The organism is Nostoc sp. (genome assembly GCF_036917235.1).
In the GTDB taxonomy this organism is placed as follows: domain Bacteria; phylum Cyanobacteriota; class Cyanobacteriia; order Cyanobacteriales; family Nostocaceae; genus Nostoc.
The window spans coordinates 1-57,671 of the sequence record NZ_JBALDU010000091.1 but is presented as its reverse complement, the minus strand read 5'-3'; the positions used below and the strand labels follow the sequence as shown (position 1 = coordinate 57,671).

General features: G+C 40.7%; 47 protein-coding genes, 1 tRNA gene and 2 pseudogenes (1 of these 50 running past the window's edge). 23 read left to right on the top strand and 27 right to left on the bottom strand.

Annotation, left to right across the window (positions count from 1 at the left end):
- The 6 genes from V7K44_RS25835 to V7K44_RS25810 form a co-directional block, all read right to left on the bottom strand.
- Nucleotides 1–332, bottom strand: the 5' portion of a protein-coding gene (locus V7K44_RS25835) for a metallophosphoesterase family protein (protein ID WP_334935730.1). 1,237 nt of this gene lie to the left of the window's left edge; the window shows 332 of its 1,569 coding nt (coding positions 1–332); the start codon lies at nt 330–332; its stop codon lies off the left edge, out of view.
- Between the two features lie 107 nt (nt 333–439).
- The gene (locus V7K44_RS25830) at nt 440–865 is read right to left on the bottom strand and encodes a type II toxin-antitoxin system VapC family toxin (RefSeq protein WP_094349077.1); all 426 of its coding nucleotides are present in this window, start codon (nt 863–865) and stop codon (nt 440–442) included.
- A gap of 7 nt (nt 866–872) precedes the next feature.
- Nucleotides 873–1,088 carry a hypothetical protein gene (locus tag V7K44_RS25825; protein WP_181928639.1) on the bottom strand — a complete coding sequence of 72 codons (216 nt, stop codon included), beginning with the start codon at nt 1,086–1,088 and terminating at the stop codon, nt 873–875.
- A gap of 126 nt (nt 1,089–1,214) precedes the next feature.
- Nucleotides 1,215–2,429, bottom strand: coding sequence for a damage-control phosphatase ARMT1 family protein (locus V7K44_RS25820; protein WP_334935743.1), 1,215 nt, complete (start codon nt 2,427–2,429; stop codon nt 1,215–1,217).
- A gap of 204 nt (nt 2,430–2,633) precedes the next feature.
- Complete coding sequence (locus V7K44_RS25815) at nt 2,634–3,035, bottom strand: hypothetical protein (protein ID WP_334935727.1); 402 nt, start codon at nt 3,033–3,035, stop codon at nt 2,634–2,636.
- Nucleotides 3,036–3,290: 255 nt separating this feature from the next.
- On the bottom strand, nt 3,291–3,515 hold the full coding sequence (locus V7K44_RS25810) for a hypothetical protein (protein ID WP_334935725.1): 225 nt from the start codon (nt 3,513–3,515) through the stop codon (nt 3,291–3,293).
- Nucleotides 3,516–4,073: 558 nt separating this feature from the next.
- Between V7K44_RS25810 and V7K44_RS25805 the strand changes: the two genes are divergently transcribed.
- A complete protein-coding gene (locus tag V7K44_RS25805) occupies nt 4,074–4,358 on the top strand; it encodes a DUF427 domain-containing protein (RefSeq protein WP_289799246.1) in 285 nt (94 codons plus the stop codon).
- A gap of 133 nt (nt 4,359–4,491) precedes the next feature.
- Here V7K44_RS25805 and V7K44_RS25800 read toward each other — a convergent pair whose 3' ends face one another.
- From V7K44_RS25800 to V7K44_RS25755, 10 genes are all read right to left on the bottom strand, one after another.
- Nucleotides 4,492–5,274, bottom strand: a complete 783-nt coding sequence (locus V7K44_RS25800; protein ID WP_334935722.1) for a PEP-CTERM sorting domain-containing protein — start codon at nt 5,272–5,274, stop codon at nt 4,492–4,494.
- A 257-nt stretch (nt 5,275–5,531) separates the two neighbouring features.
- Nucleotides 5,532–5,711, bottom strand: coding sequence for a hypothetical protein (locus tag V7K44_RS25795; RefSeq protein ID WP_334935720.1), 180 nt, complete (start codon nt 5,709–5,711; stop codon nt 5,532–5,534).
- A gap of 85 nt (nt 5,712–5,796) precedes the next feature.
- Nucleotides 5,797–8,262, bottom strand: coding sequence for a HEAT repeat domain-containing protein (locus V7K44_RS25790; protein WP_334935718.1), 2,466 nt, complete (start codon nt 8,260–8,262; stop codon nt 5,797–5,799).
- 150 nt (nt 8,263–8,412) lie between these two features.
- Nucleotides 8,413–8,841: a hypothetical protein gene (locus V7K44_RS25785; protein WP_334935716.1), complete on the bottom strand. Its 429-nt coding sequence runs from the start codon at nt 8,839–8,841 to the stop codon at nt 8,413–8,415.
- Nucleotides 8,842–9,066: 225 nt separating this feature from the next.
- The gene (locus V7K44_RS25780; RefSeq protein WP_334935714.1) at nt 9,067–9,213 is read right to left on the bottom strand and encodes a hypothetical protein; all 147 of its coding nucleotides are present in this window, start codon (nt 9,211–9,213) and stop codon (nt 9,067–9,069) included.
- An 87-nt stretch (nt 9,214–9,300) separates the two neighbouring features.
- Nucleotides 9,301–12,324 carry a hybrid sensor histidine kinase/response regulator gene (locus V7K44_RS25775; RefSeq protein WP_334935712.1) on the bottom strand — a complete coding sequence of 1,008 codons (3,024 nt, stop codon included), beginning with the start codon at nt 12,322–12,324 and terminating at the stop codon, nt 9,301–9,303.
- 153 nt (nt 12,325–12,477) lie between these two features.
- Complete coding sequence (locus V7K44_RS25770; RefSeq protein ID WP_334935710.1) at nt 12,478–15,288, bottom strand: methyl-accepting chemotaxis protein; 2,811 nt, start codon at nt 15,286–15,288, stop codon at nt 12,478–12,480.
- A 61-nt stretch (nt 15,289–15,349) separates the two neighbouring features.
- The gene (locus V7K44_RS25765; RefSeq protein WP_194042956.1) at nt 15,350–15,847 is read right to left on the bottom strand and encodes a chemotaxis protein CheW; all 498 of its coding nucleotides are present in this window, start codon (nt 15,845–15,847) and stop codon (nt 15,350–15,352) included.
- A 4-nt stretch (nt 15,848–15,851) separates the two neighbouring features.
- Nucleotides 15,852–16,229 (bottom strand): response regulator transcription factor, encoded by a 378-nt coding sequence (locus V7K44_RS25760; RefSeq protein WP_069071198.1) that lies wholly within the window; start codon nt 16,227–16,229, stop codon nt 15,852–15,854.
- A gap of 62 nt (nt 16,230–16,291) precedes the next feature.
- A complete protein-coding gene (locus V7K44_RS25755) occupies nt 16,292–17,359 on the bottom strand; it encodes a response regulator (RefSeq protein WP_334935708.1) in 1,068 nt (355 codons plus the stop codon).
- A 933-nt stretch (nt 17,360–18,292) separates the two neighbouring features.
- Here V7K44_RS25755 and V7K44_RS25750 point away from each other — a divergent pair.
- Nucleotides 18,293–18,625 (top strand): hypothetical protein, encoded by a 333-nt coding sequence (locus V7K44_RS25750; protein WP_334935705.1) that lies wholly within the window; start codon nt 18,293–18,295, stop codon nt 18,623–18,625.
- Nucleotides 18,626–19,136: 511 nt separating this feature from the next.
- On the opposite strand, the gene V7K44_RS25745 is transcribed toward V7K44_RS25750, so the two are convergent.
- Nucleotides 19,137–19,210 (bottom strand) — tRNA-Pro (locus V7K44_RS25745).
- Between the two features lie 136 nt (nt 19,211–19,346).
- Between V7K44_RS25745 and lipA the strand changes: the two genes are divergently transcribed.
- The 4 genes from lipA to V7K44_RS25725 all read left to right on the top strand — a co-directional run bounded on the left by lipA (nt 19,347) and on the right by V7K44_RS25725 (nt 24,086).
- Nucleotides 19,347–20,231, top strand: coding sequence for a lipoyl synthase (gene lipA / locus V7K44_RS25740; protein WP_334935703.1), 885 nt, complete (start codon nt 19,347–19,349; stop codon nt 20,229–20,231).
- 24 nt (nt 20,232–20,255) lie between these two features.
- Nucleotides 20,256–21,188 (top strand): NAD(P)H-dependent glycerol-3-phosphate dehydrogenase, encoded by a 933-nt coding sequence (locus V7K44_RS25735; protein WP_334935741.1) that lies wholly within the window; start codon nt 20,256–20,258, stop codon nt 21,186–21,188.
- Between the two features lie 772 nt (nt 21,189–21,960).
- Nucleotides 21,961–23,211, top strand: a complete 1,251-nt coding sequence (gene sigC / locus V7K44_RS25730; protein WP_334935701.1) for an RNA polymerase sigma factor SigC — start codon at nt 21,961–21,963, stop codon at nt 23,209–23,211.
- 419 nt (nt 23,212–23,630) lie between these two features.
- The gene (locus V7K44_RS25725; RefSeq protein ID WP_012407750.1) at nt 23,631–24,086 is read left to right on the top strand and encodes a Fur family transcriptional regulator; all 456 of its coding nucleotides are present in this window, start codon (nt 23,631–23,633) and stop codon (nt 24,084–24,086) included.
- A gap of 131 nt (nt 24,087–24,217) precedes the next feature.
- Here V7K44_RS25725 and V7K44_RS25720 read toward each other — a convergent pair whose 3' ends face one another.
- Nucleotides 24,218–25,348, bottom strand: a complete 1,131-nt coding sequence (locus V7K44_RS25720) for a peptidoglycan-binding domain-containing protein (protein WP_334935698.1) — start codon at nt 25,346–25,348, stop codon at nt 24,218–24,220.
- A 9-nt stretch (nt 25,349–25,357) separates the two neighbouring features.
- Nucleotides 25,358–29,563 carry a cobaltochelatase subunit CobN gene (gene cobN, locus V7K44_RS25715; protein ID WP_334935696.1) on the bottom strand — a complete coding sequence of 1,402 codons (4,206 nt, stop codon included), beginning with the start codon at nt 29,561–29,563 and terminating at the stop codon, nt 25,358–25,360.
- Nucleotides 29,564–29,657: 94 nt separating this feature from the next.
- Between cobN and V7K44_RS33310 the strand changes: the two genes are divergently transcribed.
- Both V7K44_RS33310 and V7K44_RS33305 read left to right on the top strand, forming a co-directional pair.
- Nucleotides 29,658–30,884 (top strand): GAF domain-containing protein, encoded by a 1,227-nt coding sequence (locus V7K44_RS33310; protein WP_442940720.1) that lies wholly within the window; start codon nt 29,658–29,660, stop codon nt 30,882–30,884.
- Complete coding sequence (locus V7K44_RS33305; protein WP_442940719.1) at nt 30,884–31,690, top strand: sensor histidine kinase; 807 nt, start codon at nt 30,884–30,886, stop codon at nt 31,688–31,690. Before V7K44_RS33310 ends, V7K44_RS33305 begins: the two co-directional genes overlap by 1 nt.
- A gap of 94 nt (nt 31,691–31,784) precedes the next feature.
- Here V7K44_RS33305 and V7K44_RS25705 read toward each other — a convergent pair whose 3' ends face one another.
- The gene (locus V7K44_RS25705; protein WP_334935694.1) at nt 31,785–32,615 is read right to left on the bottom strand and encodes an ATP-grasp domain-containing protein; all 831 of its coding nucleotides are present in this window, start codon (nt 32,613–32,615) and stop codon (nt 31,785–31,787) included.
- A gap of 108 nt (nt 32,616–32,723) precedes the next feature.
- Nucleotides 32,724–33,605 carry a hypothetical protein gene (locus V7K44_RS25700; RefSeq protein WP_334935692.1) on the bottom strand — a complete coding sequence of 294 codons (882 nt, stop codon included), beginning with the start codon at nt 33,603–33,605 and terminating at the stop codon, nt 32,724–32,726.
- A gap of 135 nt (nt 33,606–33,740) precedes the next feature.
- Between V7K44_RS25700 and V7K44_RS25695 the strand changes: the two genes are divergently transcribed.
- The 4 genes from V7K44_RS25695 (at nt 33,741) to V7K44_RS25680 (ending at nt 36,949) form a co-directional block, all read left to right on the top strand.
- Entirely contained in the window at nt 33,741–34,658 is a 918-nt protein-coding gene (locus V7K44_RS25695) for a metallophosphoesterase family protein (RefSeq protein ID WP_334935690.1), read from the top strand.
- Nucleotides 34,659–34,684: 26 nt separating this feature from the next.
- On the top strand, nt 34,685–35,920 hold the full coding sequence (locus V7K44_RS25690) for an AAA family ATPase (protein ID WP_442940718.1): 1,236 nt from the start codon (nt 34,685–34,687) through the stop codon (nt 35,918–35,920).
- Nucleotides 35,917–36,561 carry a retron system putative HNH endonuclease gene (locus V7K44_RS25685; RefSeq protein WP_334935686.1) on the top strand — a complete coding sequence of 215 codons (645 nt, stop codon included), beginning with the start codon at nt 35,917–35,919 and terminating at the stop codon, nt 36,559–36,561. Before V7K44_RS25690 ends, V7K44_RS25685 begins: the two co-directional genes overlap by 4 nt.
- Nucleotides 36,562–36,655: 94 nt before the next feature.
- Nucleotides 36,656–36,949: an antibiotic biosynthesis monooxygenase family protein gene (locus V7K44_RS25680; RefSeq protein ID WP_334935684.1), complete on the top strand. Its 294-nt coding sequence runs from the start codon at nt 36,656–36,658 to the stop codon at nt 36,947–36,949.
- A 48-nt stretch (nt 36,950–36,997) separates the two neighbouring features.
- On the opposite strand, the gene pcrA is transcribed toward V7K44_RS25680, so the two are convergent.
- A complete protein-coding gene (gene pcrA, locus V7K44_RS25675) occupies nt 36,998–39,322 on the bottom strand; it encodes a DNA helicase PcrA (protein ID WP_334935682.1) in 2,325 nt (774 codons plus the stop codon).
- Nucleotides 39,323–39,479: 157 nt separating this feature from the next.
- Here pcrA and V7K44_RS25670 point away from each other — a divergent pair, with 157 nt between their 5' ends.
- The 5 genes from V7K44_RS25670 to V7K44_RS25650 all read left to right on the top strand — a co-directional run bounded on the left by V7K44_RS25670 (nt 39,480) and on the right by V7K44_RS25650 (nt 42,599).
- Nucleotides 39,480–39,731: a hypothetical protein gene (locus V7K44_RS25670; RefSeq protein WP_334935680.1), complete on the top strand. Its 252-nt coding sequence runs from the start codon at nt 39,480–39,482 to the stop codon at nt 39,729–39,731.
- 2 nt (nt 39,732–39,733) lie between these two features.
- Nucleotides 39,734–40,141: a type II toxin-antitoxin system VapC family toxin gene (locus V7K44_RS25665; RefSeq protein WP_334935678.1), complete on the top strand. Its 408-nt coding sequence runs from the start codon at nt 39,734–39,736 to the stop codon at nt 40,139–40,141.
- A 443-nt stretch (nt 40,142–40,584) separates the two neighbouring features.
- The gene (locus V7K44_RS25660) at nt 40,585–41,553 is read left to right on the top strand and encodes a sodium-dependent bicarbonate transport family permease (RefSeq protein ID WP_334696749.1); all 969 of its coding nucleotides are present in this window, start codon (nt 40,585–40,587) and stop codon (nt 41,551–41,553) included.
- Nucleotides 41,554–41,557: 4 nt separating this feature from the next.
- Nucleotides 41,558–41,869, top strand: a complete 312-nt coding sequence (locus V7K44_RS25655) for a P-II family nitrogen regulator (protein WP_334935675.1) — start codon at nt 41,558–41,560, stop codon at nt 41,867–41,869.
- 16 nt (nt 41,870–41,885) lie between these two features.
- Complete coding sequence (locus tag V7K44_RS25650; RefSeq protein WP_334935673.1) at nt 41,886–42,599, top strand: carbonic anhydrase; 714 nt, start codon at nt 41,886–41,888, stop codon at nt 42,597–42,599.
- A gap of 84 nt (nt 42,600–42,683) precedes the next feature.
- Here V7K44_RS25650 and V7K44_RS25645 read toward each other — a convergent pair whose 3' ends face one another.
- The gene (locus V7K44_RS25645; RefSeq protein WP_334935672.1) at nt 42,684–44,408 is read right to left on the bottom strand and encodes a sensor histidine kinase; all 1,725 of its coding nucleotides are present in this window, start codon (nt 44,406–44,408) and stop codon (nt 42,684–42,686) included.
- Between the two features lie 975 nt (nt 44,409–45,383).
- On the opposite strand from V7K44_RS25645, the gene V7K44_RS25640 reads away from it, so the two are divergent.
- Nucleotides 45,384–45,821, top strand: coding sequence for a CAAD domain-containing protein (locus tag V7K44_RS25640; RefSeq protein ID WP_334935670.1), 438 nt, complete (start codon nt 45,384–45,386; stop codon nt 45,819–45,821).
- Nucleotides 45,822–46,046: 225 nt separating this feature from the next.
- Here V7K44_RS25640 and V7K44_RS25635 read toward each other — a convergent pair whose 3' ends face one another.
- Both V7K44_RS25635 and V7K44_RS25630 read right to left on the bottom strand, forming a co-directional pair.
- The gene (locus V7K44_RS25635; RefSeq protein ID WP_334935668.1) at nt 46,047–47,222 is read right to left on the bottom strand and encodes an S-layer homology domain-containing protein; all 1,176 of its coding nucleotides are present in this window, start codon (nt 47,220–47,222) and stop codon (nt 46,047–46,049) included.
- Nucleotides 47,223–47,325: 103 nt separating this feature from the next.
- Nucleotides 47,326–48,075, bottom strand: coding sequence for a Uma2 family endonuclease (locus tag V7K44_RS25630; RefSeq protein WP_334935666.1), 750 nt, complete (start codon nt 48,073–48,075; stop codon nt 47,326–47,328).
- A gap of 261 nt (nt 48,076–48,336) precedes the next feature.
- Here V7K44_RS25630 and V7K44_RS25625 point away from each other — a divergent pair, with 261 nt between their 5' ends.
- Nucleotides 48,337–49,695 carry a sensor histidine kinase gene (locus V7K44_RS25625; protein WP_334935664.1) on the top strand — a complete coding sequence of 453 codons (1,359 nt, stop codon included), beginning with the start codon at nt 48,337–48,339 and terminating at the stop codon, nt 49,693–49,695.
- Nucleotides 49,696–50,170: 475 nt separating this feature from the next.
- Here V7K44_RS25625 and V7K44_RS25620 read toward each other — a convergent pair whose 3' ends face one another.
- Nucleotides 50,171–51,667, bottom strand: coding sequence for a glycosyl hydrolase family 57 (locus V7K44_RS25620; RefSeq protein ID WP_334935662.1), 1,497 nt, complete (start codon nt 51,665–51,667; stop codon nt 50,171–50,173).
- Nucleotides 51,668–52,174: 507 nt separating this feature from the next.
- Between V7K44_RS25620 and V7K44_RS25615 the strand changes: the two genes are divergently transcribed.
- Complete coding sequence (locus tag V7K44_RS25615; RefSeq protein ID WP_334935660.1) at nt 52,175–53,410, top strand: ScyD/ScyE family protein; 1,236 nt, start codon at nt 52,175–52,177, stop codon at nt 53,408–53,410.
- 174 nt (nt 53,411–53,584) lie between these two features.
- On the opposite strand, the gene V7K44_RS25610 is transcribed toward V7K44_RS25615, so the two are convergent.
- Nucleotides 53,585–54,406, bottom strand: a complete 822-nt coding sequence (locus V7K44_RS25610) for an SDR family NAD(P)-dependent oxidoreductase (RefSeq protein ID WP_334935658.1) — start codon at nt 54,404–54,406, stop codon at nt 53,585–53,587.
- Nucleotides 54,407–55,481: 1,075 nt separating this feature from the next.
- Between V7K44_RS25610 and V7K44_RS25605 the strand changes: the two are divergent.
- The 3 genes and pseudogenes from V7K44_RS25605 to V7K44_RS25595 all read left to right on the top strand — a co-directional run.
- A pseudogene (locus tag V7K44_RS25605) lies at nt 55,482–55,778 on the top strand (transposase); the annotation flags it as partial.
- Nucleotides 55,779–56,676: 898 nt separating this feature from the next.
- Nucleotides 56,677–56,892, top strand: a pseudogene (locus V7K44_RS25600) (ABC transporter transmembrane domain-containing protein); the annotation flags it as partial.
- Nucleotides 56,893–56,968: 76 nt separating this feature from the next.
- Nucleotides 56,969–57,172, top strand: a complete 204-nt coding sequence (locus V7K44_RS25595) for a hypothetical protein (protein ID WP_442940717.1) — start codon at nt 56,969–56,971, stop codon at nt 57,170–57,172.
- Nucleotides 57,173–57,671 lie beyond the last annotated feature (499 nt).

Genomic DNA, 57,671 nt, shown 5'->3' with positions numbered 1-57,671 from the left:
TCCCGGTAAGGCTCAATAAAGTTTGTTGAATAATATTCTTGGGAACCCACCACATAGATTACATCGCCAGTGTGCAACACAAAGCTGCAATCATCGCGGTGAGTCAGCATCAGTTCGGCAACTTTTCGTTGGGGATGGTGTCGAGAATGGGTTTTAGTGCCGGAATCGCCGATAACCATAAAGGAAAATTCTGGATTATCTTGCTTGCGATCGTCAATAACTAGACTGGTTTGGTCAATTCCCCGTTGCACAAAACTTGGATGCATCCACCGCACCCGTTCCTTCATCTTTTGAATTTTCACAGGAATCGGTGGATCGGAAATCAATTTCATGGCTGATAACTCTTGAATGCCTAATGCACACACCGATTGTAACGAAATATTTAATTGTCATTTGTCATTTGTGAATAACCAATGCCCCATGCCCAATCCCCAAATCCTTACGGCAAATTTTCTCGCAGTAAGGCTCGAAAGCCTGCTTGTTGAAAATGCTCATCGGCGGTCAGTGCTTCAGTGATTCCGCTATATTGCATGACAATAAAAGATATGCAATCGACAAATCCCCATTCTTTCTCTGTTCGTTCGCGATATAGCTCGAAAGCACGTTCGTAAAGTTCCTGGGAAAGGGGGACAATTTCGACTTTGGAGTCTGCTACTAGAGAATTTAATAATATGATTGCCGCCTGACGATAAGGTTGTTGGGATAAGGCATTGCCAATTTCCAACATCACCGCCTGTGTTGTCACCAAACGAGTTTCTGCTGCTTGTAACATTTTAGCCAGATGTAAGGCTCGGTCATGCAAGCGATCGCTCGGTGCAGATAAGGCAATGGCAAATGATGTATCAAGAAAGACTTCAGAATGCATGAAAAGTTTATTTACTGTACAAATATTTATCTATATTGGCAGACCAGTCAGGCGGCCCTTCCAGGTTGAGCGATCGCGCCGTTTGCAAAAATGATACCGTTTCATGTTCGCTTGGCGGTAAAATTTCAATACTGATTCGCACGCGGGTATTAATTGGCAGTGCGATCGGTTCAGCCGGATAGAACACTTTGCCATTAAACACAGCTGTGATTTTTTCTACCATTTTCCTTAGAAAGTTCTTCTAGTCTATCCTAAGCTGGTTGTAGCGATACGGGTAGGGTAGACGACCCTATAAGTAGTGAAGATACGTATACTTCTTTTACAAATTATCTCGATTTTTCAAAATTTCCTAAACTACCAACTGAATTACACCCCACTGTCCATTTGTCAACCAAGAAGAGTCAGATTTTGCTACTTTCTCAATAACTTCTGGTTTTAAACCAACTGCTACTTCTGACTTTAGGGTGCGTAGAGCTACCATTGGCACGGGTAGGTAGCAGACTATATCTGCAATGTTGGTGGTAAGATTCCAATGGCGATCGCCTAATAATCGGCGATAATTAGCATCTCCTTTGACTATAACCAAACTCGCATTGGCTAACTCATTTTTGAGGGAGTTGGGTATTTCCCAAAAGGCTAAAGGCGATGTCCAAAAGTAATCTTCAGATAGTACTAAATGCCCTGATGCAATATTGTCTTGCAGTCTTTGGGTAAAGGATGTAAGTTGTTGATTTCCAGTAACTGCTAAAAAACTTATTGTGTCATGTACATCCTTAATCATGGCATCAGATACAAAAGTCGGATGTGGCTTTAAGTGTAGGTAAACCTGATTAGCCAGTCCGCTACTTAATAAAAAGTCTACTAAACATAAATCACAAACAAGTTCAAAACCAGCATTGTCTACAACAAAATCAATCCGTCCCCTTTGAGAGTTGATTAATAATTCCCTGACTTGGGAGGCATCATTTACTAAAATATGAGCTAGTTGGGTTTGAATATCAAAACGACTGCGATCGCTCTCGGATGCTGACCATAAACTCAAGTCAACTCGATTTCCCCACAACGCAAAATATAACAGTGCGATTAAAGCTGTTTGATTTGATTCTCCCTTCAGTTGAGAATTATTTAACCAATTGTTAGCCTGAGCACACAGTAGAATAATCGAATCCAAAGATACTTCTAAACTTTGAGACTTTTGTAACTCAAATGGATCGATACCTTGCCAGACACCAGGGCGAAAATAATTGGTAATTTCTAGAATTAACCGAAAAAAATAAGTTTCGGCAAAAAACCAAGGAACATCTAGCCAACGCTGACCTTTATATAATTCTAAATATGTATTCCAGGCTGAGAAATCTACAGCGGTGTCATTTACAAGAGGTTGAAAAAACCCTGTTGGCAGTTCTGTAGCCAGGTTTTCTAAGCTGGCATTAATTTCAGACGAGAAATTATTTTCAGCGATAACTTTGCGAGCGATCGCAGGCATTCGTTGAGTAACTGTAAACTCAGTAAAAGAACCAACTTCTGACCCCAAAAGAGACGGTGGCATGGGTAATTTGGGCATGTGGAATATATTCGCCACAAACTTTGATTCTCCTTATATTTTCAGTTATTCTAACGCTGTGTGCGACTTTCTTTCAAACCTAATCAATTCAAAAGCGGGATAAATCGCCATCAAGACGAAAGACTGATTATTGTAGAGACAGCGATTTATCGCGTCTAAAATTATAGGGAGATGCGGAGATTGATTCCAGCATTCCTAAATTGTTTATTGTGAATCATTAATATCGCCAAATGATTTCATCTGTAACTCGACTGCGTTGACGTAACCTCGATCGTTCAAAACTTCCGCTGGTAACTTATTAGCCCTGATAGCAGCTTGAACCACATCTTTCGCAGTCAAGTATCCGGTTTGGTATTTGAATAACAAAGTGCCCCCACTGGGAATACCCTGCTCTTTTAAATAACCTTGATAAGCTAGAAAGGCAATATTAAAGGGTTGCAGATATTTAGTATCTGTAGGATTTTTACGTAAAGTATTAGAGTTGACATCTGTATTTATTTGTCCACCACCATTGTTAGTATTAACTGTTTGAGCACCAGCAATTCCAGGTATAAAAGCCATAGAAGCAATGATAAGTGCAGAATTGAGCAAAATTGTGAATTTCATGATTTTATCCTTGGTAGAGATTCATTAGTGTTTTAAAGTAATACAGTCTTATTTTTAGTAATTTCAAGCTTTTGTGATTAGGTCACCGTATTTGTTGATTTATTACTCACGTATTTGAGTGAGGTAATTCCCCCCAAGCTTGACAAATAAGCTTTTAAGAGAATTACTAAGGGTAAGAATGGAGTGTTTTGGAAACAAAACTGTAATTGATAAAATGATATAAGCTACATCTCAAAAGCATAGAAGTAACTTAGCTCATTCAAAATTACCAAAACCCATCATGTAATAGGCAATAGAAGCAGTATCAAAAGGTTTGAGATAATTGGCATTCGTGGAATATCTAAGGGAAGTGTCAGAGTTTACGACTGTGTTTATTGATGGGCTATTGTGATTCTTGGCTTGATGAAAGCAAGTGATTTTAGGCATAGAGTTAATCCAAGCAAGAATATGTGCAGATTTTAGCGAGTTTGTGAATTTCATAGACTTATCCTCAATTAGAAGAAAATGCAATTAAAATCAGTATTTTCTAGTAATAGAGTCCACTGTTTTATTAATCTCAACCTTTTAGATCGGTTCATTTGATAGATTGATTTGTTAATTACTCAAGCGCGTTATTCAAATTCACCAAAATTGGAGAAATTGAACATTCTGAGCAGGTTTAGTCAGAATTTAAAAGATGCAAAGATATGCTAAATAAAATCTTTAGCTGACAACTATTTCTAGAAAGTGCGTTAGCATCGCTTACTCAGATATTTAGAGATTTTTGCTTGAGGCTATCAACCGAAATTTAACTTTGTTTTGGCTAATAAACTTTCCATACCAATATGCTAGAAAATCTTTATGATGTAAGCAAATGCTTTTAATTTTCAAATTGATAAATAAAAGTGATTGTAATTAATATCTAGAGGGAAATCCTGTAACTCATTGCCTCTTCATGACTTCTGAACTATTTTGGCAGCGTCACGGTTCCATAAATTCACTACAAATAAGCTGATAGTGTAAAAATGTTATATGTATAGTTTATTTACAAAGTCATTTATGCCGAAAGCAATTTGGAATGGAGTTGTTTTAGCCGAGAGTGATAATACTGTAGTTGTCGAGGGCAACCATTATTTCCCTGTTGACACCATTAACAAGCAGTATTTTACTGAAAGTAACACCCACACTACTTGTCCTTGGAAAGGTGTTGCCAGTTACTACAGTATCGAAGTTGAGGGACAAACCAATAAAGATGCTGCTTGGTATTATCCCAGTACCAAGGAGAAGGCTAAGAATATTGAAGGTTATGTGGCCTTCTGGAAGGGTGTAAAAGTCGAGGCTTAAGAAAGGTTCCTGGAATTATTTTAGTTTCAGGTAATTGATATTATGTCCGACTAATTGCCCATAAAATAATTAGCCCGTTTGTGCGGGCTAATTATTTAAACTATTTCATCTACAAATTTATTTTAATAACTAATTATACCTTCGCTTTGCGAAATACTACTTGCTTTCTCTTCACCAGCCAAGCCAGACTACCAGCAAGTAGAGTACCAGCGATCGCACTTGGTTCGGGTACTGGTTTCGATATAATAGCACCAGGGTTCAATATCAAAGTACCAGAGTTGATAGTTATGTTGCCTGCTGATCCTGAATTAATATTACCAGCAGCGATCGCACTTGTTTCAGGTACTCTTCTCAGAATCAGGTTAGAGGTTGTAAGAGTTATGTTACCTCCTACTCCTGAATTATTATTGCTATCATCAGCGATCGCGCTTGGTTTGCGTACTGGTTTCAATATAATAAGGTCAGGGATTGTAAGAGTTATGTTACCTCCTAATCCTGAATGATTGCTACCAGCAGCGATCGCGCTTGGTTCGGGTACTGGTTTCGATATAATAGCACCGGGTCTGACTGTAAGAGTATTGGTTGTAATAGTTAGGGTGCCTGCTGCTCCTGAATGATTGCTACCAGAAGCGATCGCACTTGGTTCGGGTACTGGTTTCGATATAATAGCACCGGGTCTGACTGTCAGAGCATTGGTTGTAATAGTTAGGGTGCCTGCTACTCGTGAATTCTTGCTACCACCCTTAATATAGAGTTTATCAGTAGAGATAGTTAAATTGCCACCGATGGTGATGCTATCGAGAGCCGCCGTCAAGGTAGCAGCTTGTGCTGATTCCACTTCCATTATCATCCAACCCAGAGCAACGGTTGTGGAAATAGCTTGAGCAATAGCCTTTTTTTTATTGTTTTTTATCACCTAAAAATCCTCGGATTAATTTTTCAAAATTAAAAAAATCTCGGATATTAATCTTGTTTCTGGCAGTTTCAGGAACTCTGCTAAAAATATTGATTTGTGCAGCGTGGTTGTCATAGCTGTGTAAATGCTATATTTAATTGGAATCTTAGCATTTTCTGTCCTGGGATTTTAGGTAGCGAGTTTAAACTCTAGTGATGTTGCTGCTTACCTGAAAATAGCTGTAAGCTTTGGTTAAAACTTGTATTGATAAATTTTGCTTAAGCTGTGGTAGCGATCGCATAAGCGTTTGCCACAAATAGATAAGCATTCGTAACCAAACAGGTTATGTTAGTAACGATTGCATAAGCGTTTGCCACAAATAGATAAGCATTCGTAACCAAACAAGTTGTGTTGTTAACGATCGCATAAGTTTTCGTTACCAACGGATAAGCATTCATAACGAAACAACTTGTGTTCGTAACGAATGGACAAGATGTTGTTCTTACGGCAACTTTATTTGTAACGTTGCTGCTGCAAAAGGACTTAAATTATTTTTGTGAAGAGGATTTTCTTTAAGCTTTGCATCGCACGAGTAGCAACATTATGCTGATGCCAAGCTTGGTAAAAATCAGGGTAATGCATATTTTGGGCACATTCCCAGGCTAAATTGTAGAAATTATAATCCAATCGCCAATAACGACTTGTAGCTTCAACTGCTTTAAACCGATGGTTATTGTCTTGTATGATTTGCCCTAAGCTTCCTGCTGCCTTTCTACGGGTGTAGTAATCCACAGATGTTGATTGCAGCATTTGCACCAAAGCGGCGATCGCAATTTCATTACCAGGGTGGATTTGCCCTAAGCTATGTGCTACCAGCAAACGGGTGAAGTCATCCAAATGATTTGATTGCAGCAAGTGTACCAAGCTAGCGATCGCAAACTCATTGCCCTTGCCGATTTGCATTAAGCTTCCTGCTGCATCTCTACGTTTATCGTCATTGACAGTAGTTGATTGCAGCAGTTGCACCAAGGCGGCGATCGCAATTTCATTACCAGGGTGGATTTGCCCTAAGCTATATGCTGCCAGCATACGGGTGAAGTCATCCAAATGATTTGATTGCAGCAGTTGCACTAAGGAGGCAATCGCATCTTGATTCCCTGTGCCGATTTTCCCTAAGCTATATGCTGCCAGCCTACGGGTGGAGTTATGCACATCAGGTGATTGCAGCAGTTGTACTAAGGCGGCGATCGCATCTTGATTCCCTGGGTCGATTTCCCCTAAGCTATCTGCTACCTGCCTACGGGTGTCGTCATCCACATCAGGTGATTGCAGCAGTTGCACTGAGGCGGCGATATCATCTTGATTACATGGGAGATCAGGGAAGTCCTTTAAATCCCAATATGGCTCCAGTGACTCAACGGCACCGATCGCATCTTGATTACCAGGGTCAATCTCCCCTAAGCTACCTACTGCCAGCCAACGGGTGCGGTCATCGATAATAGTAATTAATTGCGCCAATACCACCAAGGCAACAATCACTTGTTTGCGGTCTGTTTGTTGCAGTACTGATCTAGCTTCCTCTTGGATTAAATTGAAATGATTAATTGTCAACTTAAATTGCGCTAATATTTCTTCTGTTCTAAAATAATTCCCAAACTCTGTAATTCCTTCTACTGCTAAATCATAGGCGCGAACGTCATAAAATTTTCGACATCCATCTTTAAAGTTCACTAAAGCATCGATAAACAGTTGCTTTTGCTGTTTAAGATTTTTTTCTTCTCTCCCCAACCAAAGTAATATTGTTTGTTTCCATTGCGGTTCAAAGATGCGATAAGTTCCTTGACTGGGATTGTGAGGAATATGGTTAAGAAAGAAATGCCAGTCATCAATTGCTTTTGCAGCGAAGTACTCTTGAAATGAGGCATGAAAGAAAGCATAAACAGGTTTTCTATTTGTATCTATCCCTACACAGTTTAGCCAGCCGCGATTTAGCGCCAATTTCAGCAACGAATTTTCATCATCAGCATCACCTAAGAACTGACTCACAAAATCCTGCCGTAAGCGAAAACGGGTTGCTTCTTTGTCTATTGCTGCTTTAGCTAATTCCCCTAGTTTGACATTGAGTTGCTGACGCTGGTGAGAGTTTGTAGCAAATTCGGCTTTTTTCCACTTGTAGAACTCATCAACAAATTGCTGATAAAGTCCCGCTTGAGTATCCGGTAATTTGCCATCTCCTAATTGCCAATTCAAGCACAGCAGCGTCAACCGCAGAGGATTTTTCACTAAATCCTGAATCCGTTCTTTACCTGATTCTTTCAACGCAGTACATAACTGCTTCCCAGTTTCGGGAATAGCAGCGAACCATTTGTAAATAAATCTCTCTACTTGTTGTGGATAAGAAAAATCTAAACTGCGATAAGTATCAAAATCATCAAGTGCATTACTGCTGCCATCCCACAGATTGACCCGACAGGTCAGCACAATTCGCGCTTGAGAAATTAACCCTGTTTCACGAAATTGTCGAGCAATTTCTGTGAGAGGATTACCTGAAGATGCGGACATTTCATCTAACCCATCTAACAGCAGCCACACATTATTTTGATTAAACAGAGCAACAAAATCATTTTTTAGTTGCTCAGTGGCTTTAGCTTTACCTGTTTTCTCAGCCACCTGAGTTAACCAAGTCTCAAACAGATAAGATTTTAGTTCCTTCTCTCGCAAATCTGCTAAAGATACCCAAATCACAATCGACTGGTGAATCTCACGAGATACCCAATCAGCAATCTGCTGTAACAGTGTTGTCTTTCCTGCTCCTGGTTCGCCAATAATTGCAATTCGCTTACCTTGACTTTTAGACGTGTTCCTCTGTTTGAGAACTTCTTCGAGAAATGCATCATGCTCAAATGTTTTGGTGATTTCTGTCTCTTTGTACAGTTCTGAACCGTGTTCTGGAGAAATATCACCTTGAGGCTTGGATGGTTTTTTGCGCTCAACTAATCCCAGTGGCACGTAAATATCATCAACTTGCAGGGCAACTCCTTCAGTTGATGTCAGAGGATTTGTAGTCAGCTTTCGCCGTTCTGCGAGTATTTCATAGCAGATTTTACACCAGTCATCGGGAGTTAACTTTGTCCCATCCTCCCCTTGGGACGACTGTAGTCAAAAAGTGAAGTTATTAGTTTGGTTATTTATCTGTCCTTGATTTACAACTCCAATTTTTTCTGCTAGCTGCGTCAGATTTTGAATAGTTGGCTGTTGAGACTTGAGAGTATTTTCTATTTCTTGAATTTTTTGAGTGAGTTTTGGTTCGGCTTTTGCTGCTGCTTCCACTTCCACAACAGCTTGAGCAATTTCTGGGTCTGTGTCTGCTGCTGATTTCAGTTCCAGCACTGCTTGACCATAATCTAAACGCTGCGGTTCATTACTGGTAAGAGATGGCACTTTCTTCTTCTGGCGGAGTAATCCGATTAACTTACCACCTAGTGTCCATGTAGCATCGCCGATATTTTCGCCGATTTTCTCCTGTGCTTTAGTCCAAAGTGTAGTTGCGATCGCAGTAGCAACAGCCGTCAGTGTTACAGTTACCATAAATTCACTACAAGTTGAATTGATATAGAAATTCTTTCAACTCACACAAATAGTATTACGCAAAAGCTGCGCAATTATTACTGATATCAATAAATACAGTTCAGATAATAATAAAACAATTGTAGAGACGGCGATTTCTCGCGTCTCAAAAACCAAAATTTTTGCCAGTAGCCTTTAACCCAAGCGTATTGTGATGTAAATCAGTCTTTTAACCCGCGCAGGTGGTCACTGAGCTTGTCGAAGTGCGGATTTTGTCTGTGTAGCCGCGACTTCTAGTCGCGAGGATACTAATACCAATTCAATTAATGATTGCAACACATCCTTGGGTAAAGACGCGATGAATCGCGTCTCTACAAATGGTCTGTTTGCCACATTTTTATTTTAAATTGGTATAAAATAGTGCGTTATACCAAAGGCTAATGCACCCTACAAAAATATCTAAAATCTAATTATGAATTATCAATTAGACGCTACCTTTTCTGCGACAGGATGAATTATTTCCTCCAGGGTTTGTAATAACTCTTGTTCGTTATAAGGTTTAGAAAAGTAAGCCCGTGCCCCCAATTGCATAGCTAGTTGCCGATGCTTATTGCTGCTACGAGAAGTCAGCATCGCAACTGGAATATTTTTTGTATCAACGTCTGAATTTACCTTACCTAAAAAGCCATAACCATCAAGGCGAGGCATTTCAATATCACAAATTACTGCCTCAACCTTCAATCCACTATGGAGTTTTTCTAAGGCATCTTGACCATCTTTAGCTTGCTCTACTTGATACCCTCCTTTTTCAAGGGTCAGGGCTAAAAAGCGGCGAACATTAATCGAATCATCTACGATTAAAATTGTGCCTTTCTGCTTAATAGATGCTGCTGAAATTTTCTCTTCATCAAATATCAGGAACGGAGTTTTTAACCTTGCTGATGGTAACTGAGTTCCTCTCGGTGTCTTTTTATTGGTAGCAATCCAATACAGCAACTCATTAACATTAACTAGTGGGACGACTCGACCATCACCGAGAATTGTGCAGTTGCTGAAGCCTTCAGGTAAAGGTATATTCCCTTCAACTTGGCGAATCGCAACTTCTTGTTCGCCCCAGCAACGATCTATTTGGATAGCTACTGGCTGATTATTACCTTTGACTACTAAGACACTGTTAGTACTAATGGCTGCCGGAATTTCCAACTCTGCGCTATCGTAGCGTAGGCAATTAAACTCTAAATAACGCATTAGGCGAATCAGTGGCAGCATGGTTCCTTGCCAATTTAAAACTTCGCTACCAGCCATTTCAAAAACTCGCTCGTCTTGGAGTAAAGATATTTCTGAAATGACATCTGTGGGAAATGCTAATAGAATCTTATTGATTTCTACCAGCAGAACTCGCGCAACGGAAAGTGTAAATGGTACTGAGAGGGTGAAGGTAGTACCAACTCCTGGTTCCGTATCAACTTTCACATCTCCTCGAATTAGTTTGAGGTTGTTGCGAACCACATCCATACCGACACCGCGACCAGATAATGCTGTGACTTGTTCGGAGGTAGTAAACCCTGGTTCAAAAATTAGTGATAATAGTTCTTCATCACTAGCATTAGCCAGTAGAGAAGCATCCAATCCCATAGCTAAGGCGCGGGTGCGAATTTTCTCCAGAGAAATGCCCCAACCATCATCACGGATAGTAATGAGGGTGCGATTGCTGCGGTGAGTAGCTGTAATTTCAATCAATCCTTGTTCTGGTTTACCCAAAAGGCGACGCGTGGCAGAGTCTTCGATACCATGATCGAAAGCATTCCTTAATAGGTGCATTAAAGGTTCATTTAAAGCTTCTAAAATGCTGCGTTCAATTAAAGTGTTGCCACCTTCAATTTTTAACTGGACATTTTTCCCATACTCGACATTTAAATCGCGTAAAGCTCTGGGAAAACGTTCGATTAAATCGGACAGCGGCCGCATTCGGATGTGATTTAGCTTGGTTTGTAATTGTTTCGATGTTTTGTTTAGTTTACGAGCAATATGGTCTGTATCATCTACACTTAGTTGCACATCTGTCGTAACTTCTTGTACCTGAACAATGGTTTCCATAACTTCCTGCGATCGCAGGTTTAATTCGTTATAGCGATCCATTTCTAAGGCATCAAATTCTGTGTTTGTACCTTCTACTTGATGACCATTTTCAGCTTGTAGATGCGCTCCATTAAACATGGTAGCTTGAGTGGAAATTTTGTCGGAGACTATGCGTAATTCCTGGTTTTCGCGGTCGAGAACTTGAACTCGTTGGTTGAGGTTGCGAACGAGTTTGCGTAATCTTTCTAATTGCGAGTTTAAGCCATTTCGCTGAACAATTAGTTCGCCAAATAAGTCATTAATTTGCTCTAGCTGCTTGCTAGGGACTCGGACGCTATTTTCATGAATTTCTCTTTCTTTCCCAACGGCAACTGGCTCTCCTTTGCCTTCGCTAAATTTTGCATCGGGAGGATTCTCTTCTTTAGCAAATATTGTATTGTGTTCAGTTACATTGACAGAATTTACATCGTCGGCAAATTCTGCATCTACAAATGTAAAATTGGCTGCGATTGCTTCATCTTTAACCCAAGTTTCTGGAGTTATCTCTGCTTGCCAAACAGCTGTTGACACTACTTCTGTGTCGAGGACATCTGTAGGAAGAAGCTGTGGTATTACTTCTGCTGCTAATAGCGGCAGAGATTGCGTAGAACTACCCAAGTCAATTTCTGTAGGTAAGCTATCTAGCTGATTCGTCAGCACCAAAGCTTGCGATCGCCGCCATGCTTGCAATGCTAACTGGGCAATTTCAGGAATGCGATCACTACTAACAGTTTCCAAGTGCTGCGTTACCGACTCACAAAGCTTGCTAAAAGCCGGCAACTGGAGCATTTCTCCCAAACCACCTAATTCAGCTGCCAGGATCGCAATTTCTTCATGCAATCCTGCTTGTTGGCTATCTGCCAATATAGATTCTAGACGCTGCAAACACTCTTCTACTTCTGTGGCAAATAGCAAAGGAATAACGTCTTGCCCGTCCTCTGGGGATAGCATAGTTGAGGCATCTTCTGGGGTGGGGTCGCCCAAGCGATCGTGCAACTCATCGAAGATGGGATAACAAAAAGTTGCTAACCACTGATCTTCGACAACATTCCCTTCTGCAAGCAATTCGACAATTTGACGCAGCCAGTCAACTCCAGATAGCAATAAACTTTGCAACTGAGTATCAATTTCTAAAGAATTTTTTTTAGTTTTTAAAACTTTAAAGGAATCTTCCAAACGGTGAGATAAATCACTTAGCGATTTAAATCCCATCATCCCCGCGCCACCTTTAATAGAATGAGTGGCCCGGAGTGCAGCATTGATTTTGTCTAAATCGATGCGGTTACTAGTATCGATTTCCAGCAATACCCCTTCTAAGGTATTTAAGTAATCCGTTGCTTCTTCCAGAAACTGCATCTGGATTTCTAGTTCTTTGTCTTGTAGCATGGTTTTTGTCCTTAGTCATTGGTCAATCAATTTTGGATTTTAGATTGCGGATTTTAGATTTTTTTTCAATCCAAAATCTAAAATCTAAAATTTGCATGGTCATTCGTCATTCATCACTAGCAAAGGACAAAGGACAAATGACAAATGACAAACTTAACTAACTTTGAAAGCCTCGACAGTCTCTTGCAACTGCTGGGAAATATCCACAGTTTGTTGCAGAGATTCAGAAACTTGGCGAGAAGAATCGCTGGTACGTTGTGATATAGCAGCGATATCTTTCATCAATTGGCTAACACTTTGGGATGTTTCAACCTGAGATGCAGTTGCAGTGGAAATCGACTGTACTAAGAAGTCAATTTGAGAAGATACATCCAAAATTTCACTCAGACTTTGTTTAGCTTCCTCTACAATTCGAGTACCTTCTACCACTTGGGTAGTGCCTATTTCCATTGCTTGCACTACTTCACTGGTTTCTCGTTGGATATTTTCAACAATTTGTTCAATTTCTTGGGTTGCTGCGGCACTCCTGACTGCTAGTTCGCCGACTTCTTCAGCCACTACGGCAAAACCTTGACCTTCTTCACCCGCACGTGCTGCTTCAATACCGGCATTAATAGCAAGCAAGTTAGTTTGAATCGCAATTTGGTTAATCAAAGAAACCACGCGAGAAATTTGTTGCGAAGACTCTCCCAAACGTTTCACTTTCTTAGCAGTTTCACCTACAGTTTCCCGCAAAGACAGAATATTTTGTACTGTCAAATCCATCGCGTGTCCACTCTTAGTAGCGGTATGAGCAGCATGGTTAGCAATGAAGGCAGCTTTTTCGGCACTTTCGGCTACAGCTTTCATGGATTGGGTCATTTGGTCAACAGCATCAAGGGTGCGATTGATTTCGGCAGCTTGGGTAAGTGCTTCCTCTGCTAGGTGGCGGATGGCTCCTTCGTTAGAGCCAATGGCACTATTTACATGGATGGCAGCTTGTTTAACTTGGGTAACAATATCCCGGAGGCTTTCGACAATGGAGTTGAAGAAGTCGGCAACAGTACCGATTTCCCCAGCGGTTACATCTGCACGCACTGTCAAATCGCCTCTGGCTGCACCTTCTACGTCGTTGAGTAGTTGTAAAAGTTGTTGTTGCAGTGTTTCGTCTGACCCACTTATAGTTACATTTCTGACTTTTTCTATCTCTTCTAATAACTTGGCTTGTTCTAAGGCATAGCCGACTTGAGTTGCTATTTGTTGAAACAAGTCAATTTCTGGCTGTTGCCAAACACGAGGAGTTTCACAATGATGAGCAATTAATAAACCTAAAAGTTTTTCTTGGGCAAGAATCGGTACGATTAAATGACTTTTGACAGCAAATTTTTCCAACAGTTGGATGTAGCCGTCGGCATTTTTCAGGCTTTGATCTTGATTAATATTGGCAACCGCTTGCACCTCTCCATCACGACCCGTTTCTAAATAATGTTCCCGAAAATAGGGGTCATCAATTTGCACTCCCAGCATTTCCGGCCAATTACCAGTTACCGATTCCGCAACGACAACGCCAGCCGAAGTATCTGGATTCAGACTATAAATGATTACCCGGTCTGTTTTGAGGATTCGCTGAACTTCTTTGACTGCTGCGTGATAGATATCTTCAGTTTTGAGGATTTTCCGAATCCGTAGGGTAATATCTGCTAGTAATTTTGCCCCTTCAACGTCTACTTCCTGTTGCTGTTCCTTAACTAAGACCTGCAATTGTTCGGCCATCAGGTTGATATTTGCACTCAATACCCCTAATTCGTCTTCTCTTTCAATTTCCAGACGGGTATTAAATTTACCTTGACCTAACTTTGCTAATGCCGCAGTTGCATTGAGAATTGGCAGTGTAGTCAGTTTAGCTAATCGAGATGCGATCGCACCCACAATCAATGCTGTCAGTGCTGTACCGATGGCTATAGTCCACAACAATTGTCTTTGCGGCTCAAATACAGTTGCAGTGTCTGTAGCTAAAAGTACCTGCCAGTTTAAATCAGGTAAACCATCTATGATACTAGCTGGTACATAGCTAACTAGTTCTTGTTTTTTGTGAGTTTTGGGAACTTCTATAAAACTATCTACCTTTCTAGCCGCTAGCAGTTTAGGTAAATTAGAATACTCTCCCTTAGCCTCTTTCCCCAATAATTCCTTTTGAGGACTCAAGAAAACTGTTCCCGAAGCATCAAGCAAATAGTATTGTTGTCCGTTGGCTACGTAGTTTTTGATTACTTCCTCTAAAGATTTTACGGGCATACGTGCTTGTACTACGCCAATAGTTTGACCCGTTCTTGTCTCTTTCACAGGTGCAGCTAGATAAATACTCACGACACCAGTATTTTTTGCTGCTTCCGGTTTACTGATGACAGGAGTCTCTTTTTGTAAAGCGTCTTGAAAATAGGTACGGTCTTTTTGATTTTCCAGGGGTTCGCCTGTAGACTGGACAATCAAGTTACCTTGGCGATCGAAAACAGCAATACTGTCATAAGCTTTGTAGGCTTCGACAACCCGATCTAAGACTGCTTGCTTTTCTTGAGTACTAATACTAGGTTGAGAATTTGTCAAAAATAGCAAGTTTGATATTACCTGAATATCACCGTAGCGTCCCAGCATAAAGCGGTTAACTTTATCACTTAAGCCAGTGGCTTCGGCTTGTTGAGATTGGGTAATTTGCTTAGTAATAGATTTGTTGGCCAAACCAAAAGCGATCGCACCGATGCCCAAAACTGGTATTGTACCGATTGCGATCGCTAAAATAGTTGCTTTCTTAACTAATCCCAGCCTTGTAAAATAGGCAATTCCCTGATTCCAAGAAGAACTCTTAGCACTTTCATTAGTCAGCTTACTTGGTAGCTTTACTACAGTTCCCATAGCTTTTTGAGATGAAATCAGTGATGCTCGATTTTGAGCGCTATTACCTTGATTTGTGTTGGTTTTATTAAACATAAAAGTAGTTCTCCTAAGTATGTGAATAAGAACACTAAAAAGCTGTTTTTAGTAGTAAGCCCTAATCACTGCGGAGAATAGAAGATTGCACAATCGCCTGTGCATCTAATACCAGTAATATTTCTTCCTGTTGCACAACGCACCCACATAAATAAGGAACTAAACTGGATGTCACTTGTCCTATAGGAGAATGAATATCATCAACTATGAACTTGGTTGTACCTTTTATTTCTTGTACAACTAATCCCAACACCAATGATTCCACTTGGATAACGATCACATTGTATTGTCGCAGTCGATAATCTAGGGATTCTAAATTGAGCATTCTTGGTAAATCAACTACCCAAATTATCCGACTCCGCCAATTCATTAATCCTAATATGCAGGATGGCATATTCGGTATTGACGTAATAGATTCAACAGGCACAAGAATTGCTTCTTGCGTATGCCTCATTGATAAAACAGCAGTAGTTTGTTGATTTAGCTGAAACTTCAGATAACTATCTGCTAAATTATTCGGGATTGGTTTTGAAGAAAGAGTAATGTTTGTACTAGTCATTGATTCAAATTACCACTGATTTAATAGTACGTAGGAGATGTTCGCGGGTGTAAGGTTTAGTTATATAGGCATCTGCACCTTGTCTCATTGCCCACAAACGGTCAATTTCTTGATTTTTAGAACTACAAACCACAATCGGCACCTTTGCAGTAATCGGATTTCTTCTCAGAGAACGACACAATTCAAATCCGCTCATTTCTGGCATTACTACATCAGTAACGATCGCATCTGGTTTTTCTAACACAGCTTTTTCTAAACCTTCTTTTGCACCACTTGCTTTAATTACGTTGTAACCACTCTCTTTAAGATAATGGCTCATTAATTCCAATTCGCTGGGAGAATCTTCTACAATCAAAATTGTGCCAAGCAAAGTCAGGCTCACTATCAAATCTCCTAAAAAAATAAATTAAACATATTTTGTTATTTTTATTTGCCTTATTTCAATCAACCAAGATGCTTAAAAACCATTTTTAGCAATTCTGATTGTGTAAAAGGCTTAGTCAAATATCCTGACGATCTGACCATTTTAGCCTTTGCTCTGTCGATAAATCCCGTTCTACCAGTCACCATAACGATCGGTGTATTTTTAAATGCTGAATGTTTACGTAATAATGAACATAGTTCATAGCCATCTAAACTTGGCATTTCAACATCTAGCAAAATTAGATCGGGCTTACTCCGTAGAATTTGCATTAAAGCTTTTACCGGATCGTTGATAGTTACAACTGAAAATGTGTTTTCATCCAAAAAGTGCTTAATGGAATTCAAAACAGTTTGGCTATCATCAATGCAAGCAATTGTATATAGTTTTTTACCAACAGGTGGCTGAGTAGTTTTATTATTCTCAGAAATATCAAAATTGATTGGTATTGGCAGTTTTTGCCCAAGCTTTATTTGTAGTTGTGGCTGAACTTGAGACGATTGTGTTGTAGAAAAAACTTGGGAATTCGCACCAGCCGGAATTGATGACTGAATATTTTGCCTATTTCGTAATTGCTTTTGACAGTGTTCAACAAGCAACCGTAAATCCAGGTGACAGAACTTTGGTTGTTCGTCCAAAGAGCTTTCTGGACTGAATTCATAGCTACCTTCTTTTAAACACAGAAATGATTCCATTACTTCTTTTGCCAATTCGTCTATCAGGCTTCCTGCTTGCACAGAGGTAATATAGTCCTGATTTACTAACCAACAAATAGCTTGGTAATCCGCATTTGGTATTGATTGATGTTCATTCTTCGTCTCAAACATCAGCCGCATCTGTACACGAGTGGCGCTGTTGAGAGCAGGAATTTGCTGACTCAAACGCCGTAAGTGACTGTCAAGGCGCTCAAATAGTTTATCTGAATAGGAGGCATAAGTAAGTTTACCGTCCTCTAGATAGATTGACCAAGAGACTATCCCGGTAAATACGCTTAAGCAACCCGTAGCACGCCGACTTGTTAATTGTGCCAACAGAGATAGCGGATGTAGTTTCTGGAACAACCTGTAGCTACCTATAGGAGTTGTGCTCATTTTGCTTTTACTTCAGCTAAAATTCGATACGTGTAAGCTAAATTCGTGTAGAGTTATTCCACAATTAAAATCAAGTAAAAAGCATTAAACTTTTGTATTTTAAAGTACATCTGTTTACATCTAGGTTTGTGGTGAAACTCAACGAGAGTAGCGTTATTTTCAGATGAGCAAATCTTAGTAAATTCGTAAATTGTGATTAATCTACTTAGTGTTACTGAGATTTATCAACATCTTTCGAGAAATAAGACATAAAAATGTCAAGACTAGATGAAGCCACTTTCCATTGAGTAACCCCAATCTGACCACAGGAATAATACTGATTTTATTGATGGTAATATCTTTGAACTTCTGTATTTACACTTAAGTAAAATCTATTTTTTAAACAAGTAAGAACTATATGAAGTCACTTTTCATTAAATATCACCGTTATGACTACAGGGATAATACTGATTTTTTTGACAAAAATAAAACAGAATTCAGAATTCAGGAATCAGAAGATTTTCAGTAATTTTTTATACTTTAATAATGATTTGCTGCTTTAGCAGAGCTTTTGTTCAAAAAAAATTGTGCTATCGCACAGCCAGTTTATTTTTACAGTGGATGTTGTATGAGCACAATGCCTATGGCTGTAAACTACGCCATATCTCTAGATTAGGCATTAAATAAATGTCAGTAGACCGAAAACTTTTGCGATGCCTGCGGCGGGCGTAGCCATCCCTCTAGAGTAGTGACTGTATGTAGCTTATTTTGAATTCAAAAACTGTATTTCCAAATACGTTTTTTTGACTTGTTTTTGGAACTTATATTATAACCAAAACTAATAAGTCAAAGGAAGAAGGAATGGCAACACTCGCCCCAGAATATACTAAAGAAGCGTTAGAGATTCATGTATTGTGAAAGATGAATAACTTTTAAGTGTTGGGAGTATTTAGTTTGACTGTTACCGCAACTACCCCAGTTCTAACTGATAGTAAAACTTTAAACGAAGTAGTGAACTGTTTAACAGAACATATTCCAATTCAAACTCAAGGTAAGTGTGAGCAACAAAATATCTTTGAAATTTTAATTCGAGCAGCTACTCAGAGAGACAGTGTTGAAAACACTACTAAAGTCCTAAAAAATGTTCCCACAAGTAATGATATACGTTACCATTTAGAGAAATATTCCGACTTGAATTCTTTGGAATTGGACTTAAATGCAGCGCTTCAAAGTCGTTTACCAGACGGGTTTCAAAAAGGACAATACAAATCAGCAGTTAATTCATAAGCTAAGTTTATAATTCATTCCTCGCAATCACCTTTTGTACATTTCTCAATAAACGGTATCATACACTACTATTTTTTAGCGATGGCTACGCCCGCCGCAGGCATCGCAAAAGTTTTCGGTCTACTGAGATTGCAAAACAAAGTAAATTTGGATATCGCAATCAACTAAAATCCCTATTAGGGATTCAAACTACTAGAATTTATTGGGACAATTTCGTAGCCATCGCAATCAACTAAAATCCCTATTAGGGATTGAAACTTCAGCCATCTAATTATTTAGTTTGGGGTAACTGATCGCAATCAACTAAAATCCCTCTTAGGGATTGAAACTTCTAAATTTCCCAAGTGTTCCGGTTGTTGTCCGATCGCAATTAGCTAAAAGCCCTATTAGGGATTGAAACCTTTAAGTACACCACTTCGGGCAGTACTGCTTAAATCCAAAGAAAGTCAGCTATATTTAAGTTTATAGAGGAACATTTGATAAATAATTTGTCGCCATACAAGAAAATAAATCGGGATGACTGGATTCGAACCAGCGGCCCCTTCGTCCCGAACGAAGTGCGCTACCAAGCTGCGCCACATCCCGCCATAAAAATGGCATTGTAAATTAAGAATATCACAACCTGTACCAAATAGCAGAATTACATCTATATACGATCGCTTCATCAAAGACTTTGCTTGCTAGGATTAAATTTGTATAACTCTAGTGGTAAAAGCGGATTGTGACTGTAAAACCAGACTGGTTGCGGGTAAAAGCACCTGGGCGTGAGCGCATCGGTAACGTTAAAGAAATTTTGCGGGATTTAGCCCTCAATACAGTTTGCGAGGAAGCGTCCTGTCCGAATATTGGTGAATGCTTCAACGCTGGGACTGCCACGTTTTTAATTATGGGCCCAGCTTGTACACGCGCTTGTCCCTACTGCGATATTGATTTTGAGAAAAAACCCAAACCACTAGACCCCACGGAGCCTACACGACTGGCCCAAGCTGTTCGTCGCCTGAACCTTAATCATGTAGTCATCACTTCTGTAAACCGAGATGACTTGCTTGATGGTGGTGCATCTCAGTTCATGGCGTGTATTGATGCAGTTAACTCTGTTTCACCCAACACCACAATTGAGGTGCTAATTCCTGACTTATGCGGTAATTGGAATGCTCTAGAGTTAATTCTACAAGCTGCACCAGAGGTATTAAACCACAATACCGAAACTGTTCCACGCCTATATCGCCGGGTGCGTCCCCAAGGAAACTACGATCGCACATTAGAATTATTGCAACGCACTCGCCAACTTTCTCCTAGCACATACACTAAATCTGGCATTATGGTTGGACTAGGTGAAACTGACGCCGAAATCCGCCAAGTCATGCAAGACTTGCGAACTGTCGATTGCGATATTTTAACCATTGGGCAATATCTCCAACCCAGTCAAAAACACTTGCAGGTAAACGAATTTGTCAATCCAGAACAATTTGCTGACTGGAAGGCATTCGGTGAAGAAATCGGATTTTTACAAGTTGTTTCTTCACCATTGACAAGAAGCTCATATCATGCAGAACAAGTCAGGGAATTGATGGAACGTTACCCACGCTCAAAAGTTAGGAGTTAGGAATTAGGAATTATGAGTGAGCAGATGTACTCCAACACAAAACTTTCCGTTGCAATTCTTGGTGCAGGTGCTTGGGGTGCATCTCTGGCAAATCTCGCCGCTGCAAATGGTCATCAGGTGCGCGTGTGGTCGCGTCAAGGTTCCCAAATGGAAGCAGTTTTAACAAATGCCCAAATAATCCTGTCCGCTATCTCGATGATTGGTGTGAGAGATGTTGCTTCCCAAGTCCAATCTTTCCCCCTTTCTCCAGAGACAATTTTTGTGACGGCGACAAAAGGCTTAGACCCCCAAACCACCTGCACACCTTCACAAATTTGGCAACAAATATTCCCTAACCATGCAGTGGTTGTTTTGTCTGGGCCTAATTTATCAAAAGAAATTCAAATGGAATTACCAGCAGCCACAGTGGTAGCCAGTAATATTCCCACGGCGGCGGAAGTAGTGCAGTTAGTATTTTCTTCTCATCGTTTTCGGGTATATACGAATCCCGACCCCTTGGGAGTGGAACTGGGGGGAACACTAAAAAATGTGATTGCGATCGCAGCTGGTGTGTGCGATGGTTTACAACTGGGAACCAATGCCAAAGCTGCTTTAGTCACCCGTGGACTTACCGAAATGGTTCGCATCGGCAACAACTGGGGTGCAAAGACAGAAACATTTTATGGTTTATCGGGTCTAGGAGATTTGTTAGCAACGTGCAACAGTCCCTTAAGTCGCAATTACCAAGTCGGCTATCAGCTAGCTGGTGGTAAGTCACTTACAGAAACTCTCGCAAATTTACAAGGAACTGCTGAAGGAGTAAACACTTGTCGAGTTTTGATGCAACGAGCCAAGCAACAAAACATTGCAGTCCCAATTACCGAGCAAGTTTATCGGTTACTTCAAGGCGAAATCACACCCAGACAAGCACTTGATGAACTGATGTTGCGAGATATCAAGCCAGAGTACAACTACTAGTTAGCAGTCTGTCAAGTCAACTATGCTGCGTAAATAAGTTTGTAGTAAGGACTTTAGTTATTTTCTTAAGCACTTCAGTGCTTACTACATACAAGCTTTCGTTAGCTTGATGGACTACTAGTAGTCTGTCAAGAAATAGTTGACGAATAAATTTTCTGTAGAGACGGCGATTTATCGGGTCTCTCCAAGCTAGTAGTCTGTCAAGTTGAAATTGGCAGATTAAAGCTGACATACAAGACGACGCAGGAATACGGAGAGGGTGTTTGATAACTTACCCACATCTTCTATCTCCGTGTCGAGAGAATTTTTGCCGTTAATGCTAATCACTTCCCCGATATCTATTAGTTTTACTTATACCTGAATAATCCTGAGAAAAAATTGCTAAATCGTCAGGATATTACTTTTGCAGCCATGTAAATGTGACTATGCCAAATATAAAGATGACATTCACTGAAGGATGTTTATACTGTGTTACAAAAGTTACTATCACAAAACCATCAAGGTTGAAATATTAACTAAGTAGTTGAAATATTGCAAACCTAGCTGTGGATTTAAATAGCTATTGGTTTAATCAAAAGTTTAGCAGCCGATTAAGTTCAGTAATCCTGTATCTAATAAAACCCTTACAGTTAATTTCTAAAAAAATTGTAATGGAACGTTCAACCATGTTAGTTCATCGTTAATCGCGGGAACAATAGCAACAGTTGAATAGCTGACCGTAATCTAAGCTGACCGAAATCTATTGTTACCTGGAGCCATTGAGACGATCTTTATGCCAGCAACATCTTTTTATGCAGACGCCCCCTACAACACCAAAAAGTCTAGCCAGGCTTTGGACTCGGATCTCACGGTTGATGACAGTGAGTTATCGGTAGATGACCTACAGGAGCTAGAACTGGCTTCTGTTGATAATGCTAACTTTGCTGCTAGCACGAACCGTCGAAGTACAGACCTAGTACGTCTATATCTTCAAGAAATTGGTCGGGTTCGTTTGTTGGGGCGCGATGAAGAGGTTTCAGAAGCTCAAAAAGTCCAGCGTTACTTGCGGATGCGGATAGTACTTGCTAAGGCCGCCAAGGAAGGGGATGAAGTGATTACCCCTTATCTTCGGTTAATTGAAGTTCAAGAACGTCTAACCTCGGAACTAGGACATCGCCCTTCTTTGGAAAGATGGGCTGCCACTGCTGACATAATTTTATCCGATCTCAGACCGACTTTGGCAAATGGGAAACGTCGCTGGGCTGAAATCGCCAAGTTGACTGTAGAAGAGTTGGAGCAAGTTCAGTCCCAAGGACTCCAAGCAAAAGAACACATGATTAAGGCGAATCTTCGCTTAGTTGTGTCTGTTGCCAAGAAGTATCAAAATCGCGGTTTGGAATTGTTGGATTTAGTCCAAGAAGGTACATTAGGTTTGGAGCGGGCTGTAGAAAAATTTGACCCAACTAAGGGTTATCGCTTCAGTACCTATGCTTACTGGTGGATTCGTCAGGGTATTACACGGGCGATCGCTACTTCTAGTCGCACGATTCGCCTACCGGTTCACATCACCGAAAAGTTAAACAAAATCAAAAAGGCTCAACGCAAAATTGCTCAAGAAAAAGGTCGCACTCCGACTTTAGAAGATTTAGCAACTGAGTTAGAGATGACACCGACCCAAGTACGAGAAGTTTTGTTGCGGGTTCCTCGCTCTGTTTCTTTGGAAACCAAAGTAGGAAAAGATAAAGACACTGAGTTAGGCGAATTACTCGAAACTGATAGTGTAACTCCAGAAGAGATGTTAATGCGAGAATCTTTACAAAGAGATTTGCATCATCTGCTGTCAGATTTGACTAGCCGGGAGCGCGATGTAATTTTGATGCGGTTTGGTTTGGCAGATGGTCATCCTTATTCTTTAGCAGAAATTGGCCGCGCTCTTGACTTATCGCGCGAACGAGTCCGCCAAATTGAATCTAAGGCTTTGCAAAAGCTACGTCAACCCAAGCGCCGCAACCTCATCCGCGACTATTTGGAGTCTCTAAGTTAGTCATTTGTCATTAGTCATTTGTCATTAGAAAACTACACTTGACAAATGACTAGGGACAAAAGGCTGATTTGATCCCTAAGTTAAAAGCCTTTTATAGGCTTACAGCAAATAATTAGCATTAAATTGTATAAGAGTTTTCCCCAAATCTTTGCTCAGATACCTTGAAGGTGGGGAGCAACTAAGCAATTCAAATTTAACTTAGGCAAAATCAACGTCAAGGGATGCAATCGTTACAAGTATCCCAATTATTAGCTGTATGCAAATTAAATGCACTACAGCTTATTACTTGAATTTTGCTCAAGATTTGATGAATTGTTCTTAAATATTTAGTAAGAATTCTCAATAGGCAATGATTGTTGCAAATTGCTCCCAAGATTTGTTATATTCTCAACTAACAAGCTTTGTTGAGAACTATTAGTATGACTGTCTACACAACTACTTCACTCAAGGCAGAACTGAACGAACGAGGCTGGCGATTAACTCCCCAGCGCGAAACAATTTTACACATTTTTCAAGAACTTCCGCAAGGTGAACATCTAAGTGCGGAGGATCTTTATCATCGGCTCGAAACTGATGGTGAAGGGATCAGTCTGTCAACTATTTATCGGACTTTGAAGTTGATGGCAAGGATGGGAATTTTACGGGAATTAGAACTGGGCGAGGGACATAAGCATTATGAGATCAACCAGCCCTATCCTCATCATCACCATCACTTAATTTGTGTTAGATGCAACTCAACTATTGAGTTTAAAAATGATTCAATTTTAAAAATTGGGTCAAAAACCGCTCAAAAAGAAGGTTTTCACCTCTTAGATTGTCAAATGACCATCCATGCAGTGTGTCCCAAGTGCCAACGAGCGCTGATGCCGCTTTAGCAATTGGGTAGATAAATAAGACGAAACTACTCAAATTAACCAAATCAATCGAATCTGAGCAGTTCGTAATTTGCTGTTACTGGAGGCAAGCAACCAGTTGGGAAGTGATACTAAAAACACCAAAGCGGATGTTAAAAGCGTCCGCTCTTAAGATCCTTAAGACTAATCCCGTAGAATTCTTGGGCTTGTTTAATCGCTTTTTTGGTGTCATCTGCCATCACACCGTTCAGCTTGCCTTTATAAAAACCCCGCTCCCGTAGTCGGGTTTGAATTTCTAAGGTATTAAATTCGCTTTTGCTAGCAGTATTAACTGAGCTATATAACTTAGCTCGTGTAGTTGGGCCAGCAACACCACTTGCTGCTAAGAAATTAGCTGCCTGAAATCTCTTCACAGCATCGGCAGTATAGGGGCCATAGTAGCCGTTTGGCTCTCCCTCTAAATATCCAGCCTGGATCAATTGTTCTTGAACAATTCTAACTGGCTCACCGCGATCGCCTACACGAAGTTTGTCTCGATTGACTACCTTTTTGGGAGCCTCTTCTCCATCACCGATGCCAGTTCCGGGCAATTTACCTAATGTTGCTGGGCCTGCAATTCCATCAATGCTTAATTTGTAAGAATCTTGGAACCGCTTCACAGATTCTTCGGTAATTGGGCCAAATATCCCCGTGGCGTTTCCGTAATAAAAGCCTGCGACTCTTAAACGTTCTTGCAAAGCTCTAACATCTTCACCTTCATCCCCCTTAGCAAGGTAGTTGGGATTGCGGCGCTTGCTGGTGGCTGAACTAGCAGTGCTGGACTTTTTGGCTTGTGTGCTTACAGCAGTGGTTTTTTTGGCTTGTGTAGCCACAGTTGTAGACTTTTTCCCTTGCCAACTTTCTAATTTTTGCAGGGTGCTTGCTCCAACAATGCCGTCCACTGGTAAACCAGCGGCCTTTTGAAAGCGCCGCACGGCTTCTTGTGTGGATACGTCATATACTTGGGTAACAGAAGCTTGGTAAAAACCTGCTGTTCTCAACTTTTGTTGTAGATTTCTGACAGAAGGACCTTGATCGCCTTTTTCTAGTGCCATGACGCTGCTGACAGCGCCAAGAATAGATAAAGACAGAGCAAGGGGCAACATATACTTCCAAGCCCTACCTGAAAGCCTTTTCCAGTCTGGTGCAGCTGCGTCCTTAAACAAAGAACTGAGGGAGACCAATTCACTGGGTGTGCTGTCTTCGTAGGCGAAAGCTAGGTGCAAATACGCAAGATTTTCCATATTTGTTTCCTACACCATTGATTTTTCTTCGATAACTGCTTCAGCTTGATGTACTAGGTTCCTCAAAGCTTCTAATGTTCCTATGTTTACATCCTCCCACAAATTGCGCTTGTGTGCTTCTAATAATTTTTCAGCAATATCACGCAGTGCGTAAGGGTTCTTTTGCTGAATAAATTCTACAACAACTGGATCGAGTAAATAAGCATCTACTATGCCTTGATACATGTAATCTTCGACACATTTGGCGGTTGCATCGTAGGCGAATAGATAATCTACCGTCGCCGCCATTTCAAAAGCACCTTTGTATCCGTGGCGCATTACTCCTGCAATCCACTTGGGATTAACTACGCGAGAACGATACACTCGTGCAATTTCTTCTTTAAGTTGACGAACGCGTGGTTGTGCGGGTATGGAATTATCTCCAAAATAAGTTTGAGGATTTTTCCCCTGTAGAGAACGCACCGCTGCTGTTAAGCCACCCTGAAATTGGTAATAATCATCAGAATCGAGTAGATCGTGTTCGCGGTTATCTTGATTGTGCAGGACAACTTGCATTTGGGATAAACGTTGTTTGAAGGCTTCGGTATTGGGGACTAGAGACTGGGGACTGGGGACTGGGGATTGGGAGTTAGGAAGAATTTCTGCTCCTCTGCTCCCCTGCTCTCCTGCTCCCCTGCTCCCCTGCTCCCCTGCTCCCGAAGAATAGGCGTAAGAACTCCAGTTAATGTAGGCGCGGGCTAAATCTTCGTCATCTGTCCAGTTTTGCGATTCGATTAAACCTTGGAGTCCTGCGCCGTAAGCACCTGGGCGAGAACCAAAGATGCGATAGCGCGATCGCACCACTGCTTCTTCTATAGTTAATCCTTGGCTTGTCCACAAATCAGTCTCTTGGCGAACTGCATCCGCTAGAGGATTTTGTTCTGGCGGTTCATCTAAATCTGCTACTGCTGACACGGCTTGATCGAATAAGTCAATTAAGTTGGGAAAAGCATCGCGGAAGAATCCCGAAATTCGCAAGGTGACATCTACACGGGGACGCCCTAAAATCGCTAAGGGCAAAATTTCAAAATCCACTACTCGCCGTGCTGCACCATCCCATACAGGTTGGACTCCGAGTAAAGCCAAGGCTTCGGCAATATCATCACCGCCTGTTCTCATGGTGGCTGTTCCCCACATTGATAAGCCTAGTGTTTTGGGATACTCGCCATGTTCTTGAGTGTAATATTCTACAAGGGTTTCAGCGGCTTTTCTGCCGATATCCCAAGCTGTCTCTGTGGGAATGGCGCGAATATCAACCGAATAAAAGTTTTTCCCTGTTGGTAGAACTTCTGGGCGGCCGCGCGTAGGTGCGCCAGATGGAGCGCTGGGGACGTAACCGCCATCGAGTCCGTGTAATAAATGGGTGATTTCTTCGGGGGTTTTTTGTAAAGCTGGAAGTAGGCGATCGCTTATCCACTTAAGGGTAGTGTTGAGTGGGGAGACGCGGTGAATCGCGTCTGTACAAGTGTTTTGATTTATTAGTTGTTCTACTAGAAGGGCAGCGTGTTCTTCTAGGACTTCGACGATATCGCCGATGGTGCGGTATTCTGTGCCATTGACTATTGAGTATTCACCGCTAGGCATTGACAAATCGGCTGTGAGGGGATCGAAATCTAGTCCCCAATCTTGAGCGATCGCACGGGTAATACCTGGAGAATGGCGATTGGGGATGCGAGCGATCGCTACTATTAAATCTCGCAGTTGCCGTCCTTGGGGGCATTGCCCAAAAATGTGCAACCCATCGCGGATTTGGGCTTCTTTCAATTCACACAGATAGCCACCGATGGAATTCAAAATTAAGGATTCAGACTTAAAAATTTCTGTTTCATTTTGGATTCCTAAATCTAGATGGAGATTTTCTTTGATTACCAATTCGTGAATGCGATCGCGAATTACTGGCAAACGCGAAGGATCTAAACTGTCGGCTTCATAATACTCATCAATTAAATTTTCTAACTGTTGCAAAGAACCGTAGAGTTCTGCACGAGTCATCGGTGGCGTGAGGTGATCTATAATCACCGCTTGAGCGCGACGTTTGGCTTGGGAACCTTCGCCAGGATCGTTGACAATAAACGGGTACAGGTGGGGAAGTGCGCCGAAAGCCACTTCTGGATAACAATTACTCGATAAAGCCACACTTTTACCCGGTAGCCATTCTAGATTTCCGTGTTTTCCTACATGAACTACAGCATCAGCACCAAAAATTTCTCTAACCCAATAGTAGAAAGCTAAATAATCATGGGTTGGTTCTAAATCCGGCGCATGATAATTTAAACTGGGGTCATTATCATAACCCCTTGCTGGCTGAATTCCCACAAAAATGTTGCCGAGTTGAATTCCGGGAACGGGGAAAGAAGCAGAGGGGCAGGGGGGCAGAGGGGCAGGGGGGAATAATTCTTGATTGCTTCCCTGCTCTAAATTTCCCCACCTTTCCCTAATACCTTGCTGCACTGCTGGCGGTAATGAAGCGAAATATTCTTGATATTCTTCCCAAGAAACACTTTGGTGTACCGGAAGCGATTCTCTACCTTCTGGATCGTTGGTTACACCATCTGTCAGCCGTTGAATCAACTCGTCTCCTTGAGCAGGTGGATTTTCTACTTCATACCCAGCTTGACGTAAAGCTTGCAGGATTTCTACACAACTCGCTGGGGTGTCAAGTCCCACACCATTGGCGAGGCGGCCATTGCGGTTGGGGTAGTTTGCCAGAATCAGGGCTATTCGCCGTTCTTGGGGTGGTTTTGAACGTAGACGCGCCCAATTTGCTGCTAGTTTAGCAACGAACTCGATGCGATCGCTCACTGGTTCATAAATTACCACATCTGTTTCTAAATGGGGATTACGAGTTTGCAATGCTTTAAAAGACACAGCACGAGTAATAATCCGCCCATCTACTTCTGGTAGCGCTACATTCATCCCAATATCGCGGGGAGAAAGCCCTTGAAACTGTGACTCCCACTGCTCAATCGATCCGCCACTAAGGATTACCTGCAATACAGGCACATCTAATTTTTGCCACAGTTCAGTTTGGGGTGTTTCGCTTTCCAAGCGTGCTAGAGAAAAACTGGTAGTATTTAGCAGCACAGCGATTGATTCAGCTTCTTTGGGTTGGAAAAATTCACTCAACTCAACTTGCACATCTGGTTCACGCAATGAAGAAACAAATACTGGCACTGGTTGTAAATTTTTCTGTACCAAAGCTTCGCATAAAGCATCAATTACTTTAGTATTCCCCGCTAAATAATGAGCGCGGTAGAAAAGGATGCCGACCTTTGGTATTGGGCATTGGAAGCCTTGAGGTTCAGAGGTGGATTCATCTAGTTCAGAGGTGGATTCATCTAGTTCAGAGGTGGATGAACGGAGTTCTGAGGTGGATTCATCCAGTTCAGAGGTGGATGAACGGAGTTCTGAGGTGGATTCATCCAGTTCAAAGGTGGATGAACGAGTATCTGAGGTGGATTCATCCAGTTCAAAGGTGGATGAACGGAGTTCTGAGGTGGATTCATCCAGTTCAAAGGTGGATGAACGAGTATCTGAGGTGGATTCATCCAGTTCAAAGGTGGATGAACGAAGTTCTAACTCTCTTCTGCCCCCCTGCTCCCCTGCTCCCTGCTCCCCACTCCCCACTCCCCACTCATACAATCCCACGCGCGGAATCGGCTGAGGTGGTGCAGGATTATATGCAGTTAATAAGCAACTATCGGAGATAAATTGCAGAGCATTAACGAAATTTTCCACGCCGCCTTCGCTAAAATACTGCCATACCTGGTTAACAACACCCAAGGGCACGGTAGACTGGGAAATTAAATCGGGATCAAAAGCGTCATCCCCTGGCATTACAATGAGGGTTCTACCATTACGTTCCACAATTTCTTGCACTACTTCTAAGCCATAACCCCAGTAAGAACGTCCTCCTAATAGGCGCAAAATAATTACTTGGGCAAGTTCCAAAACTTGCTCTCCATAAGTATCTATACTTAATTGCTGCTGTAACTGCAATAGGTTGGCGACTCTTAATGCCGGAAAGCTTGGGGGTAACTTTGTCACCGCAGCTGCCAAGGTTTGAATGTCAGTATCAGCAGCGGTAATCAACACGAAAGGCGCGGGAGTTTGTTCTAAAAAAATTAAACCCTCTGACTGATTCCATCCACCCGATGTGCTACTTATACGATGCATAATCCTGTGTTACCGTTTTAAGTTATTGGTTAGTACATAATCAAAACAAACTTTTTTCCCTGGATTGTGCCCTCTCTTACCAAAATGATTGAAAATGCTTAGTTCTCCTGATTTGAGCTTTTCTCGAACCTTGCCTATTGTTGTATTTAATCAGCTTGGGGAGTTGTTAGAACAGATGGCTCAAACGGTGGGAAGTGCCGTTTTGATACTGACAGAAGCTGTGTTGGTGCGGATTTACATACCTGTGGAGTGGCAAAGGCAAAGGTTTACATTAGTGGTTTCTGAGCAGTTTAGCGCCCTTTTGGTAGGAACCTTTGAGCAAAGAAGCAGGGAAACAGAGGGGCAAGGAATTTACTCAGAAATCAATGCTCAGTTGACGTTTAATTTGGAGGCGATCGCAACATTTATCTACGAATTGAGAGACTTGTTTGAGTGCGATTCTTATACTCACCAAAATCTCGAACGCTATCAGCAAATTATTAGACCTAATGATGCTACGCTCCAAAGTCAATTTACGCTATTGTTATTAGAATATCTCCTAACTCAGCCAAACCAAGAAATAATAGCATCTCCCAGCCCAGTTGGGCCAGCAGTTTATATCTGTCAGCCAGTAGAAGATGCTTTAAAAAAACAGATTTCTCAAGAGCGGTTGTTAAATCAGGTAACAACGCAGATCCGCAAAAGCCTGGATTTGCCTGTCATTATGGCAACGGCAATTACACAGGTGCGTGAGTTTCTGGAATTAGACAGATTAGTAATTTATAAATTTGAAGGTTCCCAAGTTAGTACTCAACAATACCAGTCTGATAGTATTCCCCTCAATGAAACGGCACTGGCAATAGGCATGAAACTATCAGTTAGGGAACCTTCTGAAATCAATTTTTATATACACGAGAACAACAATAAAGACTCACCTTTTATATCAGTCAATAATCAACCTCTTCTAGAAGATTATCAAAAATATGGAGGTTATATTGTCTATGAAGCCCGTGCTACAGATGCGATTACATCGGTGTTGAATTACACGGAGAAAAATTGCTTTATCCGAACCTCTCGGTGTTGGGAGAAGTATCGACAAGGTTTTATCTTAGCTGTGGATGATGTTGAAAAAACTTATGCTCTGGAAGAGTGTTTGTTAAATTTTTTAAGGGAATGCCAAGTTAGGGCTAAGTTGGCTGCACCGATTATGTTTGAGGATAAACTGTGGGGATTGCTGATTGCTCATCAGTGCGATGAACCTCACCAGTGGAATGATAGCGAAAAAAGCTTGCTGGTTGCGATCGCAGAACAATTAGCGATCGCAACCAGCAAGCTGAGTTAATGCAAACCCTCACCCAAGAAAAACAAAATCTCGAACAACGAGTTATTGAGCGCACAATGGCTCTGCGTGATGCTCTCCTCGCCGCCGAAGCTGCTAGCCGGATCAGAAGTGAGTTTCTCGCTACTATCAGTCATGAATTGCTCACGCCTTTAACTTATGTGATTGGAATGTCTTCGACGTTATTACGCTGGCCCTTGGGTGAATTGAGTCAACGACAACGCGGTTATCTGCAAACAATCCACGACAGTGGAGAACATTTATTAGAAATGATTAACGACATCCTCGATTTATCGCAAATCGAGGCTGGTAAGACAGCTTTAAATATTGCGGAATTTTCTTTGGTGAATGTTGCTCAAAATGCTGTAGAGTCACTGCGAAAAAAAGCAACAAGCGAACAAATTAATCTTATACTGGATCTGCAAATCGATCCCAGGCGCGATCGCTTTATCGGCGATGCCAAACGAGTAGAACAAATTCTTTGGAATCTGTTAACCAATGCGATTAAATTTACCCCTGAAAGTGGCAGCGTTACTTTACGTCTTTGGGTGGAAGACGACACCGCTATTTTTCAAGTAGAAGACACCGGGATTGGCATTCCTGAAGAACAATTACCATTACTGTTTGAGAAATTTCAGCAACTCGATACACCTTATCGCCGCCGTTACGAAGGAACTGGACTTGGACTAGCTTTAACTAAACAACTTATAGAACTCCATCGGGGTCGAATTGAAGTAGAATCAACTGTAAGTATCGGCTCAGTTTTTACTGTATGGATACCAACTCAGGCAGTGAGAGTGGTGAGTTAGGAGTTAAGCAAGAGACGCGATGAATCGCCGTCTTTACAATAATCAGTATTTGTAGAGACGGCGATTTATCGCGTCTTTGTGATGATTTGTTTCTTCAATTTGAGGCTAGGCTATCGAGCATTTTTTCAAAAATTTTCAATACATACTCCTCTCCATTATCTCTAATAAAAATGCCAAAATTTGGGTGAGAGTTGATTTCAATTAACCAATATTGATTATCTCGATCTAATACAATATCAAAACCACCATAATCAAGGTCTAATTCTTCAAAAACTGGTTGAGCAAAATTAGTAATCTCTGATATTATTTCTGGATCGTTAATATACTTTGCTTTCGCACCATCCCAGTGTAAAGGACTGAGATTACCGACAAATTTCGCATCAGTTATATCTTTTTCATAGAGTAGAATCAACTCTTTATTTAAGAAAACGGCTCTATATTCAGATTTGATGTGAATAAATTCTTGAGCAAGAGCGACATAATCATACTTATTATTGATATTAAAAATTTCTTTTAAAGCAGTTTCAATTTCATCTAGATTCTTACATAAAAATACATTATGTCCACTTGCACCAGAATTTCTTTTAATAATTACTGGTGTTTCAAAATTTTCTTTTATTTCCAATACAATATCTTGAATAGTTGGGAATTTTAAGTAAATCTTATATTTGGTGTCACAAAAAGGGGAAAGAAAACCCACCGTCCGAGGAAGCTTAAGCTTTTTATTTAAAACATGATAAGTATATTCTTTATCTTTGAGCAGGTGTGCTACTGCTTGATTAAGCAACGGAGTACTATAGTTGCAAAAATAATGCTGTTTATTATTCAATTTTATTTTGACCAAGTTTTCAGAAGGATGAAGAATTTCATAGCTGATGTTTAAATTTTCACAAGCTTTCAGCAATAGCGAAACGTTGTCTAACATAAATACTTAAAGTTAAACTCCAAATTACGAATTAGGTTGCCGAGCGTACCCCTTCGGGGAAGCAAGCTATGCGTAGCGTCTCGTAGAGAAGCCGAGGTACGAATTATTTTAACTTGCTGTTTGCCGTTTAAAAATTACTATATCAGTCCCAACAACTGGGTTACGAGCTATTAGCCTATTTTGGGAGTCGATAATTTCTAAATGAGTAAAATCAAGTTCTTGAGAGCGTTGTAATATCTCCGCAGCTAGTTTGTCTTGCTGAGATTCCTTGAGAGTGTACCAATCATCACTAATTTTGACAGTCAAGTTACTTGTACGGAAGTTGGCTTGAATTGACTTTATCAGACCAGAGGCAACGCGATCGCTAATTTCAGCTACCTGATTTTCAATAGCCGCAATCAAGGCTTGTTCAGGTGTCAATTCTATAATTGGTGTCGGCGTTGGTGTTGGGATTGGCGTTGGCGTAGGAATTGGTTCTGGTTCCGGCGTTGGTGGCGTAATTTGTACTTCTGGCGGTGGCGTAATTTCCTCTGGTGGCTGTGGTTCTGGTGCAGTTAACTCCGGTGGAGTGGTTATCGTTGGTGTCGGTACAGGAACCTCCTCAACTGGGGGAACTGTTGCTACTTCAGTAGGTTTACCAGTAAAAACAGTCGTAGTCGTCCAAACAAGAATTACAGCAATTCCAGTAACAATTCCCGTCAAAGCTGTATCTGATAACTTTGTTGACAAATTTGATGGTAAAAACAACCGGATTGTCCTTAACAATCCACCCCACCACAACTGAAGCTGCTGCAAAAAGCCGGGTTTTTCCTCAGTACCAGATGGGGGTGGTGTCTCCAGTTTCTCCACCGTTACTTCTAAAACCCCAATCGTCCCTTGGAGAAGTTGGATAATTTTAGCCTTCCAAAAGGGCTGAACTCTCTGGTAAGGTTTTTGGGGAGGTTGAGTTACTTGCTTATCCGTCGGTTTTGACTGATTGTCTTGTGACATGGAACTTTCACCAAAAGCAGCGAATCAAAGACAAACAACGTACATTATTACTGGTGCTGCCTTCTTTTGCCTTAATGTATCACTTCATTGCTCGTTGTTTCCGCTAAACTGACTATTTATTAAATTTGGTGACTTATGAAACTGAAACGCCGTCAATTTTTATTTTTAAGTAGCATCAGCGCCATTAGTACAGGATTTTTAAGCTGGATGTTAGCTCATCAAAATCATCAAAGTGCTGATATTAGCGATTCAACAACAGCTATAGCCGCCAACCCAGCCAAAAAAGACTTGTTATTACGTTTTGTGTCTGTAGCAGATACGGGGACTGGGGCTAAGGGACAGTATGCTGTGGCTGGAGCGATGAATGCGTATCATAAAAAAAATCCTTATGATTTAGTCGTTTTAGCTGGAGATAACATTTACAATAACGGCGAAATAGAGAAAATTAATGCAGTTTTTGAGCGTCCTTATCAAGGTTTACTCAAGCAAGGTGTGAAATTTCAGGCTTGTTTAGGTAATCACGATATTCGTACCGCTAATGGCGATCTACAAGTCAAGTATGCTGGTTTTAATATGAAGGGACGTTACTATACATTCCGTCGCGGAACTGTACAATTTTTTGCTTTAGATACTAACGGGAATGCTGATTGGAAAAACCAGCTACCTTGGTTAGAAAAAGAATTAAGTCTTAGTAATGCTCCTTGGAAAGTGGTGTTTGGTCATCATCCGATTTATTCATCGGGTCAGTATGGTAATAATGCCGATTTTATTAAAACTTTTACTCCCCTGTTTAAAAAATACGGCGTTCAACTTTACATCAATGGTCACGAACATAATTATGAACGCACTCGTGCTATTGATGGTACAACTTACTTAATTTGTGGCGCGGGTGCTGGGAATCGTCCTGTAGGTCGTTCTGAGTGGACAGGGTATTCTACCAGTGATTTAAGTTTTGCTTCTTATGAAGTGTATAAAGATAGAATAGAAATAAGTGCGATCGCTACTAATAATCGTGTTTTTGATAAAGGCATTATTCAATTAAAATCAGCGTAATTATTATGAAAGTCAAGCGCTTGAAAATGCAATCCTTCCGTGGAATCGGCGATTTGACGCTTGAGTTTGATGAAACGAGTCCAACGGTACTTATTGGTATCAACGGCGTGGGTAAATCAAGTATTATTGATTGCCTAGCCATTCTCTTGTCGCGTTTTACTAGCTCAATTCAACACTCAACATCTTCTGGAAGACTCTTCAGTGAGGAAGACATCACTAATGGTCAAAAAGAAACACATAATGAAATTATTGTTTTATTTAATTCTGAGGAAGCAATATGGTCTCTGACCAAGGTACATAAAGGAAGCAGCAAAGATACTAGCAGTAACCTGTCAGCCATAACAAAGGTTGCTGAAAATATCAAGAATGATTTATATACACTTAATCAATTAAATATTCCTGTAGTAGTATATTATTCTACAAATCGTGCAGTACTGGATATTCCTTTGAAGATTCGGACAAAGCATTTATTTGAACAAATAGATATTTATGAAAATGCACTTACAGGAGCAGGAAGCGAGTTTAGACTCTTCTTTGAATGGTTTAGAAAGCAAGAAGATTTAGAGAATGAGTTACGGCTAGAAGATAATTCCGGTTATCGAGATAAGCAATTAGAATCAGTGAGGCAAGCCATATCTTCATTAATACCAAGTTTTTCTAATTTACGAGTAAGGCGTTCACCCCTACGAATGACTGTCAGAAAACAAGGTGAAGAACTTATAGTTAATCAGCTATCTGATGGTGAGAAATGCTTGCTGGCAATGGTCGGTGATTTAGCAAGACGATTAGCGATCGCTAACCCTAGTTTACCAGATCCACTCCAAGGTAGTGGTGTTGTTTTAATTGATGAAATTGAACTACATCTACACCCAAAATGGCAACGAGAAATTATTCCTGCTTTGACAAAAACATTCCCTAATTGCCAATTTATTGTAACTACCCATTCGCCCCAGGTTATCAGCCAAGTCAAGCCAGAAGGAATTTATATTTTAGAAAAAACAGATGAAGGTGTTGTTGCTAAAAGACCAGAAAGTTCCTTTGGGAGAGATAGCAATCGAATACTAGAAGACTTAATGGGTGTTCCAGCCCGTCCACAGGAAATAAAGGAAAGTCTTTTAAAACTTTTTCGATTAATTGATGCAGGAAACCTGGAAGGTGCTAGGCAATTACGACAACAGTTAGCCAATGAAATTGGAGCAGATGAGCCGGAGTTTGTAAAAGCAGATGTACTCATCCGGCGCAAGGAAATTATCAATCGATGAAACACATAAAAAAGGGTGCAGAACCGATTAGCTTAACTAAATGGAATAAGAAACTTGGCGGTAAGATACTTCCTTGGATAAAATTCAAACAATCAGTGAAAAATAACGTGTTCGAGGCATTGCTCTGTGAACAAGGTTATATCTGCTGCTACTGTGGTGCTTCAATCACAAGGAATGAATGCCATATTGAACACTTGAAACCCAAAAGTATTTATACACAATTGACTTATGAATACACAAATCTCATGGTGTCATGTCAAGGTGAAGATGAATATCAACCTAGAGTACCAGTACATTGTGGTCATAGAAAAGATAAGTGGTACGACGATCATTTGATGGTTTCGCCTCTAGACCTAACCTGCACTGATTTTTTTAAATATCTTCCTTCTGGCGAAATTCAACCAACAGATGATCCAGCTAAAAAAACTGCTGCTGAAACAACGATTGAGAGGCTTGCACTCAATATCAGCAAGCTGCAAAATATGCGTAGGTTAGCAATTGACGCTGCATTGCTTGCTACTGATGGTTTAACTGAAGCAGAAATACAGCTACTTGCTCAAGGTTATGAAAAACTAAATGCTAACAGTCAATATACTCCGTTTTATGCTGCTATTAGCTATTTTTTCAATAATTATTTTTGATTCAATAAAATATATACGTAGGCGTAGCCCATCGTAGACATCGCATTTACTTTATACTGAATAACATTACATTAATACTTACCGCAAAACGTTTATGATTCTTGAGGCAGTTATTCTTCATGTCAAACCTGGTCTAGAATCAGATTTTGAAGCTACTTTCAAAAAAGCTTCTAAAATTATTTCTTCAATGGACGGATATTTATCCCATGAATTGCATAAGTGTATAGAAGTCAAAGGTAAATACTTGTTACTTGTCAGATGGGAAACTTTAGAATCTCATACTGTTGGATTTAGAAATTCTGCTGAGTTTCAAGAGTGGAAAAAACTTTTGCACCATTTTTATGAGCCGTTTCCTACTGTTGAACATTTTGAAGAAATTAAAATATGAAAAACAAGATACCCGACTTCTCAAAGAAGTCGGGTATCTGCAACCATATCACTCTACTCGTTGTAACTGCGCTACTCTTGGGTCAACAATTTTTTGTCCCAAACTGGCAAATTTAATTGCTACAGACATCTTATTACCCGTTCCAAATACATGCGTGATTTCGCCAAGACCAAAGGTTTTGTGTAATACTCTATCGCCTACTTGCCAATTCTGTGTTGAGTCTTGTTTCCCATTAGGAGTAGAGGCACTCTTAGTATAAGTTTGACGACTCGCGCGTTTGGTAGATAATAATTCTTCTGGTAATTCGTCGAGGAATTGCGATCGCATGGCAGGTTCACGAGAACCATACAAACGTCGTTCCCGCGCGTGTGATAAAAATAACCTTTCTTGGGCGCGAGTAATCCCCACATAACACAAACGGCGTTCCTCTTCCAAAGATGCAGGATCGCTTAGGGAACGGTAGCCAGGAAATAGCCCTTGTTCTAATCCCACCAAAAATACTACGGGAAATTCCAAACCTTTGGAAGCGTGCAAAGTCATCAAAGAAACGGCTGTCTGTCCTTCTTTTAAGTTATCCAAATCAGAACTTAGGGCAGCACTACTCAAAAAATCTCGCAGGGAAATCTCTTCGTTTTCTTCTTGAAATTGCAATGCGGCGTTATAAAGTTCCTGAACGTTTTGTACCCGATCTGTGGCTTCATCTGTGCCTTGATTCATCAAGTCTTGAACGTAACCAGAATCTTCTAATATTCCTTGCAAAACCTCTGTCACCGGAAGCGTGGCGACTTGTCCTTGCCAACGGCTAATTATTGCGGCAAAGTTATTTACAGCTTTTGTCGCTCGTCCAGCTAATGTATTAACTGATGTTTCGTCGCTGAGTATTTCCCACAGAGTCGTCCCTAATTGCTGAGATGCGTTCATCAAAGCATCAATAGTGGTTTTGCCAATTCCCCGCCGGGGAGTATTAATAACTCGCAATAAACTGACTGTATCAGCTGGATTATTTATTGCTCTTAAATAAGCTACGACATCTTTAATTTCTTTGCGATCATAAAACCTCATTCCCCCCACAACTGTGTAAGGAATTTGATATTTCACCAACAATTCTTCAAAGGGACGAGATTGGGCATTCGTCCGATAAAGTATGGCAAAACTACCCCAGTTTAACTCTGGATTTTGCTGTTCTAAAGTGCTAATTTGATTAATTACAAATGCCGCTTCTGCAAGTTCTTCATCGGCTTTGTGACAAGTAATCTGCTCACCCGTCCCCCTCGTCGCCTTCAGAACTTTATCAATCCGTTGGGTGTTATTTTCAATTAGTTCATTAGCCGCTTGCAAAATGTTTTCACAAGAGCGATAGTTTTCTTCCAACTTAACCATCGTCCGGGTGTCATCATCTACCAAACCATCGCCAAAGTCTTCCTGAAATCCTAGCAAGATGGTGAAATCTGCCATCCGAAAGCTATAAATTGATTGGTCTGCATCACCGACAACAAAAACTGAGCGATTTTCCCATTGCCAATCGCTCTTTTTGGTTTCGCCATTAGTAACTAATAAATTAATAAGTTGATACTGAGTGCGGTTAGTATCCTGATATTCATCTACGAGGATATGACGAAACTTACGATGCCAGTAACCCAATACCTGCTCGTTTTGTTGAAATAGTCTAGTAGGTACAAGAATAAGGTCGTCAAAGTCGAGAGCGTTATTTTGTGCTAGCTTATCTTGATATAAATTGTATACTTGGGCAATGACCCGTCCCCGATAATTTGGTTGGTCTTGCTCAAATTCTTGGGGCGATAAACCTTGGTTTTTCGCATTACTAATAGCGTAGCGAACTGAACGGGCATCAAACTTCTTATCGTCTAAATTTAGCTCTTTATTAACAATTTCTTTGATCAGACTTATTACATCTGATTCATCAAAAATAGAGAAATTACGATTCCACTTGCGTCCTTTTTCGTCTACGTATTTTTCAATATCAAAACGGAGAATACGAGAAAATAGACTGTGGAAAGTGCCACACCACAAATCTTTGATCGTGTTTTTGTAAACTTGCGATCGCAGTAGCGTTTGTTGGTATTCTGTCAACAAATCCAACCGCTGACCGTGTTGTTTCATTGCCAGTTGTTCCGCAAACAGCCGTTGAATCCGTTCTTTCATTTCCCGTGCGGCTTTATTGGTAAAAGTAACCGCCAGGATATTTTCTGGATCAACGCGGTGTTTCAGAATTAGATTCGCAATGCGATAAGTCAGCGCTCGTGTTTTACCGGAACCTGCGCCAGCAACAACTAACAACGGGCCGCAGTAGTGTTCGACAGCTTGACGTTGGCTAGGGTTAAGGTGACTGAGAAAGTCGATGGTTGTTGTCATAGATGTGAAAAAGCGATCGCCTGGCGTCACATCAATAGAGAGTCGCTATTGCCCAGGTTACAATATCCTAACGAAACTTGGTCAATAAAGATTGTGTGGGAATATTCTTAACCAGAATGGTACTGTATCATGATTTATGTAGAAGTAAGAAAAAGCTATGCTGTCAGTCAAAGGCACATTCCAAAACGGTGTAGTTCATCCTAACGAACCAATTGAAGGGCATGAGGGACAGTCAGTTATAATTGTGTTTGTTGAAGAAAACCGCACACCTCAGCCAGCAACGCCAGAAGACTCAGATTGGGGTAAGCTGAGGCAGTTGATTAAAAACTGTGCAGTTGATACAGATATTAGCGATTTGGCACAGCAGCATGACCATTATCTCTATGGAATGCCAAAGCGAGAATCATAACCTTGACGAAAGTTTTTGTAGATACAGCTGCCTGGATTGCTCTTCTTAATGTTAGGGATAATCTTCATCACCAGGCAAATGAGGTAATGGATAGACTTCTGCGCTTAGAAACGCCTTTGGTGACAACAGAGTTTGTACTATTGGAGGTTGCAGATGCTCTGTGTACACCAGTTAGCCGTATTCAGACAGTTGCTTTCATCAACAGTTTGAGAGTTTTAAAAAGTGTGCAAATCATCCCTTTCGACCAAAGATTGCTGGATGAAGGTTGGATGTTATACAGCCAGCGTCCTGATAAAGATTGGGGACTAACTGACTGTATTAGCTTTGCAGTGATGACACAGGAGGGGATTACTCAAGCCTTTACATCTGACCGGCATTTTGAGCAAGCAGGATTTACAAAACTGTTATAAATCAAAAAATACTGGGATTTAGACAAAGTTTGTGTTGTGGCAATTCATGAATTGCCATGACATACGTTAACTTTTCTACGTAGAAAACTTAGCCACTAGTTATTCCGGCGCGTTGTGTCGTAAAATCAGCCACGGGGAATCAAACATCAAAAAATAGTAGGCAAGCTCTAACTTGTTCTGTTATCAGCAGTAGGGGCAATTTATTAATTGCCCCTAAAGGTTTTCATGGGGACATGAGAATGTTCCCTAGCCCGTGGTTTATTTGCTTGTAAAACGCTGTACATACCTAACTGAGAGTATAGTCACCAATCGGACTATGCACTCCTTGAGTAACCAATTGACATTAGGTAACAATACACGATACATCATCATTGAACCGTTAAATTTTTAAAGATGAAAAATTTCTTTAATTGCAGGTTTTACCAGTATAAAGAGGGGTGGATATGGATTTTAGCTTAATTGTATCCAACATTTTGAATCCGCCAATCTTGTTTTTCTTTTTAGGCATGACTGCTGTTTTTGTCAAGTCTGATTTGGAAATTCCCCCACCAGTACCCAAACTCCTTTCGTTGTATTTGCTGTTTGCAATTGGTTTTAAAGGAGGGGTAGAACTAATCAAAAGCGGACTGAATCAGGAAGTAATCTTAACACTCCTGGCAGCAATGTTGATGGCTTGTTTTGTTCCAATTTATACCTTTTTTATCTTAAAGTGGAAACTGGCTACTTACGATGCTGCGGCGATCGCAGCAACCTACGGTTCTATCAGTGCCGTTACTTTCATCACTGCTGGCGCTTTTCTCACTGAGCTTGGTATTCAGTATGATGGTTACATGGTAGCAGCTCTTGCCCTGATGGAATCTCCGGCGATCATTGTTGGTTTGATTTTGGTGAGTATATTCACCGCCGATGAGAAGCGAGAGTTTGCTTGGTCGGAAGTTTTGCAAGAAGCATTTCTTAATAGTTCAGTTTTTCTACTAGTCGGTAGCCTCTTAATCGGCGTCTTGACAGGAGAACGTGGTTGGCACGTATTAGAACCCTTTGCTCAAGGGTTGTTTTATGGCATTCTCACCTTCTTTTTATTGGATATGGGACTGGTGGCTGCCAGAAGAATTAAAGACTTGCAAAAAACCGGAGTTTTCCTGATTTTATTTGCCATACTAATTCCAATACTCAATGCAGGCATTGGGTTAGCGATCGCCAAATTCATCGGTATGCCTCCGGGAAATTCGCTGTTATTCGCTGTATTGTGTGCCAGCGCTTCTTACATTGCTGTGCCGGCGGCGATGCGGATGACTGTTCCCGAAGCAAATCCCAGCCTATATGTTTCTACCGCTCTAGCAGTCACATTTCCGTTCAATATTATTGTGGGAATTCCGCTATATCTCTACGGAATTAACCTATTCTGGAGGTAATAATATGCACGTAGTTAAAAGGATAGAAATTATCGCCAACTCCTTTGAGCTTGCCAAAATTTTAGATAATTTAGACAAGTCCGGTGTACATAGCCATGCCGTCATTAGAAATGTTGTTGGTAAAGGATTACGAGGAACGACAGAAGATTTAGACATGACCATGCTTGATAATGTTTACATCCTCGCATTTTGTATGCCAGAAGAACTCAAGCGTGTTGTCGAAAATCTCAGACCACTCCTGAATAAATTCGGAGGTACTTGTTATGTTTCCGATGTGATGGAAATTCGCTCTGTCAGATGTATTGCGTCGATTTAAGAGAGTGATAAATTCAATGAAGCATTTCATAGAACGTCGTGACTTTTTGAAGTTGGGAATGACCGGGGCATTTGGGATGATGCTATCTACCAGCGATTTTCTCTGGCGGGTAGAACAGGCGAAAGCTGCCGAAATTCCCTCAACTTCTGCTGAATCCCTCAATCCCGATGCCGCCTTACAAAAGCTGATCGAGGGAAATCAGCGATTTGTCGATCATCATCCCAAATACCCCGATCAATCTGAGCTGCGGCTGCACGAAGTTGCTCAAGCTCAACATCCATTTGCAACCATCCTTAGTTGTGCGGATTCACGAGTCCCCGCAGAAATTGTTTTCGATCAAGGCATTGGAGATATTTTTGATGTGCGGATTGCCGGAAATATTGCCACACATGAAGCGATTGGTAGTATTGAATATGCAGTTGTCTTATTAGGTTCTCCGCTGCTGATGGTGATGGGCCATGAGCGTTGTGGCGCAGTAACCGCAGCTGTCCAAAAGGAATCATTACCTGGTGATATTAGTACTTTTGTTAAGGCAATTAAGCCAGTCCTGAAAAGGGTCAAGGATCAGCCGGGTGATGCAGTTGAAAACGCTGTGGTGGCAAATGTGCAATATCAAATTGAACGATTGCAGCGATCAAAGCTTTTAACTAAGCAGGTGGAGTCGGGCAAATTGAAAATTGTCGGGGGTCGTTACGACTTGGATACAGGGAGAGTGACTATTATTACTTAATGCGGCAAATGAGGGAGCAGAGGAAGAATATATTACCTTATTATTTCCCTCATCCCTCCCAATCGCCAATCCCCAGTCCCCAATTCAATCCTGCACAGTCATTGGCAGACGAATAGTAAAAGTAGAGCCAATTCCCGGCTGACTTTTGACAATAATTTCACCACCCATCATCTGGCAAAAGTGGCGGCTAATTGCCAACCCCAATCCCGTACCTCCATACTTTTTCGTAGTCGAGGTATCTCCTTGTGTAAAAGGTTGAAATAACTGCTGCTGTTGACGGTTAGACATACCGATACCTGTGTCGGTAACGGTGAAAATAATGCTCCCCAAAGGAGCCTCCGGTCGAAATTCATCCTTTTCTATGTTGACTGTCAGCGTCACCTTGCCGTTTGTAGTGAATTTACTGGCGTTGCTGAGTAAGTTTAACAATACCTGCCGCATCCTAGTTTGATCGGCATACATGGTGCCAAGTTGCTCATCAAAATCCACTTCTAAAACATTGGCATTTTTTTCTATAGCTGGTTTGACTGTGAGAACAACGTTATGAATCAGCGTTGCAATCTCAAATGTCTCAGGATACAGGGTCATTTTCCCCGCTTCGATTTTTGACAAGTCGAGGATTTCGTTAATCAAGTGCAGTAGATGCTTACCAGCAGCGTTAATTGTTTCTAAATCTGTGATAAAATCTGCCGATAAACCAAGATCGGTAGCGTCGTCTTCTAGAAGTTGGCTTAAGCCAATGACAGCATTTAATGGTGTGCGTAATTCGTGGCTGACATTGGCCAAAAATACGCTTTTTGCTTTGCTAGCAGCTTCGGCTAATTCTTTAGCTTGTTGTAGTTCTTTTGTTCGCTGAGATACTCGCTCAATCAGATGATTTAGAGATTTGGCGAGTAGGCCAATTTCATCTTCAGTGGTGACGGGCGCTCGTAAATCGAAATTATGTTTCCTGGCAACTTGTTCAGCTACTTGGGTTACAGTGATCACTGGTTCAGCGATCGCCCGACTGGTACGCCAAGCTACAATAGCTGCGATCGCTACCGAAACCAGCATACTCACAATCACGATGAATCGCTCAACTATTCTCGCCTGCTCAACCGCTCTTTGCCTTTCTTGCTCTTGATCTTCAGCAGTTTGCAGGATGTTAGTCAAGCTTTGAGAAAGCTGATCTAGTTGCATGGCTGTTTCACCACGCATTATTGTTAATAACTGCGATCGGGCAGAGGAAATCTGCTGAGGCTGCACTTTTTGAGAGTCAATTTTCTCTAAGACGACCTCGATTTGGTCAACGTAGGCATTTAAATTATTTTTGTAATCCAGCAATAACGTCTGTAAAGTCGAACTTGTTGCTGCTAGTCTTTTAGGTTTACTATCGAGAAATCCGCCAATTTTTGACTCTAGTTGCTTGGCTTTTTCAACATTCTTCAGAAAATCAGCTTTTTTGTTTTGCAGTTGTTGTGAATTTTCTAATACAGCAACTAGGTTAGAACTATGTAATTGCGCCCCTACTACTGCATCTTTATAATTACTCAGTAGTTGTCCTTGTTCATAAGCTTGATTAAATTGTCTAACTTCCCTTCCCCGGTAGTAATTAGCAATCACTAACCCAGTCAGTGAGCCAAAAAAGCCAATTCCAATAGCTACAAAGTACCCATAGCCAATTTTTTGATGGATACGCCAAGAACTAGCTTTGAGTTTCCCTCGTGAAGGAAATTCTATAGTTGGGAGTTCGTCTGTCGATGGCTCTTCGGCTGACACTTTTTTGCTTTCTGAACTGCTGTAGATAGGGGTTGGCTTTTGAGTTGGCATTTCTCAAACCTCCTTGCCTTCCCGCAAAAATAATCAAATTAGTCTAGATTGTCAAAATACCTTAATTTAGTCATTAACATCTACATTATCTTCTTTTATTGCAAGAGCAAATCATTGCTTGCGAGATAATTAGCATCATCTTAGATAATATAAGTAATTTTTACAACAAATTTTATAAGTATAATTACTAAGTTTAATAGAATTTACTTTTTTTAGGAGCAACAATATAGTTTCCTGCACTAAAGACCCTCGTGAGAGCGTCTTTTCCCTACTACACTACTTTCCACAATATGCGGTTGATAGCAAGCAATGAGTTCTTGCGATCGCCTACGCCATTACTCTACCTTATTGCTTCCTTATAAAATTAATACAATCAGGAGAAAAACAAAAGGTTTGATACTTCTTGGGGATTAGGGATTGGGCAAAAGAGTGCTGAGTTTTGTTTATCTCCTTGCCTCCCTAATTCCAGGCACTTATATCATAAAACAGCTTAGAAGTCTAGTCTATATGAACACAGAAAAATTTTTATTACGTATTAATATCAATACGAATGCGTTAATTGACGAACGCGGCTTAAGATAGCTTTAATATCGGCTAAAATCGGCTTCTAGGCTTATATAAATGAGAAGCGGAGTTATTTTTGCATGATTTGTACTTAGATTTAGTACGATTATGAGCAAATGACACGGAATGGGATAATCACAACCTGAGGATTCCGGTTGATTCCAAAAATAGAACTCAGGAAGTTGATTATAATACATCCTGCTGCCTTCTGAGTTCTATCCTCCTACTGACTGTCTACCTTGTAGTTGATGCAGTAGATAGTATGGGGCAAGTATGGTTATAGGACACTAAAATCTTTTTGTGCCTTTCACCAAATTGTACTGATTCGCAAGTACATTACCTAATCAACAACCTTTTGGTTGTAATTATCCAGATTAGAAAAACTCAACTGTCAAATTAATAGGAGTGAAAATGCCAGAACAAGAATTTACCGAAACCGCATCTAAAGAGGCTACAGTGGCAGAGATCAACAGCCAAACAGGAACCATCACCAAACTCCAGCCTCCGGCACAGCCTCAAGATGAATGGGTAAAATACGGGGAGCAAGTTTCTACCTTTTTAGCAACATTACCAGATTATCTGGGAAGCTTCTTTAATCAATATAAGCAACCCCTGGTGACAGTTGGTTTAATTGTAGGATCAATTGTTGCCGTTAAAGTACTCTTGGCAATATTAGATGCTTTGAATGATATCCCTTTGGTAGCACCTACTTTTGAGCTGATCGGTATTGGTTACTCTGCCTGGTTTGTTTACCGCTATTTACTCAAAGCCTCAACCAGGAAAGAGTTAACTAGTGAAATCACCACTCTTAAATCACAAGTTGTCGGTAAACAAATTCCAGAAGCTTAATATCTAATTATCGCTTCTCTATGAGACGCTACACGTAGCTTGCTCCTGTGAGAAGTACGCTCTAATTCCAAATCATGAAGTCTGAATGCCGGAAGTCGGCGTTCAGACTTATCTCAAAATTCCTGACGAAATTTTTAACAATTTGTAATATCAAGACTACACCCATAACGCTAGTACCCGTAGAAGTCGCTGCCTGCGATCCTTGGTTTAATTACGAATTAGTAATTATTGTTGAGGCGAACCTCCGGTGGTCAATTTAGCTTTTGGGGTCGGTTTTTTTGGACTCTGTGGAAGTTCTGGAGATATTTTAGGCGATGCCTGCGGCGGGCTACTCCTGCGCACTATATTAGGAGATGTAATTGCCGACAGTTTGCCCCGTTTGACTAAAGCTTGATGAATCATTGCCGCCACTTCTGCCCGACTAGCTACTTTGTTGGGATCGAGGACTTGGGGATTTGGGTAGTTAACTACCAGACCATTTGTTGTAGCGGCAGCTATTTTACTGATAGCATAAGGCGGAATGTCTTTAGCATCTTTATAGACACTGATAATCTGATTTGGGGAAGTAGGTGCTTTCAAATTCAACCCACTGACAAGGGCAACTAAAACTTGCACTCGCGAAATATTTTGTTGTGGTTTGAAGGTTTTTTTCGGGTAGCCCTTGAGAAATCCGGCACTGATGGCTTGGTCAATTGCTGAAGTTGCCCAGAATTTTGTTGGTACATCTTGAAATGCGATCGCAGTCTTAGACGGTTCTTGGTCGAAGGCTTTTTCTAGTATGGCAGCAAATTCGGCGCGATTTACAGGCTGATTTGGTCTAAAAGAATAATCAGGAAACCCTTTAAGAATCCCACGGGCAGAAAGAACGTCTATAAAACGCCGACTCCAAAAGTCATTGGGCACATCATTAAATGCAATTGGCGGCGGAATGATTGATTTTGGTTTTGCCGGAGTTACTAAAGGCAACGCTGATGATTTGAGTGATGACTCAAGTTCTGTTGCAGGGGATACAGGCGTTTGTGGTTGTGGGGATGGAGTTGGAATTACCAGAATAGATGGTAACATTGCGCGGTAAGGAGTTGTGCTGTTAGTTGGGAATGAAGGTGTCTTGGGTTCAACAACAGCTTCAGGTAAAGAATAGGGCAAAACGTTGTCGGGGACTACATAAGGTTCTACCTTGGCAGTAGGAGAGGGCAATACTGGATTTGGTCGAACACTAAGAGACGGAGTGGAGGAAGGCAACAGCAGCCCGTTTAAGTTCCAACTAGAATCTCTGCGGGACAATGACCAAAAAAGAATCGCTCCGATAGTGGTGAACGCAACCAGAATGGCTATAAATTCATCAAAGCCAAGGGCAGTTTTTTGAGATGACTCCGGTTCGGAAGGAGGTCTATTTGTCATCGTGATTACCCTGGTAGCAGTAAAAATTTGTGTCTAAACAAATTAAGCCACAGATGACTCTTTTACACCAGCCCTTTTTTAATTCGTAATTCGTAATAATATATCAGGTTTCTGGTTCAATACCGAGCGATCGCAATTGGGCAGCTAGGCGTTCGGCTCTTTGGGATTCCTGTTCTGCTCTTTCATCCCCACTCAACAACAAATTACCTTGTAAATCCCACCAACGCAGCCAGGGTAATTCCACATTCTGATAAACTCCCTGCCATAAACCTAATTCAACACCCAAAGCAACTATAGGATAATGTCCTCGTTCATTTGCTGGTAAAACTTGATACTGTCCTTCAATTAGATGATAAACTTCTAGGCTGGCTTTACTCGCTTCATAAATGCCGTAGAAGGCAGGACGAATCACCTGCTCATAAATCCAAAATTTACCCTTCAAAGGAGTTTTATCCCGTTCTTCACTACCGTCCCCAGAGACAAATTCTAAGACAATCAACGGGGCAATAAACTCTCGCCACATCACATAAGAACGTCGCGTTTGCCCATTGAGCAAAAATGGTACATTCGGTACATAAAACCAATCTGGTGCTTCTGCGCCTTTTTCAAGGGGATCGGTTAAACGCCAATAAATTCCTAAGTCCTGTCCTATACAATATTCAGCTTCAGGATTTAATTGCTTAAGAATGGGTGTAATAGAGTCAGTTAGTAGGATGCTTTGAGGATGCTCTTGCCAATTTTTGCCTCCGACACGCTCCGCGAACACGAACGTACCATTGGACTCAGGAAGTTGAGTATGATCTGGGAATGGGAAAGGAGCGAGGGCGTTGGGTGGATTGGTTACAGAGGTCATAACGCTACCTTTGCACTCTTCGTAAAGGTTATTTTTAGTTTAACTTGCGTAGGCGTAGCCCGTCGTAGACATCGCTTTCTCAATATTCTCCACCCAGATTCTAAATTGCACGCCAATTACTTCCAGTCGCCTGAGAAAGATTTTCAGCTTGACAGATCAGTAGTTTTATTAGATACCTAAACTAAAATCGGATTTTGAGGGTGGCAGAATGTAAAATATTAACTTATTCTTTACCTGTCTTTGAAAAAATCAGGGTGTCTAGTGCCAGAAGAATTTAGTTGCCAAATCTCACCGCCATTTTTGTCTGAGGGTAGCGATCGCGATCTTGGTTTAGATTCAACCCTCCAAGAACTACCAATGTATAATTTCTCGGTGGAAATCAGCCACACCGGGATGGAAGTGGCTAGTTTTTTGGACAAATACCCCTTGCTACCAGGAGTAATTTTGGTAGAACAGGGACATTTCATTGGGATGATTTCGCGACAGCGACTACTAGAATTTTTGATTCGTCCATTCGGACAAGAGTTATTTGTTCAGCAACCATTAGCTGTTCTCTACAGCTATGTGCGGACATCGATGTTGCTTGTTACTGATACAACATCGATTTTAACAACAATGCAACTTAGCCTAAAGCGATCGCCAGAATTATTAGCAGAACCAATTGTAGTAGAAACCGAATCTGGTGCTTATAGATTGTTAGATGTCCAAGAATTGAATATTATTTCTTGGCAAATTCGAGGAATCGACAATCTGATCCGCTATGAACGCAGTCAAGCCCAAATGATTCAAAATGATAAAATGGCAAATTTGGGGCGTTTGGTAGACGGCGTAGCCCACGAAGTTTTAGACCCAGTGGGTTTTATTTGGGGTAACATAATCTATGTTTCAAACTACAGTCAAGATTTACTCAAACTAATCGCCGCTTACGAGCAAGAGTTACCATCAGTTTCTCCGGCAATTAATCAGATTAAAGAAGAGATTGAATTTGATTTTTTAGAACAAGATTTGTCGCGATCGCTTGCTAGCATTCGCACGGGCGCGGAAAGATTAAAAAAACTCGTTACTAGCTTGCAAAACTTCTGTCATATTGATGAACTTTTTCCTAAACCAGTAGATTTACACGCTTGTATAGATAGCATTATTTTATTAATTAATAGCCGCCTTCAAGGAGAAATCGAAATAGTCAAATACTACGGTCAATTACCCCCAGTGTATTGCTTTATGGGGCAATTTAACCAGGTTTTGATGAATATTTTAAGTGAAGTTGTGGATACTTTACTGAATGAAGCAGTGCGACAGCAGTTACATTTAGAAGAGACAAAGACTGTTCAAAAACCGCGAATTGAGATTACCACAGAAGTTATATCACAAGAAGCGAGCAACCCAGATGCACCAGATTCTCGCTGGGTTTTAATTCGCATTGCTGACAATGGCTCTGGAATGTCTGAAGAATTGCAACAGCAAATTATGGAGTCTTTTTCTCTGGAAACAAAGAATGGTAAAAATACTGGTTTAGCAGTAAGTTATCGAATTATCACTGTGAGACATGGCGGAAAATTAAATTTCCATTCACAGATTGGTATAGGTACAAAATTTGAAATATTGTTACCTCTCGTGTAAGAAGATGTATTGAGAAAAATAACTCACATATAACAATTTTTTGAAATAAACAATTGCTCAAATACTGATTATGAAATCAGCATGAGAGCGTGTTGAAGTTATTCTTTTATAAAGGTACAAAAATACCCCACCCTAACCCTCCCCTTTCTAAGGGGAGGGAATTAGATTTGCTTAATCCCCCCTTGTAAAGGCAGGGCTGTTTCATTCGATCTCTTAAGGATTTTGTCAAGAGTATGAGTCAGAAATTTGCTTGAGTGGGAGAAATAAAAACTACCACCTCAACCAGTAAATTTAAGTGTGAACGCCATTTTCTTGCCCAATCAAATTTTTTAGTCACTTGATTTTTTTGCTTGAAACGCTTGTAAATCAGCGCCTTTTAGGGAATGAAACAGCCCTGCTTTTTTAAGGGGGTTTAATTCTCTAATTTTTAAGGAGGATCAAGTCTTAAGAATCGATATGCGTTCCAGCCTCCAATTCAATTCATCTGCAATAAGTTTTCGCCACGTTGGTAAATTTCCCGTGCGTGATCAGTCCAAGCACCTTGTCCCCAATAACGAAAACAACTGGTTTGCAGCAAAAGGTTATGTAGAAGAACGTTACGGTATTGAGACTGTTTCGTAATAGCTTCTGCTGAGTCAGTTTGCAGCAATGGATCAAACTTCTGATGGAATAAACTACTTAATTGATACATGGGAGACAACACATTTTCATATCCTTTTACCCAACTGATATGATTTGTCCACGAGGCTCCATCCAGATGAAAATTAGAGTTTATTTGCTTTAATTCTTGAATGGCATTCTCTACAGCTTCCGGTTGAATATTATCTGGTGAAATTCGCTGCCAAATTTGATGTTGTCCCACTGGCTGACAAGTTGGATAATCTTCAGGTTTGCATCCAGCAGCTTCGATTAATTCTAAATATTCTGTACCACATATCCCAACTACACCTGATTTTCCTCCCCCGTTATTTACCATATCCCACCAAGCTTGTTTAAAAGCGCTAGGAAATTCATTCATCATCACGCCGCCATTTTCACCATCGCCAATTTGGCTAACTATTGGTGGTACAGACACACTACCAAGTTGTTGTTTTGATAATGTTTTTGCTTCATAATAAGGTTGCATTTGTGCAACTAATTTGGTATCCGAACCTTGGGTTTTAATTAAAGCTGTGATGCTAATTGTTTCGCCTTGAGAATTACGGGCAACCAAACGATGTGGTAAATGTTTATAAGTGAGAGATTGACCAGTAAGAGTTTCTACAGAATGTTCTTGAACAAGTAGCCAGCGATATCCACATTCTTTCAGCGCTTTCACAAATTCAAAAAGAGCATCAGGGTGATTGGGTAGGTGCATTTCTGGGGGCGAAAATCCTTTGACTCGCGCTAATGCTTCCCAGCCAAAAATTGCCGCAAAGTGATGTTGCCATGCAACGATATGTAATTTGATATCTGCTATGGGTGTGGAAGGAATAACTGCATGACCCCACATTGTACCCAGCCATTCTACATAAGGTTGGTAGGTTGGATCGCAAGTAATCCGTTTAAGATTATCCAGAACATCACCGCGTCCCATTTGCCGCAGTCCCCACAGCAGATTACCAGAGTAATCCAACATCACACGCGGATTGCAACCTTGATTTACAAGTTCGGGGATCAAGTCACCCATGCGGCTGTAACAATGGGCAAAAGGATCTGCATTGTGGTTATCCCCTTCATGAGGATGTTCAAACATATATTGCAGATTACTGATGAGTGTACCGCCATTTCCAGCAGGTATAGTTGGCTGGTGCATGTGTAAGGCGATCGCAAACACAGCATTTATGTCTTCTAAGCGGAGATTTGTTGTTGGTAAAAATACTGGTCGATCCTGGTTAACCACAGAGAGAACCTCTGTTTCCCAACCAGAAATATTCGGCAAGCCATCAATGATTTCGGGCAAAGGAGCCAGGGTTGTGGGGAAGGAAAGCATTTCTGATTGCTCCGAAACAAGGTATGTCTAATTATGCGATCGCACAGCAATTTCTGAACTGCAACTTTATGTATTGATGCAAACTGCGATCGCCTTGTAGTCCCGCAATATCTATGTAATTCAACAGTTTTAATATCACACTTACTTAAAACCGTTAGAAAATATACATCAATCCTATTTAATTTTGTTGCTATAAGCGTACATCTCTACACCACTACAGATGATTCATTATGTTGCAAAGATTTTTGAAAATGGTATGATACAACTCGAAATTAAAAAATTTAGATTTAATTTAAGTAAGTTGGTATCATAAGCCAAACTCTATAAAGAGAGACAAACGAGGCTATAACCCTCTTTTATTCTGCCTCATGCCTTATCCCAACGACAAATTTTTAGGTTTGAATCTGTTGCCTTCTTTTAGAAAATTGGTATAAATATTAACTAATTAAAAAAATCTCAAACTTCTCTATCTTTCATTTACGCAAATTTAATTTTAGGAGGGGTCTAATGAAACTAAAACAATTTGGAATTACATTTTTGAGTGTTTGTATTGCTGCTTTTTCAGGAATAAAAGCAGCAGAAGCGGCATCATTTTCAGTAATTGCCGACGATCTTAATAGTCCACGGGGTCTAAGTTTTGGCCCTGATGGCAGCCTCTACGTCACAGAGGCAGGAACAGGCGGAAGTGGAGCTTGTGTTCCTTCACCGAGTGCCGCAGGTCAATCTTTATGTTATGGCACAACTGGTGCAGTGACAAAAATTAGAAATGGTACACAAGAGCGTGTACTTACAGGACTTCCTTCTTTAGCATTACCAGATGGTACTGATACTGCTGGGCCTCATGATATAAAATTTGATGCCAGTGGCAAGCCTTATATTGCAGTTGGGTATGCTTCTAATCCCACATTTCGCGCCACATTAGGTAACACTGACTTAGGAAAAATCATCACTGCTAATTTCAAGACAAATTCCTGGACTAGTGTCGCTGATTTAGCTAATTATGAACTTGTAAATAATCCCGATGGAGGCGATGTAATTAGCAATCCCTTCTCTCTTCTTTTAAATGGAAATAATATTGTTGCAGTTGATGCTGGTGCTAATGAGTTACTCAGTGTAGGTACTGATGGAAGTAATTTGAAAGCGATCGCCACAATTCCCCGGCAGACATTAGCTAATCCAGTTTTCCCCTCTGGTGCATCGTCATCGCCATTTGAAATCCAACCAGTACCCACAAATGTCGCCAAAGGGCCAGATGGCGCTTATTATATTAGCCAATTAACTGGTTTTCCTTTTCCAGAAGGTGAAGCAAAAATATATCGAGTTGGTTCTGATGATAAACCAACAGTTTATACCGACGGCTTGACCCAACTTACTGACTTAGATTTTGATACAGAGGGTAATTTATATGCTTTGCAGTACGCTAATCAGTCACTCTGGAAAGGTAATCTAGATGGTTCTGTAATTAAAATAGCGAGGGATGGAACTCGCACAACTATTCTTAGTGGCAATGGATTAGAGTCTCCTACTGCTTTGACTATTGGTGCTGATGGTGCTATTTACGTGACAAACCGAGGCGATAGCCCTGGACAGGGACAAGTTATCAAAATTGAGAATCCCAAGTCTGTTCCTGAATCTAGTTCTACTTTCAGCTTATTAGCATTTCTTGGCACTGTGAGCGTTATGTTGCACAAGGGTAAAGCCAAGGGACTTCCAACTAAAAAAATAATCCCATCGCTTTGGTGAGCAGAGGAAGCAGGGGGCGCAGGGGAAGCAGGGGAGGAAGAATCTAACGATATCTTCGCTCCCAAAATTGAATAATTTAATTTCTGGAAATCCCCAAAGACTGAAGATTTCGGGCAAGTTTGTTCAGGAATGCTGAGTGTTCAGTCAGCGATCGCCCTCGGTGTCTCCCCTTCTCTACGAGACGCTACGCGAAGGGATAAGTTTTTCGATCAGCCGTTGTCTGCTTGGTGCTGGCGGTGTCGCTATTCGTAAAACTAGCTCTAACAACCAAGGGGCGAGGCGTTGACACAACACGGCTAAATGACTTTGCCATCCAACTAAAATTTCTGATGAATCATTCTGCATTCCGGTGACGAGTGCTTTAGCCACTTGCTGGGGAGTCATGGGGATCGCCCAGCGAAATAATTTTAAGTCGCGCACCATGTCTGTGTCTGTCAGGGAAGGCAGTAATGCAATGACGCGAATATTGTGTTCAGCTAATTCTTGGCGCAAGGCTTGGGTAAATCCTAAGATGGCAAACTTGGTTGCTGAGTATGTCGCCATCGTTGGTGCTGCAACTTTCCCCATTAAGCTCGATACATTGACAATTGTCCCTTGTCTTTGGCTGGCCATGCGTCGAGCAATCAAACTAGTGAGGTTGTACATCCCTAACAAGTTCACAGAAATTTCTTCTTGAACTTGAGGCATTTTAGATTGCAGAAATGAATTTTGGTATGCGACTCCCGCACAATTAACCAGCAGGTGAATCTGTCCATAATTGCGCCACAGTTGGGCAACAGCGATATTTACTTCTATTGTCTGCGTTAAATCTAAAGCCACGATCGCAGCTTCTGTACCCATCGCCTCGATTTCGTTGGCTACCTCCACTAACTTGCGGCGATCGCGTGCTATCAATATCATCCGCTTGATGCCTTGTTGCGCTAATTCGAGGGCGATCGCTCGTCCAATCCCACGCGAAGCCCCTGTAATTAGGGCAACTTTACCTTGAATCTCCATTAGTTTTATTCTCCAAAATTTAAGTCTTACCAAACTCTTCGTTATTGCCGATACACACAAGCAAGAGCTACTTACTTGTCGGAACAAAGTAAGACAAATAATCAATCGCAATTGAAATCAAACTGAAACTAAGCCTTTAGCAATGAGACATTTCTTGGTTAATCTGCAATCCCTCATAGTTGTCTATATGAGGCAGAAATTTCTCGTTTTGAACCCGTCAAAGCCTAACACACTTGGCTGAATGGGTATAGCTCATAGATTTTATTTCTCCTAGATCCGAGCGTTCATCAGCATTGCTGTCATACACACGTTAGCAATTAAATCAAGCTATTGCAATATTCTTTAATAAGTATTTCTTAATACTTCTTAACGACAAGTATATATATATAAAATATTTTATTAAATAAGTTTTTATGAATCCCTCAGTACAAATATCTCACTTTCCTGACAAATAGCCCTGTTTGAGGAAATTGCGATATCTAATTCATGGTTTAGAAACAAAAAAGACATATAGAATTTTGGCTGATGGTTGCAATAGTTGGAAGTCTCAACTAACTCATATAATTGCAACAGTATATTTACTGTTTTCTTGAAAAGAAAGGTTAATGGCTTTTATTTCTTGAAAATAATCAAATAGAGCTAGATCGTTGTCTGAAATTATTTGCCAAAACTTTAGGATAAATACTAATTTCTTTAGGTTTAGCTTTGAGTTCATCCAAGTAATGCTTGAGACTTGCCTCGTCGATAGCAAACTTCAATCATTCTCGAACACTAAGATTCCCAACTTCTTTAATAAATCGGGCATCTAACTGCAAGTCAACATGATTCCTAATTGATGATTCTGCCGAAAACTACACTCCGTGTATTTACGTAATTATTAATTATTACCCCACAGTTAAATCGACTTACTCACAGCCAAGATAGATATCAATACTGCTCGGTTAAGAATATTTGTAAGTTTAGTTGAGCGTAAGCGTTACCCAAAATCACGAATCTCTAGTTTTACTTTCCCATTTTTGGTAAATAAGACTGACGATAATTGTTCTTAGCCATCAGCCTAGCCTGACGCTTTGTCCACTGTTTTTGTAAGCATTGGGGAATTGAAAACTCTGTTCATTGGACATTGGATGTCACATTCAGTGAGGATGAATCTCGAATTCGTTCTCTGCACAGCCCACAGAATTTTGCTTTGTTACGTCGCATTGCCCTCAATGCCTTAGAGCGAGAATCATCTTTCCACCGCAGTATTCGCCAAAAGTCACGGCGAGCGGCTATGAATAATTCAGTATATGGTTTCTCTGTTAGCTTCTGCTCTCCCAAACTCAACACGCGAGCTATAATCCACCTGTCAATAGGGTTTGAGACGCGCTAGCCCTGGTACGTATTATGCTGAAATTTTAATTAAAATCCGTAATTTACCTTGAAAATCAAGGCTTGTAGGCATTTATATAATAGACGGACTTATCATCCATATCATTCTATGCCGCATAGTTGTGTAAAAAATTAATGTATAAATGGTTTTAAAATATATTTTTTTGTTAAAAATTATCTATCAGGTGATTTTTAACAAAAAATTGCTAAAAAAACCTTAAGCTATTCAAATTTCAGGTTGAGCAGTGTAAGCTAGCCTATACAAATACAGCACTTCCGGCTATTATGAAGCACAATTTTCCCCATATCCCTTTCCTATCCTAACTTTTGAGACTGTGTGCGTACCTCATAGCAGACGGAAGTGCTGTATTATGCTCACAAGTATCGTTGGTAATAGCTTGACATATATTACAGTATGGGAGGTATAATACAAACGTTAAGTGCTTACTAGATTTTCGCTTGAAGATATTATACACTGGTAGTAAAAGGGTTCAGTGTGTAATCTATCAAGCAAGCTCAAACAACTATTGATTACCATGCAGTTTATAGTTTTTATAGCCCTCTACTTCCTCTAGACTACCTAAAGCTAGGCTTTTCCTTTTAGTGCTAGAGGTTGCTTTTTTTAAGACCGAGGCTATCCCGGTACCATTCCCCTAGAGCCGCAAAACCCTAGAGGAGTAATACGGGGGTTGATTACACATTGTGTAAATATCTGATTAACCTTGCAGGGTTAATCGGATATGCAGTTGTGATTTTTTTGCTGTCAGGCTCTGATCACACAACTGCAATGGATTAGGTTTGCCCATAATTTACGACTCAATGCAATTTATACAATTATGTCACACCATTTTCATCAAGACAAGGCTGTTAAAAATTTAGAGATGTTTGACAGTCTTTTGAAGACACTCATAGAAATCTTTATCACTTAGGTAGTAATCCAATTATTTGGACTGGTAACGCCAGTATTTACCCAGTTGTTGCTGGACAGAGTACTTGTGCAACGCAGTGTAACAACCTTAAACGCCATTGGTTTGGGGATGATTGTTTTTGGGTTGTTTGGTGTCGCTGTCAACGCTCTACGGCAATATCTTATATTTCATACTGCTAACCGCATGATATCGCAAAGATTTTCGTCTAGAGATTGTTGCGGCTGTATTTGCTGCTGCACCACCAGAGGCTCTTAAGCCGATTATGACTCCCAAGGGGGTGCATTTAATTTGGGTGGAAGAAGTTATTCAACCTCAATTAGATGAACAGTTGCGTCAAAAAATTATTACAGAATCATGTGCTGATTGGTTAAAGCAACAAATCAACGCTATGAAAATAGTTACTCACATCGACTCGGATGGCTTGCAGTCGGAATCCTTAGATATGTTATTCACCAAGACTAAATAGGTGATGAAATCTAACTAGTTATCCTGATTTAGAGGAAATTTATATCGGGTTCAAAAATGTTGTGAATGCCATTAATTATTACAAAAAAACTTAATAAATTTTCCTATTTAGTAGTTTGTAAAAACATACACAAACTGCTATTTTTCTGCGTTTAATAAATAGAATAAATAGCTGAAAACCTTGCTGAATAACGATAATTTTAATCAGTACCAAGTTTGCTATAAAATTTATCCTATGATTATTTATTAATTATATATGATGATTATTGGGTTATTACGAAACTAACTATTATTATCAAAATTCTCTAAAAAAGTATTGACTTTTGGGAGGAATCAACTATAGTAATTATGTAAGCAACACAGCAAGTTGCTTGCGCCAAAGATACGCAAACAACTTACAAATTCCAGGAGAAACTCAAATGATTATTTCTGATCTAAAGTACTTGGAAAATACCTCTGAAGAAGTTATTGGTGGTGCATTCTCGAGCACTGGTTTTGCA

Excerpts from the sequence above, each read along its gene's own strand:
- V7K44_RS25705 (WP_334935694.1), bottom strand. The coding sequence starts at position 32,615 with ATGTTAGACAACGTTTCGCTATTGCTGAAAGCTTGTGAAAATTTAAAC.
- V7K44_RS25645 (WP_334935672.1), bottom strand. The coding sequence starts at position 44,408 with ATGCCAACTCAAAAGCCAACCCCTATCTACAGCAGTTCAGAAAGCAAA.
- V7K44_RS25610 (WP_334935658.1), bottom strand. The coding sequence starts at position 54,406 with ATGGAGATTCAAGGTAAAGTTGCCCTAATTACAGGGGCTTCGCGTGGG.
- V7K44_RS25795 (WP_334935720.1), bottom strand. The coding sequence starts at position 5,711 with ATGAATGCTTATCCGTTGGTAACGAAAACTTATGCGATCGTTAACAAC.
- V7K44_RS25630 (WP_334935666.1), bottom strand. The coding sequence starts at position 48,075 with ATGACCTCTGTAACCAATCCACCCAACGCCCTCGCTCCTTTCCCATTC.
- V7K44_RS25775 (WP_334935712.1), bottom strand. The coding sequence starts at position 12,324 with ATGCTACAAGACAAAGAACTAGAAATCCAGATGCAGTTTCTGGAAGAA.
- V7K44_RS25785 (WP_334935716.1), bottom strand. The coding sequence starts at position 8,841 with ATGGTAACTGTAACACTGACGGCTGTTGCTACTGCGATCGCAACTACA.
- cobN (WP_334935696.1), bottom strand. The coding sequence starts at position 29,563 with ATGCATCGTATAAGTAGCACATCGGGTGGATGGAATCAGTCAGAGGGT.
- V7K44_RS25635 (WP_334935668.1), bottom strand. The coding sequence starts at position 47,222 with ATGACAAATAGACCTCCTTCCGAACCGGAGTCATCTCAAAAAACTGCC.
- V7K44_RS25830 (WP_094349077.1), bottom strand. The coding sequence starts at position 865 with ATGCATTCTGAAGTCTTTCTTGATACATCATTTGCCATTGCCTTATCT.
- V7K44_RS25700 (WP_334935692.1), bottom strand. The coding sequence starts at position 33,605 with ATGTCACAAGACAATCAGTCAAAACCGACGGATAAGCAAGTAACTCAA.
- V7K44_RS25650 (WP_334935673.1), top strand. The coding sequence starts at position 41,886 with ATGAAGCATTTCATAGAACGTCGTGACTTTTTGAAGTTGGGAATGACC.
- V7K44_RS25810 (WP_334935725.1), bottom strand. The coding sequence starts at position 3,515 with ATGAAATTCACAAACTCGCTAAAATCTGCACATATTCTTGCTTGGATT.
- V7K44_RS25695 (WP_334935690.1), top strand. The coding sequence starts at position 33,741 with ATGAAACTGAAACGCCGTCAATTTTTATTTTTAAGTAGCATCAGCGCC.
- V7K44_RS25685 (WP_334935686.1), top strand. The coding sequence starts at position 35,917 with ATGAAACACATAAAAAAGGGTGCAGAACCGATTAGCTTAACTAAATGG.
- V7K44_RS25690 (WP_442940718.1), top strand. The coding sequence starts at position 34,685 with ATGCAATCCTTCCGTGGAATCGGCGATTTGACGCTTGAGTTTGATGAA.
- V7K44_RS25820 (WP_334935743.1), bottom strand. The coding sequence starts at position 2,429 with ATGCCCAAATTACCCATGCCACCGTCTCTTTTGGGGTCAGAAGTTGGT.
- V7K44_RS25805 (WP_289799246.1), top strand. The coding sequence starts at position 4,074 with ATGCCGAAAGCAATTTGGAATGGAGTTGTTTTAGCCGAGAGTGATAAT.
- V7K44_RS25620 (WP_334935662.1), bottom strand. The coding sequence starts at position 51,667 with ATGCTTTCCTTCCCCACAACCCTGGCTCCTTTGCCCGAAATCATTGAT.
- sigC (WP_334935701.1), top strand. The coding sequence starts at position 21,961 with ATGCCAGCAACATCTTTTTATGCAGACGCCCCCTACAACACCAAAAAG.
- V7K44_RS25815 (WP_334935727.1), bottom strand. The coding sequence starts at position 3,035 with ATGAAATTCACAATTTTGCTCAATTCTGCACTTATCATTGCTTCTATG.
- V7K44_RS25735 (WP_334935741.1), top strand. The coding sequence starts at position 20,256 with ATGTACTCCAACACAAAACTTTCCGTTGCAATTCTTGGTGCAGGTGCT.
- V7K44_RS25725 (WP_012407750.1), top strand. The coding sequence starts at position 23,631 with ATGACTGTCTACACAACTACTTCACTCAAGGCAGAACTGAACGAACGA.
- V7K44_RS25655 (WP_334935675.1), top strand. The coding sequence starts at position 41,558 with ATGCACGTAGTTAAAAGGATAGAAATTATCGCCAACTCCTTTGAGCTT.
- pcrA (WP_334935682.1), bottom strand. The coding sequence starts at position 39,322 with ATGACAACAACCATCGACTTTCTCAGTCACCTTAACCCTAGCCAACGT.
- V7K44_RS25670 (WP_334935680.1), top strand. The coding sequence starts at position 39,480 with ATGCTGTCAGTCAAAGGCACATTCCAAAACGGTGTAGTTCATCCTAAC.
- V7K44_RS25660 (WP_334696749.1), top strand. The coding sequence starts at position 40,585 with ATGGATTTTAGCTTAATTGTATCCAACATTTTGAATCCGCCAATCTTG.
- V7K44_RS25680 (WP_334935684.1), top strand. The coding sequence starts at position 36,656 with ATGATTCTTGAGGCAGTTATTCTTCATGTCAAACCTGGTCTAGAATCA.
- V7K44_RS25595 (WP_442940717.1), top strand. The coding sequence starts at position 56,969 with ATGACTCCCAAGGGGGTGCATTTAATTTGGGTGGAAGAAGTTATTCAA.
- V7K44_RS25640 (WP_334935670.1), top strand. The coding sequence starts at position 45,384 with ATGCCAGAACAAGAATTTACCGAAACCGCATCTAAAGAGGCTACAGTG.
- V7K44_RS33305 (WP_442940719.1), top strand. The coding sequence starts at position 30,884 with ATGCAAACCCTCACCCAAGAAAAACAAAATCTCGAACAACGAGTTATT.
- V7K44_RS25770 (WP_334935710.1), bottom strand. The coding sequence starts at position 15,288 with ATGTTTAATAAAACCAACACAAATCAAGGTAATAGCGCTCAAAATCGA.
- V7K44_RS25765 (WP_194042956.1), bottom strand. The coding sequence starts at position 15,847 with ATGACTAGTACAAACATTACTCTTTCTTCAAAACCAATCCCGAATAAT.
- V7K44_RS25720 (WP_334935698.1), bottom strand. The coding sequence starts at position 25,348 with ATGGAAAATCTTGCGTATTTGCACCTAGCTTTCGCCTACGAAGACAGC.
- V7K44_RS25825 (WP_181928639.1), bottom strand. The coding sequence starts at position 1,088 with ATGGTAGAAAAAATCACAGCTGTGTTTAATGGCAAAGTGTTCTATCCG.
- V7K44_RS25615 (WP_334935660.1), top strand. The coding sequence starts at position 52,175 with ATGAAACTAAAACAATTTGGAATTACATTTTTGAGTGTTTGTATTGCT.
- V7K44_RS25755 (WP_334935708.1), bottom strand. The coding sequence starts at position 17,359 with ATGAGCACAACTCCTATAGGTAGCTACAGGTTGTTCCAGAAACTACAT.
- V7K44_RS33310 (WP_442940720.1), top strand. The coding sequence starts at position 29,658 with ATGCTTAGTTCTCCTGATTTGAGCTTTTCTCGAACCTTGCCTATTGTT.